The 57,067-nt window shown below is 68.0% G+C and carries 53 protein-coding genes and 1 pseudogene (2 of these 54 only partly in view); 33 read left to right on the top strand and 21 right to left on the bottom strand.

Features of this window, described 5'->3' with window-relative positions; all coding sequences use genetic code 11:
• Nucleotides 1-120 carry the 3' end of an MFS transporter gene (locus ACZ6SF_RS25930; RefSeq protein WP_466065274.1) on the top strand. The gene continues 1,230 nt to the left of window position 1, outside the view, so only the last 120 of its 1,350 coding nucleotides appear in the window; its start codon lies beyond the left edge, outside the window; it ends in the stop codon at nt 118-120.
• A 24-nt stretch (nt 121-144) separates the two neighbouring features.
• Complete coding sequence (locus ACZ6SF_RS25925; protein WP_466065272.1) at nt 145-606, top strand: PaaI family thioesterase; 462 nt, start codon at nt 145-147, stop codon at nt 604-606.
• Nucleotides 607-669: 63 nt separating this feature from the next.
• On the opposite strand, the gene ACZ6SF_RS25920 is transcribed toward ACZ6SF_RS25925, so the two are convergent.
• Entirely contained in the window at nt 670-1,038 is a 369-nt protein-coding gene (locus tag ACZ6SF_RS25920; RefSeq protein WP_466065270.1) for a hypothetical protein, read from the bottom strand.
• A 265-nt stretch (nt 1,039-1,303) separates the two neighbouring features.
• Between ACZ6SF_RS25920 and ACZ6SF_RS25915 the strand changes: the two genes are divergently transcribed.
• Nucleotides 1,304-2,347 (top strand): CobW family GTP-binding protein, encoded by a 1,044-nt coding sequence (locus tag ACZ6SF_RS25915; protein ID WP_466065268.1) that lies wholly within the window; start codon nt 1,304-1,306, stop codon nt 2,345-2,347.
• 10 nt (nt 2,348-2,357) lie between these two features.
• Here ACZ6SF_RS25915 and ACZ6SF_RS25910 read toward each other — a convergent pair whose 3' ends face one another.
• Genes ACZ6SF_RS25910 through ACZ6SF_RS25900 form a run of 3 tightly spaced genes read right to left on the bottom strand, consistent with a single transcriptional unit; the run spans nt 2,358 to nt 5,090 of the window.
• Nucleotides 2,358-2,819 carry a molybdenum cofactor biosynthesis protein MoaE gene (locus ACZ6SF_RS25910; protein WP_466065266.1) on the bottom strand — a complete coding sequence of 154 codons (462 nt, stop codon included), beginning with the start codon at nt 2,817-2,819 and terminating at the stop codon, nt 2,358-2,360.
• On the bottom strand, nt 2,812-3,873 hold the full coding sequence (gene moaCB, locus ACZ6SF_RS25905) for a bifunctional molybdenum cofactor biosynthesis protein MoaC/MoaB (protein WP_466065264.1): 1,062 nt from the start codon (nt 3,871-3,873) through the stop codon (nt 2,812-2,814). Before moaCB ends, ACZ6SF_RS25910 begins: the two co-directional genes overlap by 8 nt.
• Complete coding sequence (locus ACZ6SF_RS25900; RefSeq protein WP_466065262.1) at nt 3,870-5,090, bottom strand: molybdopterin molybdotransferase MoeA; 1,221 nt, start codon at nt 5,088-5,090, stop codon at nt 3,870-3,872. The genes moaCB and ACZ6SF_RS25900 overlap by 4 nt, the downstream gene beginning before the upstream one ends.
• A 158-nt stretch (nt 5,091-5,248) precedes the next feature.
• On the opposite strand from ACZ6SF_RS25900, the gene moaA reads away from it, so the two are divergent.
• The 5 genes from moaA to ACZ6SF_RS25875 all read left to right on the top strand — a co-directional run bounded on the left by moaA (nt 5,249) and on the right by ACZ6SF_RS25875 (nt 9,067).
• Entirely contained in the window at nt 5,249-6,307 is a 1,059-nt protein-coding gene (gene moaA, locus ACZ6SF_RS25895) for a GTP 3',8-cyclase MoaA (RefSeq protein ID WP_466065260.1), read from the top strand.
• Nucleotides 6,300-6,542 (top strand): MoaD/ThiS family protein, encoded by a 243-nt coding sequence (locus ACZ6SF_RS25890; protein WP_466065258.1) that lies wholly within the window; start codon nt 6,300-6,302, stop codon nt 6,540-6,542. The genes moaA and ACZ6SF_RS25890 overlap by 8 nt, the downstream gene beginning before the upstream one ends.
• Nucleotides 6,543-6,665: 123 nt before the next feature.
• Nucleotides 6,666-7,379, top strand: coding sequence for a YciI family protein (locus tag ACZ6SF_RS25885; RefSeq protein WP_466065256.1), 714 nt, complete (start codon nt 6,666-6,668; stop codon nt 7,377-7,379).
• Complete coding sequence (locus ACZ6SF_RS25880; protein ID WP_466065254.1) at nt 7,376-8,647, top strand: RNA polymerase sigma factor; 1,272 nt, start codon at nt 7,376-7,378, stop codon at nt 8,645-8,647. Before ACZ6SF_RS25885 ends, ACZ6SF_RS25880 begins: the two co-directional genes overlap by 4 nt.
• A 51-nt stretch (nt 8,648-8,698) precedes the next feature.
• Nucleotides 8,699-9,067 carry an iron chaperone gene (locus tag ACZ6SF_RS25875; protein WP_466065252.1) on the top strand — a complete coding sequence of 123 codons (369 nt, stop codon included), beginning with the start codon at nt 8,699-8,701 and terminating at the stop codon, nt 9,065-9,067.
• Between the two features lie 12 nt (nt 9,068-9,079).
• Here ACZ6SF_RS25875 and nadE read toward each other — a convergent pair whose 3' ends face one another.
• Complete coding sequence (gene nadE, locus ACZ6SF_RS25870) at nt 9,080-9,904, bottom strand: ammonia-dependent NAD(+) synthetase (RefSeq protein ID WP_466065250.1); 825 nt, start codon at nt 9,902-9,904, stop codon at nt 9,080-9,082.
• 11 nt (nt 9,905-9,915) lie between these two features.
• On the bottom strand, nt 9,916-10,548 hold the full coding sequence (locus tag ACZ6SF_RS25865) for a TetR/AcrR family transcriptional regulator (protein WP_466065247.1): 633 nt from the start codon (nt 10,546-10,548) through the stop codon (nt 9,916-9,918).
• Nucleotides 10,549-10,704: 156 nt separating this feature from the next.
• On the opposite strand from ACZ6SF_RS25865, the gene ACZ6SF_RS25860 reads away from it, so the two are divergent.
• The 8 genes from ACZ6SF_RS25860 (at nt 10,705) to ACZ6SF_RS25825 (ending at nt 26,913) form a co-directional block, all read left to right on the top strand.
• Complete coding sequence (locus ACZ6SF_RS25860; RefSeq protein ID WP_466065245.1) at nt 10,705-11,274, top strand: NAD(P)H-dependent oxidoreductase; 570 nt, start codon at nt 10,705-10,707, stop codon at nt 11,272-11,274.
• A gap of 581 nt (nt 11,275-11,855) precedes the next feature.
• Nucleotides 11,856-12,086: a glutaredoxin-like protein NrdH gene (gene nrdH, locus ACZ6SF_RS25855; RefSeq protein ID WP_449996070.1), complete on the top strand. Its 231-nt coding sequence runs from the start codon at nt 11,856-11,858 to the stop codon at nt 12,084-12,086.
• Nucleotides 12,087-12,242: 156 nt separating this feature from the next.
• Entirely contained in the window at nt 12,243-12,692 is a 450-nt protein-coding gene (nrdI, locus tag ACZ6SF_RS25850) for a class Ib ribonucleoside-diphosphate reductase assembly flavoprotein NrdI (protein WP_466065243.1), read from the top strand.
• Nucleotides 12,689-14,848: a class 1b ribonucleoside-diphosphate reductase subunit alpha gene (nrdE, locus tag ACZ6SF_RS25845; RefSeq protein WP_466065241.1), complete on the top strand. Its 2,160-nt coding sequence runs from the start codon at nt 12,689-12,691 to the stop codon at nt 14,846-14,848. The genes nrdI and nrdE overlap by 4 nt, the downstream gene beginning before the upstream one ends.
• Before the next feature lie 42 nt (nt 14,849-14,890).
• The gene (locus ACZ6SF_RS25840; RefSeq protein WP_466065239.1) at nt 14,891-15,145 is read left to right on the top strand and encodes a type II toxin-antitoxin system Phd/YefM family antitoxin; all 255 of its coding nucleotides are present in this window, start codon (nt 14,891-14,893) and stop codon (nt 15,143-15,145) included.
• Nucleotides 15,138-15,557 carry a PIN domain-containing protein gene (locus tag ACZ6SF_RS25835; protein WP_466065237.1) on the top strand — a complete coding sequence of 140 codons (420 nt, stop codon included), beginning with the start codon at nt 15,138-15,140 and terminating at the stop codon, nt 15,555-15,557. The genes ACZ6SF_RS25840 and ACZ6SF_RS25835 overlap by 8 nt, the downstream gene beginning before the upstream one ends.
• A 101-nt stretch (nt 15,558-15,658) precedes the next feature.
• Nucleotides 15,659-16,513: an alpha/beta fold hydrolase gene (locus tag ACZ6SF_RS25830; RefSeq protein ID WP_466065235.1), complete on the top strand. Its 855-nt coding sequence runs from the start codon at nt 15,659-15,661 to the stop codon at nt 16,511-16,513.
• 116 nt (nt 16,514-16,629) lie between these two features.
• A complete protein-coding gene (locus tag ACZ6SF_RS25825; protein ID WP_466065233.1) occupies nt 16,630-26,913 on the top strand; it encodes an amino acid adenylation domain-containing protein in 10,284 nt (3,427 codons plus the stop codon).
• On the opposite strand, the gene ACZ6SF_RS25820 is transcribed toward ACZ6SF_RS25825, so the two are convergent.
• Nucleotides 26,856-27,851 carry an LLM class F420-dependent oxidoreductase gene (locus ACZ6SF_RS25820; RefSeq protein WP_466065231.1) on the bottom strand — a complete coding sequence of 332 codons (996 nt, stop codon included), beginning with the start codon at nt 27,849-27,851 and terminating at the stop codon, nt 26,856-26,858. The genes ACZ6SF_RS25825 and ACZ6SF_RS25820 overlap by 58 nt on opposite strands.
• A 129-nt stretch (nt 27,852-27,980) precedes the next feature.
• Here ACZ6SF_RS25820 and ACZ6SF_RS25815 point away from each other — a divergent pair, with 129 nt between their 5' ends.
• Complete coding sequence (locus ACZ6SF_RS25815; protein ID WP_466065229.1) at nt 27,981-28,895, top strand: NAD-dependent epimerase/dehydratase family protein; 915 nt, start codon at nt 27,981-27,983, stop codon at nt 28,893-28,895.
• Between the two features lie 26 nt (nt 28,896-28,921).
• Here the strand turns inward: ACZ6SF_RS25815 and ACZ6SF_RS25810 are convergent, their stop codons facing one another.
• Nucleotides 28,922-29,905 carry a hypothetical protein gene (locus ACZ6SF_RS25810; RefSeq protein ID WP_466065227.1) on the bottom strand — a complete coding sequence of 328 codons (984 nt, stop codon included), beginning with the start codon at nt 29,903-29,905 and terminating at the stop codon, nt 28,922-28,924.
• A 450-nt stretch (nt 29,906-30,355) separates the two neighbouring features.
• On the opposite strand from ACZ6SF_RS25810, the gene mgtE reads away from it, so the two are divergent.
• On the top strand, nt 30,356-31,720 hold the full coding sequence (mgtE, locus tag ACZ6SF_RS25805; RefSeq protein ID WP_466065225.1) for a magnesium transporter: 1,365 nt from the start codon (nt 30,356-30,358) through the stop codon (nt 31,718-31,720).
• Here the strand turns inward: mgtE and ACZ6SF_RS25800 are convergent.
• Entirely contained in the window at nt 31,684-34,311 is a 2,628-nt protein-coding gene (locus tag ACZ6SF_RS25800) for an amino acid adenylation domain-containing protein (RefSeq protein ID WP_466065223.1), read from the bottom strand. The genes mgtE and ACZ6SF_RS25800 overlap by 37 nt on opposite strands.
• A 283-nt stretch (nt 34,312-34,594) precedes the next feature.
• Here ACZ6SF_RS25800 and ACZ6SF_RS25795 point away from each other — a divergent pair, with 283 nt between their 5' ends.
• Nucleotides 34,595-35,800, top strand: coding sequence for an esterase/lipase family protein (locus tag ACZ6SF_RS25795; protein WP_466065221.1), 1,206 nt, complete (start codon nt 34,595-34,597; stop codon nt 35,798-35,800).
• A gap of 87 nt (nt 35,801-35,887) precedes the next feature.
• Here the strand turns inward: ACZ6SF_RS25795 and ACZ6SF_RS25790 are convergent, their stop codons facing one another.
• The 4 genes from ACZ6SF_RS25790 to ACZ6SF_RS25775 form a co-directional block, all read right to left on the bottom strand.
• Nucleotides 35,888-36,709: a mycofactocin-coupled SDR family oxidoreductase gene (locus tag ACZ6SF_RS25790; RefSeq protein ID WP_466065219.1), complete on the bottom strand. Its 822-nt coding sequence runs from the start codon at nt 36,707-36,709 to the stop codon at nt 35,888-35,890.
• A gap of 292 nt (nt 36,710-37,001) precedes the next feature.
• Entirely contained in the window at nt 37,002-37,805 is an 804-nt protein-coding gene (locus ACZ6SF_RS25785; RefSeq protein ID WP_466065217.1) for a hypothetical protein, read from the bottom strand.
• A gap of 5 nt (nt 37,806-37,810) precedes the next feature.
• Complete coding sequence (locus tag ACZ6SF_RS25780) at nt 37,811-38,134, bottom strand: hypothetical protein (protein WP_466065215.1); 324 nt, start codon at nt 38,132-38,134, stop codon at nt 37,811-37,813.
• Nucleotides 38,135-38,365: 231 nt separating this feature from the next.
• Entirely contained in the window at nt 38,366-38,992 is a 627-nt protein-coding gene (locus tag ACZ6SF_RS25775; protein WP_466065213.1) for a hypothetical protein, read from the bottom strand.
• A gap of 386 nt (nt 38,993-39,378) precedes the next feature.
• On the opposite strand from ACZ6SF_RS25775, the pseudogene ACZ6SF_RS25770 reads away from it, so the two are divergent.
• The 3 genes and pseudogenes from ACZ6SF_RS25770 to ACZ6SF_RS25760 form a co-directional block, all read left to right on the top strand.
• A pseudogene (locus ACZ6SF_RS25770) lies at nt 39,379-39,651 on the top strand (integrase core domain-containing protein); the annotation flags it as partial.
• Nucleotides 39,652-39,879: 228 nt separating this feature from the next.
• A complete protein-coding gene (locus tag ACZ6SF_RS25765; protein ID WP_466065211.1) occupies nt 39,880-40,635 on the top strand; it encodes a hypothetical protein in 756 nt (251 codons plus the stop codon).
• A 158-nt stretch (nt 40,636-40,793) separates the two neighbouring features.
• Entirely contained in the window at nt 40,794-41,345 is a 552-nt protein-coding gene (locus ACZ6SF_RS25760) for a protein kinase domain-containing protein (protein ID WP_466065209.1), read from the top strand.
• A gap of 439 nt (nt 41,346-41,784) precedes the next feature.
• On the opposite strand, the gene ACZ6SF_RS25755 is transcribed toward ACZ6SF_RS25760, so the two are convergent.
• Together ACZ6SF_RS25755 and ACZ6SF_RS25750 are read right to left on the bottom strand one after the other, a co-directional pair.
• A complete protein-coding gene (locus tag ACZ6SF_RS25755; protein ID WP_466065207.1) occupies nt 41,785-43,404 on the bottom strand; it encodes a serine/threonine-protein kinase in 1,620 nt (539 codons plus the stop codon).
• 1 nt (nt 43,405) lies between these two features.
• On the bottom strand, nt 43,406-45,043 hold the full coding sequence (locus ACZ6SF_RS25750) for a serine/threonine-protein kinase (protein WP_466065205.1): 1,638 nt from the start codon (nt 45,041-45,043) through the stop codon (nt 43,406-43,408).
• Nucleotides 45,044-45,311: 268 nt separating this feature from the next.
• Between ACZ6SF_RS25750 and ACZ6SF_RS25745 the strand changes: the two genes are divergently transcribed.
• The 4 genes from ACZ6SF_RS25745 to ACZ6SF_RS25730 all read left to right on the top strand — a co-directional run bounded on the left by ACZ6SF_RS25745 (nt 45,312) and on the right by ACZ6SF_RS25730 (nt 48,477).
• Nucleotides 45,312-45,875, top strand: a complete 564-nt coding sequence (locus ACZ6SF_RS25745; RefSeq protein WP_466065204.1) for a DUF3558 domain-containing protein — start codon at nt 45,312-45,314, stop codon at nt 45,873-45,875.
• 45 nt (nt 45,876-45,920) lie between these two features.
• Nucleotides 45,921-46,376 (top strand): hypothetical protein, encoded by a 456-nt coding sequence (locus ACZ6SF_RS25740; protein ID WP_466065203.1) that lies wholly within the window; start codon nt 45,921-45,923, stop codon nt 46,374-46,376.
• Nucleotides 46,373-47,533, top strand: coding sequence for a hypothetical protein (locus ACZ6SF_RS25735; RefSeq protein WP_466065201.1), 1,161 nt, complete (start codon nt 46,373-46,375; stop codon nt 47,531-47,533). Before ACZ6SF_RS25740 ends, ACZ6SF_RS25735 begins: the two co-directional genes overlap by 4 nt.
• A gap of 164 nt (nt 47,534-47,697) precedes the next feature.
• Nucleotides 47,698-48,477, top strand: a complete 780-nt coding sequence (locus tag ACZ6SF_RS25730) for an ESX secretion-associated protein EspG (protein ID WP_466065199.1) — start codon at nt 47,698-47,700, stop codon at nt 48,475-48,477.
• Nucleotides 48,478-48,599: 122 nt separating this feature from the next.
• Here ACZ6SF_RS25730 and ACZ6SF_RS25725 read toward each other — a convergent pair whose 3' ends face one another.
• Nucleotides 48,600-49,187 carry a hypothetical protein gene (locus ACZ6SF_RS25725; RefSeq protein ID WP_466065198.1) on the bottom strand — a complete coding sequence of 196 codons (588 nt, stop codon included), beginning with the start codon at nt 49,185-49,187 and terminating at the stop codon, nt 48,600-48,602.
• Nucleotides 49,184-49,486: a hypothetical protein gene (locus ACZ6SF_RS25720; protein ID WP_466065196.1), complete on the bottom strand. Its 303-nt coding sequence runs from the start codon at nt 49,484-49,486 to the stop codon at nt 49,184-49,186. Before ACZ6SF_RS25720 ends, ACZ6SF_RS25725 begins: the two co-directional genes overlap by 4 nt.
• Before the next feature lie 156 nt (nt 49,487-49,642).
• On the opposite strand from ACZ6SF_RS25720, the gene ACZ6SF_RS25715 reads away from it, so the two are divergent.
• From ACZ6SF_RS25715 to ACZ6SF_RS25700, 4 genes are all read left to right on the top strand, one after another.
• Entirely contained in the window at nt 49,643-50,521 is an 879-nt protein-coding gene (locus ACZ6SF_RS25715) for a helix-turn-helix domain-containing protein (RefSeq protein ID WP_466065195.1), read from the top strand.
• The gene (locus ACZ6SF_RS25710; protein ID WP_466065193.1) at nt 50,518-50,706 is read left to right on the top strand and encodes a DUF397 domain-containing protein; all 189 of its coding nucleotides are present in this window, start codon (nt 50,518-50,520) and stop codon (nt 50,704-50,706) included. Before ACZ6SF_RS25715 ends, ACZ6SF_RS25710 begins: the two co-directional genes overlap by 4 nt.
• 165 nt (nt 50,707-50,871) lie before the next feature.
• Nucleotides 50,872-51,375, top strand: a complete 504-nt coding sequence (locus ACZ6SF_RS25705; protein WP_449996086.1) for a nuclear transport factor 2 family protein — start codon at nt 50,872-50,874, stop codon at nt 51,373-51,375.
• Nucleotides 51,376-51,701: 326 nt separating this feature from the next.
• Entirely contained in the window at nt 51,702-52,013 is a 312-nt protein-coding gene (locus ACZ6SF_RS25700; RefSeq protein WP_466065191.1) for a DUF3303 domain-containing protein, read from the top strand.
• A gap of 64 nt (nt 52,014-52,077) precedes the next feature.
• Here the strand turns inward: ACZ6SF_RS25700 and ACZ6SF_RS25695 are convergent, their stop codons facing one another.
• Nucleotides 52,078-52,680 (bottom strand): TIGR03086 family metal-binding protein, encoded by a 603-nt coding sequence (locus tag ACZ6SF_RS25695; protein WP_466065189.1) that lies wholly within the window; start codon nt 52,678-52,680, stop codon nt 52,078-52,080.
• 62 nt (nt 52,681-52,742) lie between these two features.
• On the opposite strand from ACZ6SF_RS25695, the gene ACZ6SF_RS25690 reads away from it, so the two are divergent.
• Together ACZ6SF_RS25690 and ACZ6SF_RS25685 are read left to right on the top strand one after the other, a co-directional pair.
• Complete coding sequence (locus ACZ6SF_RS25690; protein ID WP_466065187.1) at nt 52,743-53,726, top strand: helix-turn-helix transcriptional regulator; 984 nt, start codon at nt 52,743-52,745, stop codon at nt 53,724-53,726.
• Between the two features lie 144 nt (nt 53,727-53,870).
• Nucleotides 53,871-54,203 (top strand): hypothetical protein, encoded by a 333-nt coding sequence (locus ACZ6SF_RS25685; protein ID WP_466065185.1) that lies wholly within the window; start codon nt 53,871-53,873, stop codon nt 54,201-54,203.
• A gap of 101 nt (nt 54,204-54,304) precedes the next feature.
• On the opposite strand, the gene ACZ6SF_RS25680 is transcribed toward ACZ6SF_RS25685, so the two are convergent.
• The gene (locus tag ACZ6SF_RS25680; RefSeq protein WP_466065183.1) at nt 54,305-54,724 is read right to left on the bottom strand and encodes a DUF6640 family protein; all 420 of its coding nucleotides are present in this window, start codon (nt 54,722-54,724) and stop codon (nt 54,305-54,307) included.
• A 44-nt stretch (nt 54,725-54,768) separates the two neighbouring features.
• Nucleotides 54,769-55,872: an FAD-dependent monooxygenase gene (locus tag ACZ6SF_RS25675; RefSeq protein ID WP_466065181.1), complete on the bottom strand. Its 1,104-nt coding sequence runs from the start codon at nt 55,870-55,872 to the stop codon at nt 54,769-54,771.
• Between the two features lie 221 nt (nt 55,873-56,093).
• Here ACZ6SF_RS25675 and ACZ6SF_RS25670 point away from each other — a divergent pair, with 221 nt between their 5' ends.
• A complete protein-coding gene (locus tag ACZ6SF_RS25670) occupies nt 56,094-56,807 on the top strand; it encodes a TetR/AcrR family transcriptional regulator (protein WP_466065179.1) in 714 nt (237 codons plus the stop codon).
• A 4-nt stretch (nt 56,808-56,811) separates the two neighbouring features.
• Here ACZ6SF_RS25670 and ACZ6SF_RS25665 read toward each other — a convergent pair whose 3' ends face one another.
• On the bottom strand, nt 56,812-57,067 hold the 3' portion of the coding sequence (locus ACZ6SF_RS25665; protein WP_466065177.1) for a thiocyanate hydrolase. It continues 116 nt past the right edge of the window; only the last 256 of its 372 coding nucleotides appear in the window; its start codon lies beyond the right edge, outside the window; the stop codon is at nt 56,812-56,814.

The following is a 57,067-nucleotide window of genomic DNA, read 5'->3' as shown; positions in this document are numbered from 1 at the left end:
GGCCTGGTGGCATGGTTCTTCCTGCGGGAGACCGCGGGTACCTCACTGCGCGGCACCGAGGTGCCCGATGCCGCGACCGATACCGAACCCCCGGCGACGGAGAAACAATCCGTTGTCTGAGCCCTCGAAAGGGTCGACCCCGATATGAGCGATACCCGCAATCCACCCATCGCCGATGTGGTGAACTCGGCGCTGGAACAGACCATTCCGGTGGCCCACCGGATGGGTGTGCACGCCGAGGAGGTCCGGCGCGGTTACGCCGCGGCGACGGTGCCCGCCGAGGGCAACGGAAACCATTTCGGCGTCATGTACGCCGGGGTGCTGTTCACCGTGGGTGAGATTCTGGGTGGCGCGATCGCGGTGGCGAGTTTCGATACCGCGAAGTTCTATCCGCTGGTGAAGGATCTGCGGATCGTGTTCCGTAAACCCGCCACCACGGCGGTGCGGGCGCAGGCCGTACTGGAGGACGCCGAGATCGAGCGGATCTCGGAGACGGCGGCGGCCGACGGCAAAGCCGATTTCACCCTGCGCGCGGTGCTCACCGATATCGACGGTGTGGTGGTCGCGGAAACCGAAGGGCTGTACCAGTTGCGCGCCCATCCCTGACCACCGCGACGCGCCCGGCCGGCCGCGGATCAGATGATCCGCGGCCGGCCGGGCCCGTTCCGGTCAGAATCCGGCCGAGCCCGACGGCGCGGGCGGAACCATCCGCCACGGGCCGCAGTTCTTGGTGGTGAAACCGGCGTCGGTCGGTTTCACCGTCACCCGGATCGGGCCGAGTTTCGTGTAGTTGTTCTCGATGATGTACTTCATATTCGTGTTGTCGCCCTCGAGCTGCCAGAGGCGCCGCCAATCGCAGGCCCCGGCGGGATCGGCGGGACCGGGCGATTCGTAGACTCCGGGCCGGATATCCACACCGACCCGATAGACGCCGTCCTGCGATATGTGATCGGCCGGATCGGCCGCCGCGATACCGCTGCCCAGCACGGTCGCCGCCGACAGCACCGCTGTGGCGATCAGGAACGTGCCTGCACGCATTAGTTACTCCTCGGTAATTCTTTTTCCTTCGGCCGAGATCCCCCGCGATCTCCCCGGCACGTCTACCAGAGTCGCGGAAGCGATTTCGGGGAATCGGGATAATTTCGTATATTCCGCTGGGAATTACCCGGAATTCCGTATACAGCGGTGAATTTGAAACAGAAGCAATTCTGTCGAAAAATGCGATCCGGCGCCGGGCGGCGATTCGGTGGATCCCGGCGCCGCCGGAGCCCGGGCCGGGCCGGGCGCTCAGTAGGGTGGACGGGTGGCTGAGCGCATACCCGTGGTGATCGTGGCCGGATTTCTGGGCGCGGGGAAGACCACCCTGCTCAACGATCTGCTGCGCAACAACCGCGGTACCCGGATCGGCGTGATCGTCAACGATTTCGGCGCCGTGAACATCGACGCGATGCTGGTGGCCGGGCAGGTGGACGCGATGGTCTCGCTCGGCAACGGCTGCGTGTGCTGTGCGGTGGACGTCGGCGAACTCGACGACCTGTTCACCCGCCTCACCGAACCGCGCGCCGGTATCGATGTGATCGTGGTGGAGGCCAGCGGGCTGGCCGAACCCCGGAATCTGGTGCGGATGGTGGTGGGCAGCGAGAACGCCCGGATCCGCTACGGCGGCCTGCTCGAGGTGGTGGACGCCGCCGAATTCACCGCCGGCCGGGAACGGCATCCGGAACTCGCGAGCCATCTGCGGCTCGCGGACCTGGTGGTCGTGAACAAGGCCGACCGGGTCGAGGCCGGGGAACTGGCCGCGCTGCGGGCCGAGATCACCGGCCTCACCGGCGGCGCGCCGGTCTATGCCACCAGTTACGGGCGCATCGACCCGGGCCTGCTGTTCGACCCGCGACACCGGCTCGCGCCCCGGGCCGGCGAGCAACTGAGTTTCGACGAACTACTGCTCGACGACGAACACTGTCGCGACGGGCAGACCGGCGAGCACCGGCACCTGCACGACGAATACACCAGCCTGGTCTTCGCCGCCGCGACACCGCTGCATCCGCGCCGGCTGCTCGATTTCCTGGAGAATCCGCCCGCCGGGCTGTTCCGCGCCAAGGGGTTCGTGAATTTCCCGGTCGCCGGTCACGAGAGCTATATCGTGCACCTGGTCGGCCGGGCGATCACCCTGGAACCCGCGGGCCGGGCCGGGCGCGCGAACACCGATCTGGTGCTCATCGGCACCGGCCTGGACAGCGCGGCGATACCGGCGCGGTTGCGGGAGACCGAACACCACGGCGACCCACTGGACGAGCAGGCGATGCTGCCGGTGTTCCGCTACGTCCCGCAGCCCGCTCCGGCCTGAGCCGGGCGGTCTACCCGCAGGCGTTCACCCATTCGGAGAGCCCGTCGGCGAACATCTGGCGCTTCCAGATCGGCACCTCGTGTTTGATCCGGTCGACCAGGGCCGCGCAGGCCGTGAACGCCTCGGCGCGGTGCGGCGCCGCGACCGCCGTGACGATCGCCGGATCACCGACCCGCAGATTCCCGATCCGGTGCACGGCCGCGACGGGCAGTCCGGTGGATTCGGCGACGGCGGCACAACATTCGCGCAGGAAGCGCACCGCGTCCGGATGCGCCGAATACTCCAGCGCCGAAACGGTCTGCCCGCCGTCGTGATCGCGGACCACACCGGTGAAGACCACCACGGCGCCGTGGTGCGGACCGCGGACGGCCGCGTCGACCACCAGCGGGTCCAGGGGTGCTTCGCTGATCTCGGCGAGCCGGACGCCGCCGTCGGCTCCGTGCCCGGTTGTCCCGGAAGATATTTCAGGCATGCGCGCTCTCGTTTCCCCATCTCTTACCCGGTGCCGCGCCGGCGCTTCCCTCGTCGTGCGCACCGCCGCCCGCCACTTGCGCGAGCAGATGTTCCAGCAGCGGTTCCAGCACCGCGATACCGTCTTTCACCCCGCCGGGCGAACCGGGCAGGTTCACCACCACCGTCCGGCCCGCGAGCCCCGCGATACCCCGGCTCAGCGCCGCCAGCGGGAACTTCGCCGTACCGCGCTGACGGATGGCCTCGGCCACCCCGGGCAGTTCGCGATCCAGTACCGCGGCCGTCGCCTCCGGGGTGCGGTCGGTGGGGGAGGCACCGGTGCCGCCGGTGGTCACCACCAGGGCGGGGGCGGTCCGCAGGGCGTCGGTCAGCCCGGCGGCGATCTCCGCGTCGGCATAGACCAGCGGACCGCGCACCGAGTACCCGAGATCGTTCAGCCACGACACCAGGCGCGGGCCGGTGGTGTCGATCCGGCTACCGGCCGCCGCGCCGGTCGAGGCCACGAGCACCGTGGCGGTGCCGGGTTCCACCGGCGGCGTGGCGGGATCGGTGGTGGCCGGTGTGGCAGGGGCGGCTTCGTCGCCGGCCGGGCGGGTCCAGTGGCCGCGTTTGCCGCCCTCCTTGGTGAGCAGCCGGATATCGCCCAGCACCGCGGCCGGATCCACCGCTTTCACCATGTCGTGCAGGGTGAGCCCGGCGACCGCCACCGCGGTCAGCGCTTCCATCTCGACCCCGGTGGGGCCGGTGGTCTTGGCGGCGGCCTCGATGGTGACGGAGTTCGCGGTGAAACCGAAGTCGACCTTCACCGAGGACAGCGCGAGCTGATGGCACAGCGGGATCAGTTCCGAGGTCTTCTTGGCCCCCGCGATACCGGCCAGCCGGGCGGTGGCCAGCACATCGGCCTTGGGCATATCGTCGGCGCGCACCAGGGCGATCACCTCGGGGGTGGTCCGCAGTTCCCCGGCCGCCACGGCGACCCTGGCGGTATCGGCCTTGGCGCTCACATCCACCATGCGGGCCCGGCCCGTCGAATCCACATGCGACAACTCGCTCATAATGTCCACACTCGCACAGCCGTCCCGGGCGGCATCTCGGTTTCCTCGGCCGGGATATCTATCAGCACATCGGCCGCCGCCATACTCGCCACCAGATGCGATCCGGGCCCGGAGACCACCTCCACCGCGTGCGGTCGCGCGCCCTTCCACACCAGTTTGCCGCGCAGGAACTGCCGGCGCCCGGCGGGTGAGCGGCGCACCGCGCCCAGCAGCGGCAATTCGTATTCGGGAACGGGACCCAGCCCGGACAGCCGCCGCAGGATGGGCCGGGCGAGGACCTCGAACGACACCACCGCACTCACCGGATTCCCCGGGAAACTGAGCACCGGCACCCCGTCGACCACGGTCAGGCCCTGCGGGCCGCCCGGCTGCATCGCGACCGACCCGAATTCGCCGCCCAGCGGGGTCAGCACTTCGCGCACGACCTCGAAATCGCCCTTGGACACCCCGCCGGTGGTGATCACCAGATCGGCCTCCGCGGTCAGGGCCCGCAGCAGCCGCCGGAACTCGCGCGGATCGTCGGAGCTGTGCTCGACACCGGTCACCCGCACCCCGTTGGCCTCGAGAGCGGCGGCCAGCGCGATGCCGTTGGAGTTGAAGATCTGTCCCGGCCGCAGCCGCCCGCCGGGCGCGACGAGTTCGTTCCCGGTGCCGATGAGCGCGGCCCGGATGGGGGTGAACACCGGAATCGAGGCCAGACCCACCGCCGCGAGGGCGGCGATATGCCGGGGCGCGAGCAGGGTCCCGGCCGGCACCAGCTCCGCCCCGGACCGCACATCGCTGCCGGGTTCGCGGACGAACTCCCCGCGGGCCCGGCCCCGGGTGATGTGCACCGTCTCACCCTCGGCGGTCGTGTCCTCCACCGGGACCACGCACTCCGCGCCCTCGGGCAGCGGCGCGCCGGTCATCACCTTGCGGGCGGTTCCGGCGGCCAGCGGCTCGCCGGTGTCGCCGGCGGCCACCACCCCGGTCACCGGCAGGCGCACCGGGGTGATCGCCACATCGTGCGCCCGCACCGCATACCCGTCCATCGCCGAATTCCGGAAAACGGGCAGGTCGATGGGCGCCCGCATATCCTCGGCCAGCAGGCGGCCGAGGGCTCCGGAGACCGGGACGGATTCGACCGGCCGGGCGGCCAGCGGGCGCAGCAGCTGCTCGATGGTGTCGCGGTAGTCGTCCGCCGACCGGACCTGGGCGGGGGCGGGCCGAGAAATCATGGACTCAGCCTAGTGCGACCCGTCTCGGCCGCCGTCACGATGTTCCAGCGTCGCAGGGGGTCCGTGCGGCGGGCGTGTCGGCGCCCGGACCGGGCACGATACGGCCGATAGTGCGGACGGCCGGTTCGGGCGGCGGGCAGGCGTTCATAATGGAGGGTGTGACACTGGTCGACATGGGGATACCCACAGTGCGGTCCGGGCGCCCCTCGTTCGACGGACGTCCGGATACACCCCTGCTGGTGGACCGTTTCGGTCGCACCGCGCGGGATCTCCGGGTTTCCATCACCGAGAAGTGCTCGCTGCGCTGTACCTACTGCATGCCCGAGGAAGGGCTGCCCGCGATACCGCCCGACGAGCTGCTGAGCGCGGCCGAGATCGTGCGCCTGGTCTCGCTGGCGGTCCACGAACTCGGCATCCGTGAAGTGCGGTTCACCGGCGGCGAGCCGCTCATGCGGCGCGATCTGGAAGAGATCGTGGCCGGATGCCACGCCGCGGTGCCGGGGGTCCCGCTGTCCATGACGTCCAACGGGATCGGCCTGCGCCATCGCGCGGCGGGACTGGCGGCGGCCGGGCTCTCCCGGGTGAACATCTCGCTGGACACCGTGGACCGCGACGGTTTCGCCCGCCTGACCCGCCGTGATCGCCTGGATTCGGCGCTGGACGGGATCCGTGCCGCCGGCGCCGCCGGGCTGGCGCCGGTGAAAGTGAACGCGGTACTGATGCGCCAGACCCTGGCCGGCGCCCCCGATCTGCTGCGCTGGTGTCTGGCCGAAGGCTGCGAACTGCGGTTCATCGAGGAGATGCCGCTGGACGCCGACCACGAATGGGCCCGCGAGAACATGGTGACCGCGGCGGAGCTGCTCGAGGTGCTCGGCGCCCACTACTCGCTCACCGCGGCCGGCCGCAGCGACCCGTCCGCGCCCGCCGAGACCTGGCTGGTGGACGGCGGACCCGCCACCGTCGGCATCATCGCCTCGGTGACCCGGACCTTCTGCGATACCTGCGACCGGACCCGGCTCACCGCCGACGGTATGCTGCGGTCCTGCCTGTTCAGCGACCAGGAGTTCGATCTGCGGGCGACCCTGCGCTCCGGTGCGGGCGATGCGGAACTGGCGCATCTGTGGCGGGGCGCCATGTGGCAGAAATGGGCGGGTCACGGTATCGACGCCGCGGACTTCGTCCCGCCCGAACGCACGATGGGAGCCATAGGTGGTTGAGATCCGCTATTTCGCCGCGATCGCCGACGCCGTCGGCAAGACCGCGGAAACGCTGGATCTGCCGCCCGGCGCCACCGTCGCCGACCTGCGTACCCGGCTCGCCGCGGCCTATGGCCCGGATCTGGACAAGATGCTCGGCGTCTGCGCCTATCTGATGGGCGAGGAACTGACCCGCGACCCCTCCGCGGCGCTGACCCCGCGGGTGGATGTGATGCCGCCCTTCGCCGGCGGCTGAGGTCCCGGCGGTCGTGCCACCGGTTCCCGGAATTTCCGGCGGGCTTGTCGAGAAAACGCGTCTCCGCGCGTCGTTGTGGTGAGAGGGGTATCGGACTCCTCCCCGACGAGGAAGGATGACGTCATGTACTACCTGGCTCTGCTCACCGGCCGCGAGGACGATGCCGTCGCGCAACCGGGATCACCGGAGTTCGACGCCGAGGTGGCGCAGTACGCGGCGTTCGACGCCCGGGTGGCCGAGGTGATCGCCGGAGGTGCGGCGCTGTACCCCTCGGATTCGGCCGTCACGCTCCGCCGCGACGGTGACACCACCCTGGTCACCGACGGGCCGTTCGCCGAACACGCCGAGGTGGTGGGTGGGTTCTACGTGTTCGATGTGCCCGATCTGGACGCGGCGCTCGCGCTCGCGAGGCAACTCCCGGCCGTCGATACCGGGTCGGTCGAATTGCGCCCGATGGCACAGTGGCTGCCCCACGGCGAACCCGGCCCGGATTGGTGGCTGGCGCTGTTGTGGGAACAGTCCGACGCGATGATCGCCCCGGGCACACCCGAATGGGAGGTGGCGGCGGCCGAGCACGAACGGTTCGGCGCGGAAGTGGGCGCGGTGATCCGCGGCGGCGGTGCGCTCGGTCCGGCCACCACGGCCACCACGGTCCGGGGACCGGCGGATACACCGCTGATCACCGACGGTCCGTTCACCGAGGCCGCCGAGGTGGTGGGCGGGCTGTACCTGTTCACCGCGCCGGACCGGCGGGCCGCCACGGAGATCGCCGCGAAGATCCCGATCGGCCCGAAGGGCGGGACCGAGGTACGGCGGGTGGTCGATCTCGGCGAGTGAGCGATCCGACGACGGCCCGGCTGGACGGCGTGTACCGCGCCGAATTCGGCCGTGCCGTCGCCACCGTCGCCCGGCTCACCGGCGATATCGGGACGGCCGAGGACGCCGTGCAGGAGGCGTTCGCCGCCGCGACGCGGACCTGGCGGCGCGATGGAGTCCCGGCGAACCCGGGCGCCTGGATCACCACCGCCGCCCGGCGTCGCGCGCTGGACGGGTTGCGCCGGGAATCGGCGCGCGGAGGCAAGGAACGCGAAGCCCTGCGGGTGATTCCGGAATCGAGCGAACCGGACGATCCCGGCCTGCCCGACGACCGGCTGCGGATGATCTTCACCTGCTGCCATCCGGCGCTCGCGCCGGCGGCGCGGGTGGCGCTGACCCTGCGGTTCGTCTGCGGGCTGCGGACCGCGGAGATCGCGCGGGCCTTCCTGCAATCGGAGTCGACGGTGGCGCAGCGGATCAGCCGGGCCAAGGCCAAGATCCGCGACGCCCGGATACCGCTGCGGGTGCCGCCCGCGGAGTTGTTGCCGGAACGGGCCCCGACGGTGCTGGCGGTGATCTACCTGATGTTCACCGAGGGCTATTTCGCGACCTCGGGGCCGAGCGCGGTCCGCGACGAACTGTGCGACGAGGCGATCCGGGTGGGGCGGCTGCTCTGCGATCTGCTGCCGGTCGAGGAGCGCGCGGTGCGGTGCGAGGCGTACGCGCTGCTCGCGCTGATGCTGCTCACCGACAGCCGCCGGTCCACCCGGCGCACGATCGACGGTGAGCTGGTTCCGCTGGACGAACAGGATCGCGGGACCTGGGACCGCACGGCCATCCGAGCCGGGCTGGATTGTCTGCTGATCGCCGCCGAGGGCGGTGGACCGTACCTGGCGCAGGCCCGGATCGCCGCCGCGCACGCGGTCGCGCCGGAATGGGAGGCCACCGATTGGCGTTCGATCGTGGCGGCCTACGACGAGCTGACGGTGTACGCGCCGTCACCCGCGGCGGCGATCAATCGCGCGATCGCGGTGGGGATGCGCGACGGTCCGGAGCGGGGACTGGCCGCCCTGGACGAGGTCGGCGGTGACCATCCGCCGGCGACCGGGCAGCTGGTGGCCGCGGCGCGCGCCGACCTGTTCCGCCGGGCCGGTCGGCCGGACGACGCGGCACGGGAATACCGGGCCGCGATCGCCGCGGCGGGTAACGACGCCGCGCGCCGGTATCTGCGGCGCCGGCTGGCGGAGACCGAACGCACGGCGAGCGGAGACCAGGCTGCCGGGGCGTAGCGCGCGCAACGGCTTCGCACCTCCGGCTACCGGCGGCGGTAGAGTGGGCCCGTGGTGAGAAGCACGGCACCCGATGTCGATGCCTACCTGGCCGAACTCCCGGCGGAGCGCCGCCCGGCGGCCACCGCGGTGCGCGAACTGTGCCGGACCGAACTGCGCGGCTACACCGAGGCGATGGCCTACGGGATGCCGGTCTACCGGTATGGCGGCCGCGACGAGATCGCGTTCGCGCTACAGCGCCACCACTTCTCGTTCTATCTCATGCGTGCGGACATCCGCGCCGAGTTCGCGCAGCGCCTGTCCGATCAGGATATGGGCAAGGGCTGCCTGCGTTTCCGGTACGCCACCGGCCCGGATCTCGACCTGCTCACCGAACTGGTGCGGGCCGTGGCCCGCACCCCCGGCGGCCCGGTGTGCTGACGACCGGGCCGGTCAGCGCCACCAGTCGTCGAGCGGGGTCACCGGGACCGTGCGCTTGTGCCGGGTGTTGCGGTAGATCGTTTCGATCCGCTCCGCCACCTCGTCGGTGACATCCTTGCCCTCGAGGTAGTCGTCGATCTCGCTGTAGCGCAGGCCCAGCGCCTCCTCGTCGGGCAGGGCCGGGCGATCGTCCTCCAGATCGGCGGTCGGCACCTTGGACCACAGCCGCGACGGCGCGCCGAGTTCCTGCAGCAGGGCCGCGCCCTGGCGTTTGGTGAGGCCGGTGAGCGGGGTCAGGTCCACACCGCCGTCGCCGAATTTGGTGAAGAACCCGGTGACCGCCTCGGCGGCGTGATCGGTGCCCACGACCAGCAGGTTCTCCTGGCCGGCGATGGCGTACTGGATGACCATGCGTTCGCGGGCCTTGATATTGCCGCGGACGAAATCGCGGAGCTTGCCCACCGAGAGCGCGGAGGCGACCTCCGCGGCCACCGCGTTGGCGCCCGGGCGGACGTTCACCACCACCGATTCGTCGGGGGCCACGAAGCCCATGGAGACCCGGGCGTCCGCCTCGTCGGCCTGGACACCGTAGGGGAGACGCACCGCGACGAAACGGGCCCGGCCACCCTCGGCGCGGACCTCCTCGGCCGCGAGCTGGCAGAGCCTGCCGGTGAGGGCGCTGTCCTGGCCACCGCTGATCCCCAGTACGAAACCTTGTGCGGGCGTGGCGCGCAGATAGTCCTTCAGGAAATCGACCCGGCGCCGTACCTCGTCCTTGGGTTCGACACTCGGCAGCACACCCAGCTCGGCGATGATCTGATCACGCACGTTTCCCATGCCGGACAACTCTACTGCGCGGGCGTCGTGGCGACCCGGCGAACCAGGGCTTCCCAGTTGTCGCCTATCTGTTCCCGGGTGTAGCCGAGGGTGCGGATCTGATGCAGCACGAGTCCCGCGCCGAGAGTGGCCAGCAACGCGTCGGCCAGCAACGCGATGTCGCCGGGGGTCTCCGCGTTCCGGAGCAGCATCGTCACATGGGTTTTCAGCACCAGATACGGTTCGCTGCGGTAGTGCCGTTCGGCCCCGAGTTCGGCGGCCCGGTGCAGTTCGCCCTCCACTTCGATATCCAGCAGCCGGGCCCGTCCGAAGGCCACCAGCCGTTCCACCGGCGGCGCTCCGGGGCCCAGCGGTGGCGGGCCGAAGATGAACGCCTCCTGGGCCTGGGTCTCGGAATGGTCCAGGAGCGCGTACATCAGGCCGGTGCGGTTGCCGAACCGGCGGAACACCGTGCCCTTGCCGACTCCGGCCCGTTTGGCGAGCGCGTCCATGGTGAGGGCGTCCACGCCGTGCGCGCGGACGAGTTCCTGGGCGGCGTCGAGCAGTCGCCGCCGGTTGCGGGCGGCGTCGGCGCGTTCGGCCGGTTCGCCGGTTCCGGGTAGCGCGGGGCCGATCCGTTCCGCCCGGCGCACCTGTGATGGCATGGCAGGGGTGAGGGGATCGCCCGGGTGCCAGGGATCCGCCTGACGCGGTGTGTCGTAGTTCACGGCGGTGCGCTGGCCTCCGGGGAATGTAGCGGACCGTGGTCCGGTTGATCTGGGCGGTGGGATCGTCACACAACTAGTACCGCAGGAGTGAACATGAGCCAGACCCGTATCGTCGTACTCGTCGGAAGCCTTCGTCAGGCTTCGATCAGCCGGCGGCTTGCCGAGGCGGCGGTCGCCACCGTGCCCGCCGGTACCGAAGCCACCCTCTACGAGGGTATCGGTGAGATTCCGTTCTACAACGAGGATATCGACGTCGAGGGCTCGATCCCCGCCGCGGCGCAGGCCCTGCGCGACGCGGTGGCGGCGAGCGACGGCCTGCTCGTGGTCACCCCCGAATACAACGGCACGCTGCCCGCCGTGCTGAAGAACGCCATCGACTGGCTGTCCCGGCCCTACGGCGCCGGCGCGATCGGCGGTAAGCCGGTGGCCGTCGTGAGCGGTTCGATCAGCCCCAACGCCGCCAAGTGGGCGCACGCGGACACGGTGAAGTCGGTCGGTATCGCCGGCGGCCGCATCGTCGAAGAGGCGCATCTGCACTACGCCGCCTGGGGTGAGCGTTTCGTCGCGAGCCATCCGAGTGATGACGCGGAGGCGCTGGGCGAACTCACCGGCGCGCTGAAGGTGCTGGCCGACGCCGCCAGCGGGGAGCTCGTCGACGCCTGATCGCCGATCCCGCAGAGGGGCCGCCTCGTCTTTCGGAGACGGGGCGGCCCCTCTGTGTGCGCACCCGGGCCGCCGGTGGGGTTCCGGGCGTGTCCGGCGCCCGTCTCGTACCCTGTTCCGGGCGGTGCCCGAGGGCCTGCTGGGGCGTCGGCGACTGGTGTGACAGGCGTGTCTCCTGGGTTTGCTGAAAAAGAACTGACCTCGGCGATTTGTGACTTGGGCCACGGTGAATACGGCGTGTCGAGTTGCTGTCCTGCGGCTTACAGCCGTGAAATCACACCGTTGTGACTCGCAACATCTCGTGTTGTTTCGGAATGTCGGCCACTAGGTGTAGTGTCATCGGTACCCGAAGGCGGTGGGACGAGAAGCCCTCCGGCGATGGGTGGAACCGGCCCGGACGTGGGGTTTCAGGGCTGGTCTTCGGAGTTTGCGCAGGATCATCCGATCGTGCCGACGCCGCGTCGTACACACCGGAACCGCCGAGCGGGATCGGGTGCGCGGTGGGTTCGGCTCGCAGGCGGCGGTCCGTCACCACAGAGGGCCGCGAACACCGCACATTGGCACAGGAGAGAGGGACTCGAATGATCACCGTGTACACCAAGCCCGCTTGCGTCCAGTGCAATGCCACCTACAAGGCCCTCGACAAGGCCGGGGTGGAATACAGTGTCGTCGATATCTCCGAGGACGCCGAAGCCCGCGACTACGTGATGGCGCTCGGCTACCTGCAGGCCCCCGTCGTCGTCTCCGGCGACGAGCACTGGTCCGGCTTCCGCCCGGACCGCATCAAGGCACTGGCCACCGTCGCCGCGTGAGCACGTCAGGCCCGGAGGCGGCAGCGCAGCGTCACCACGAAGGGCCCGTGCTCAGGCGCAAAGACACCGCCTGAGCGCGTCAGGCTGCGCTCGGGGTGCGATAACAGTCCGACCCGGCGCCGCGCGGCGAGTCCGTCGGGAACCAGGGGAGGTGAGATGTCCGAATCGCAGACGCTGGTCTACTTCTCCAGCGCTTCGGAGAACACCCACCGTTTCGTCGAGAAGCTGGATATCCCGGCTCTCCGGATCCCCCTGCACACCACCGATTCGCTGCGTGTCGACGAACCCTACGTGCTGATCGTCCCCACCTACGGGGGCGGTCGGCACGTCCTGGGCTCCACGCGTCCGGACAAGGAATTCGTACCGCGCCAGGTCGCCAAGTTCCTCAACGATCCACACAACCGCGCCCTGCTGCGCGGCGTGATCGCGGCGGGGAACACGAATTTCGGTGACACCTTCTGCTTCGCAGGTGATGTGATCTCGCGGAAATGCGGGGTGCCCTACCTGTACCGCTTCGAACTCATGGGAACCGCCGAGGACGTCGCCCGCGTCCGAGAGGGATTGGGATTGTTTTGGCAGCAACAACGACAGCACCAGCAGGTATGACGGCCCGCCTGGAGCAGCCCCCGCAGCGCGCCGGCGAACCCGGTGAGGTCCTGGACTACCACGCCCTCAACGCGATGCTGAACCTGTACGGTCCGGACGGCGAGATCCAGTTCGACAAGGATCGGGAGGCCGCGCACCAGTACTTCCTGCAGCACGTCAACCAGAACACCGTCTTCTTCCACAACCTCGACGAGAAGCTCGACTACCTCGTCGAGGAGAACTACTACGAGCCCGAGGTACTCGAGCAGTACAGCCGGGCCTTCGTGAAGAAGCTGTTCCAGCAGGCCTACGCCAAGAAATTCCGGTTCCCCACCTTCCTCGGCGCGTTCAAGTACTACACCTCCTACACCCTCAAGACCTTCGACGGGAAGCGCTACCTGGAGCGTTTCGAGGACCGGGTCTGCATGGTCGCGCTCACTCTCGCGGCCGGTGACGAGGTGCTCGCGGGCAAACTGGTCGAGGAGATCATCGACGGCCGCTTCCAGCCGGCCACCCCGACCTTCCTCAACTCCGGCAAGAAGCAGCGCGGCGAGCCCGTTTCGTGTTTCCTCCTGCGTATCGAGGACAATATGGAGTCCATCGGGCGCTCCATCAACTCCGCGCTGCAGCTGTCCAAGCGCGGCGGCGGGGTCGCGCTGCTGCTCAGCAATATCCGCGAGCACGGCGCGCCGATCAAGAAGATCGAGAACCAGTCCTCCGGCGTCATCCCGATCATGAAACTGCTCGAGGATTCCTTCTCCTACGCCAACCAGCTCGGTGCGCGTCAGGGCGCGGGCGCGGTCTATCTGCACGCCCACCACCCCGATATCTATCGTTTCCTCGACACCAAACGGGAGAACGCGGACGAGAAGATCCGCATCAAAACGCTGTCGCTGGGCGTGGTGATCCCGGACATCACCTTCGAACTGGCCAAGAAGAACGAGGACATGTACCTGTTCTCGCCGTACGACGTGGAACGTATCTACGGTAAGCCGTTCGCCGATGTCGACGTCACCGAGAAGTACTACGAGATGGTCGACGACAAGCGGATCCGCAAGTCCAAGATCAAGGCGCGCGAGTTCTTCCAGACCATCGCCGAGCTGCAGTTCGAATCCGGTTACCCCTACATCATGTTCGAGGACACGGTGAACCGGGCGAACCCGATCGCCGGCAAGATCACCCATTCGAACCTGTGCTCGGAGATCCTGCAGGTCTCCACCCCGTCGATCTACAACGACGACCTCACCTACGCGCACGTGGGCAAGGACATCTCCTGCAACCTGGGGTCGCTGAACATCGCCAAGGCGATGGACTCCCCGGATTTCGCCCGCACCATCGAGGTCTCCATCCGGGCGCTCACCGCCGTCTCGGATCAGACCCATATCTACTCGGTGCCCTCGATCGAACAGGGCAACAACTCCTCGCACGCCATCGGCCTCGGCCAGATGAACCTGCACGGCTATCTGGCCCGCGAGCGGATCCACTACGGATCCGAGGAGGGCCTGGACTTCACCAATATCTACTTCTACACGGTGGTTTTCCACGCCCTACGCGCGTCGAACCTGATCGCCCGTGAGCGGGGGACCTCGTTCGGCGGGTTCCCGGAGTCGAAGTACGCCAGCGGCGAATACTTCGACAAGTACACCGATCAGGTCTGGGAGCCCGAGACCGAGCGGATCGCGCGGCTGTTCGCCGACGCCGGGATCCATATCCCCACCCAGGACGACTGGCGGCAGCTGAAGGCCGCGGTCATGGAGCACGGCCTCTACAACCAGAACCTGCAGGCCGTCCCGCCGACCGGGTCGATCTCGTATATCAACCACTCCACCAGCTCCATCCACCCGGTGGCGTCGAAGATCGAGATCCGCAAGGAAGGCAAGATCGGCCGCGTCTACTACCCGGCCCCGTACATGACCAACGACAACCTGGACTACTACCAGGACGCGTACGAGATCGGCTACGAGAAGATCATCGACACCTACGCCGCGGCCACCCAGCACGTGGACCAGGGCCTGTCGCTGACGCTGTTCTTCAAGGACACCGCCACCACCCGCGACCTCAACCGCGCCCAGATCTACGCCTGGCGCAAGGGCATCAAAACCCTCTACTACATCCGCCTCCGGCAGATGGCGCTGGAGGGCACCGAGGTCGAGGGCTGCGTGAGCTGCATGCTCTGAGCGTTCATAGCATCCGATAGCATCGGTCGCTATATTGGACGAATGACGAGGACGATCAGCCAAGCCGAGCTACGCAACGGCAGTGCGGGCGTAATGGACGCGTTGGAGGCGGGTGAGGATTTTGTCATCACCCGCAATGGCCGGCCCGTCGGTGAACTGCGCCCCATTGCCGCCCGGCACAACCTGACGACCGCCGAACTGAGAAAGCGACTCGCGAGGTTCGCAGGAACCGCGAGTGCCGCGGATGAGCGTGCGGAAATCGACGTCGCATTCGGAGAGGACAGACTGGATGACTGAACCGGGGGGGACGTTCCGCTACCCGGTCGGACTGCTGGATACCTGTGTACTCATCGACTTGACCACCATCGAGGATGAGAATCTTCCGATCCAGCCGAAGATCAGCACCGTCACGCTCGCCGAGTTGGGCTTGGGCGTAGCGCTGGCATCCGATGCGAAAACGCTCGCGCTTCGTACCGAACGACTCCTGGAGATCGAGCACGCTTTCGATGCACTACCGTTCTCCTCGACAGCAGCGCGACGGTTCACCTCGATGGCGAAATTGGTACACGCCGCCGGACGGAGTCCCAAGCCGCGGAAGATGGATTTGATGATCGCTGCCATCGCCTCGTCGAACGATCTGCCGTTGTTCACACGCAATGCGGACGATTTCAAGGGACTGGAACCTTTGCTGACGGTGGTCGCGCTCTGAACGGTTCGGGAGGTTCATCGTTTCCCGGATAGCCGGTACTGTCGGTCGCGGACAGGTCGGCGGCACGGTCGGTGCCGGCCGACGGTGATCGAGGGGGAACCGTGGATGGAATCGCGCCGATGCTGCCGGTCATCGAGTACCGGATTGCCGGTGTCCGGTGTGCCGTCTACGACAGCGATCCCGGGGGCCGTGCCGAGGCCGTGGTGTTCGTCCACGGCAATCCGGGGCCGATGGACGATTGGGCGGAGCTGATACCGGAGGTGGCCGGCTTCGCGCGGGTGATCGCCGTGGATATGCCGGGGTTCGGGCGTTCGGAGCGGCCGCGGTCGTTCGAGCACAGTATCGCCGGGCACGCGCGCTATCTGGGCCTGCTGCTCGACCACCTCGGTATCGAGCGGGTGCATCTGGTCCTGCACGATTTCGGTGGCCCGTGGGGATTGCGGTGGGCGCTGGACCATCGGGACCGGTTGGCCGGGCTGACGCTGATCAACACCGGTGTCCTCGACGGCTACCGCTGGCACCGGTACGCGAGGATCTGGCAGACACCGGTGGTCGGCGAGCTGTTCCAGCTGGTGAGCAATAAGCGTGCCATGCATATCGCCCTCAACCGCGACAACCCCGTCCCGCTGCCACGCGGGTACGTCGACCGGGTCGATCGCTACGCCGACCGGGCGCACAAGCGGGCCGTGCTCCGGCTCTACCGCAACTCGCGTGATCCGGCCGCGGCCTTCCCGGAAATGCGCGGCGAGATCGTGGGCGACGGCCTGCCGGTATGCGTGATCTGGGGCGACGGTGACCCCTATATTCCGGTTCGGTTCGCCCGGCGGCAGCGTGATTTCTTTCCCGAGGCCGAAATCCACATCCTCGAGGGCCTCGGGCACTGGCCGTTCATCGACGACCCGCGGGCGGTACTCACCCCGCTGATCGCGTTCCTCCGTGAACACGTCCGGGCGTGAATCGGTGAGTCCGTAGCGAACGCCGGCGGGCCGGGCGGAGGCGGCCGGCCCCTGCCGGTATTGCCGCGGGAAATAGGGTCTGTGGATCCGTCCGCGCCGCCGCGAATATGGGCTCGGTGGACAAGGATTCGGTTTTTCCGCTGTCGCCCGGACAGCTGGGCGTGTGGTTCGCCCAGCAGTTGGCGGCCGAGGTGCCCTACGTGGTCGCGCAGTACCTCGAGCTGCGCGGGGAGCTCGATCCCGGTGTGCTCGATACGGCCTGCCGCCGCGCCGGGCGCGAGATCGGATCGGCTTTCGTCCGCATCGTGGAGATCGGCGGACAGCCGTGGCAGTACGTGGCCGATACCGCGGAGGCGGGGCCGACCGTGCTGGATCTGCGCGCCGAACCCGATCCCGAGGCGGCCGCGCACGCGTGGATGCGCCGGGACCACCGGACACCGCGGCCCCTTCTCGGAACCCAGCTGGTGCATTCGGCGGTCTTGCGCGTGGATGAACACCGCTGGTACTGGTACGCGCGGGCCCACCATGTCGTACTCGACGGGCTGGGCGCGATGAACTTCCTGCTGCGGGTCGCCGAGATCTACCGGTCCGCGATATCGGGAGACGAGCCGTCGCCGTCGCGGGCCGCTTCCCCGGCCGAGCTGTACGACGAGGAGATCGCCTACCTCGGGTCCGCGCGCCACGCCCGCGACCGCGAGTACTGGCGCGAACAAATCCGCGGGCTCGCCGATACGGTGCTGTCCGAACAGCATCCGAGGCACGCCGCGCACCCTGTGGTGGCCTCCGCCGCGCCCGCGCCGGGCGCCACCCGCGCGCTCCGGGCGGCCGCGCGCCGGTACGACTGCAGTGTCGCGACCCTCGCGGTGGCCGCGACGGCCCTGTTCTGCGCCCGGGTCCTGGACCGGACCGATATCCTGCTGACCCTGCCGGTCTCCGGCCGGACCGGTGCCAGGGCGAAGCGGTCGGGAGGCATGCTCGCGAACCTGGTCCCGCTGCGGATCGAGATCCGGCCGGACGCCGATATCGCGGACCTGGTCGCTCGAGTCCGCGCGGCGATCACCGGCGCCCTGCGCCATCAGCGGTACCGGCACGAGGACATCCGGCGCGATGCGGGGAATACCGGCGGGGCCGGCGGGCAGTTCGGGCCGATCGTGAACATCATGCTGTTCGACGACGCGATCCGGCTGGGCGCCGCGACCGGCCGGCTGCGGGTGCTCACCTCCGGGCCGATCGACGATCTGCTCGTCAACCTGTACACCGACGGCCACGACGGGTTGCGCGCCGACTTCCAGGGCAATCCACACGGCTACACCGAAACCGAACTCGCCGTGCGGCACCGGCTCTTCCTGCGGGTGCTGGATCAGATCACGGTGGCGGCGGGCACCACCCGGCTCGCCGATATCGATCTGGTCGACGATCCCGCGCACACCGCGCTGTACCGCGCGCGCAATGCCACCGACCACCCGGTTACGGCGACCACCCTGGCGGCACGTTTCGCGGCCCGGGCGCGTCTCACCCCGGACGCGCCCGCGGTCCGCGCCGGGGCGCGGACGCTGTCCTATGCCCGTTTCCACGGCGAGGTGAACCGGCGGGCCCGGTTCCTGATCGGACTCGGTGTCGGACCCGAGGCCCGGGTGGCGGTGGCCTTGCCCCGGTCGGTCGATCAGCTCTGCTGGCTGTACGCCGTGACCGTCGCCGGTGGCGCCTATGTCCCGGTGGATCCGGAACATCCACGGCGGCGCATCGCGCATATGCTGCGTACGGCGCGGCCGTCGGTACTGCTCACCACGGGCGGCGACGACCTCCGGGCGCCCGAGGCGACCACGGTTGTCGCGGTCTCCGAGGTGGATACGACCACCTGGGACGACGCGGAGATCGCGGACGCGGACCGGATCACCCCGCTACGACCCGGGCACGCCGCCTCGGTACTGTTCACCTCCGGCTCGACCGGCCTGCCGAAGGGAGTGGTCACCACCCACGCGGCCGTCGACCACCAGTTCCGCTGGGCGCAGGACCGGTACCGCCTGGACGACTCCGATGTGGTCCTCTACAAAACCCCGCTCACCTTCGATATCGCGATGTGGGAGGTGTTCTGGCCGCTCCAGGCCGGGGCGTGTGTCGCGGTGGCCGACCCGGACGCGCACCGCGACCTCGCGGCGCTGGACCGGGCGATCACCGGATACGGCGTGACGACACTGCATGTGGTGCCCACCGTGCTGGAGAACTACCTCGCCACCGATCCCGCACCGGCCACGTCGTTGCGGCGGGTGTTCGCGGCGGGTGAGGAACTGCCGGACGCCCTGGTCGCCGAGTTCGGGAAGTGGACGACGGCCTCGCTGTTCAACTGGTACGGCCCCGCGGAAGCACAGGTGGTGACCGCCGCGCATATCGACGGTACGGCCGCGGTGACGATCGGTGCGCCGGTATGGAATACGCGGGTCCATGTGCTGGACAGCCGGTTGAGACCGGTCCCCGCGGGACTGCGCGGGGAACTGTATGTGGGCGGCGCGCAGGTCGCGCGCGGATATGTGGCAGGCGGGGGTGCGTCGGCCTCGCGGTTCGTCGCCGATCCTTTCGGACCCCCGGGGTCGCGCCTGTACCGGACCGGCGACGCGGTGCGCTGGAACGCCGCGGGCGCGCTGGAGTATCTGGGACGCACCGACCGCCAGGTCAAACTGCGCGGTGTCCGTATCGAACTCGACGAGATCGCGGTGGCGTTGCGCGCGTGCCCGGGTGTGGTGCGGGCGGCCGCGGCGGTGCGGGAGGTCGCCGGTGAACGGCGGCTGGTCGGGTACGTGGTCGTGGGCCCGGACGCGACGGTGGAATCGGGTGAAGTCCTCCGCGATCTCGCCCGCCGGCTGCCCCGGGCCATGGTGCCCTCGGCCGTGGTGACGCTTCCGGAACTGCCCGTGACGGTGAACGGGAAGCTGAACCGGGACGCGCTACCCGAGCCGGACGTCTCCGCGCCTGCCTACGAGGAGCCCTCCGGCACCATCGAACAACTGATCGCCGCCTCCGCCGCCGGCATCCTGGGCGTGGCGGCGGTGGGCCGCACCGATGATTTCTTCGCGCTCGGCGCGAATTCCATGGACGCGGCGCGACTCGCGGCGGGGCTGGCGGCGGCGCTGCGGATATCGGTTTCGGTCCGGGAGATCTTCGACGCGCCGACCGTGGCCGCCCTCGCGGAGGTCGTATCCGGCCGGTCCGTCGCCGATCCGGTCCGGATCGGCCGGGATCCGCGCCCGGACCGCGTCCCACTGGCGCCCGCCCAGCAGCGGATGTGGTTGCGCAACCAGGCCGATCCGGAGTCGCCGGTGGACAATATGTGTGCGGCGGTACGGATCTCGGGGCCCCTCGATATCGCGGCCTTGCGCGCGGCACTGGGCGATGTCGTCGAGCGGCACGAATCACTGCGCACCCGCTACCCACTGGTGGACGGGACTCCCGTGCACCGGGTCTGCGCGCCCGGCGAGGCGGTCGTCCTGCCCGGTCCGGTCGCCGTGCCGGCCGCGGACCTCGACCGGGAAATCGTCGCGCTGGGCCGCCGCGGCTTCGATGTCGCCGCCGAGATTCCGCTGCGGGTCGCACTTTTCGCGGTGGGTCACGACGAGCATGTGCTGGCCTACGCCGTGCACCACATCAGCGCGGACGGCTGGTCGGCGCGGCCCTTCACCGCCGATCTCATGACCGCCTACGCGGCGCGGACGCAGGGCGGCGAACCCGGATGGCCGCCGCTGCCCGCGCAATTCGCCGACGCCGCCCGCCGGCAGTCGGAGCGGCTCGGCGAAGCGGCGGATCCGCATAGTCTCCGGGCACGTCAGATACGGTTCTGGCGGGAAACCCTGGCCGGGATCCCGGCTCGGCTCCCGCTACCGGTGGATCGCGCCCGCCCCGCGGCGCCCACATGGGAGGGCGGCCGCACCCGATTCGTGGTCGGGGCGGATCTCACCGCGGCGCTCACGGAACTGGCCGGTGCGCGGCAGGCGACGCTGTTCATGGCGGCGCACGCGGTGTTCGCGGTGTTACTGGCCCGGATGACGGGAAGCGACGATATCTGCGTCGGCACCCCGGTCGCGGGGCGGCCGACGGCGGAGTTCGACGGTCTGGTCGGGATGTTCGTCAATACGCTGACCCTGCGCAGTGTGATCGACGGGAACCGGGGTTTCGCGGACCTCCTGAGCGAGCTGCGCGACGCCGACCTGGCGGCATTCGAGCACGCGGACCTGCCGTTCGACGAAGTGGTGCGGGCCCTCGACCGGCGCACCGAGCCCGGGGACCATCCCGTGTTCCGGGTGGCGTTCTCCTTCGAGAATCAGCCCGCCGGGGTGTTCGAGCTGCGGGATCTGGTGGTGCGGCCGATCGATATCGATCCCGGGGTGGCCAGGTTCGACCTCGCGCTGACCATACGTCCCACGGCCGACGCCGACGGCCGTACCCGGCTCGAGGCCGAGTTCTCCTACGCCCGGGACCTCTTCGACGACCGGACCATCGAATTCTGGGCCGCCAGCTGGCCGCGGCTGGCCGCCGCGATGGTCGCCGCGCCCGCAGTGCCGGTGGGTGATATCGACTTCCACGACACGACCCCCGTCGCGCCCGCCGAGCCCGGATCCGCCGGTCGCACCCTTGTCGAGATCCTCACCGCCGCCCTGCCGCACGCCCGGCACCGGATCGCGATCGTCGACGGTGATCGCGAAATCGACTACGACGCGCTCGATACCTGGTCGGATCACCTGGCCCGGCAGTTGATCGCCCGGGGAACCGGCCCGGGGGACGTGGTCGCCGTCCATGCCCCGCGATCCGCCGAATTCGTCGCGGGTGTCTGGGCGGTCGCGAAATCCGGTGCCGCGTTCCTACCGATCGATCCGTCCTTCCCGAGTGACCGGATCGCCTGGATACTGGCGGACTCCGGAGCCGTCCGGGGCCTGACCACCGACGAGGCCGCCGGGACACTGCCCGGGGCACTGGACTGGATCCCGCTGGACTACACCCGGCAGGGCGCCGGCGCCGGGTACACAGCGGTCCGCCGCGCATATCGCGCGGATCTCGCCTATGTGCAGTACACCTCGGGCTCTACCGGCAGGCCGAAAGGAGTGGCGGTCACCCACAGCGGCCTGGAGCCGCTGTTCCGGACGATCACCGCGCATTTCGGGGTGACACCCGGAACGCGTGTCCTGCATGTATGCGCACCGACCTTCGACCCGGCGGTGCTCGAATGGATGCTGGCCTTCGGCAACGGCGCCACCCTGGTGATCGTGGCGCCCGAGACGGCCGGGGGCGCCGCGCTCGACGCCCTCATCGCCGCGTGGGACGTCACGTACGCGGTGATCCCGCCCGCGATCCTGGCGACCCTGGATCCCGCGCGGCACCCGGGCCTGCGGGGACTCGCGGTGGGCGGGGACGTTTCCGATCCCGAGCTGGTGGACCGCTGGGCGCCCGGCCGGACCTACCTCAACGGCTACGGTCCGACCGAGGTGACCGTCATCTCGGTGACCACCGCGCTGGCGGCCGGCGAGCCGGTGGTGATCGGGGCGGCCACCGCGGGCAACGCGGTCCGGGTTCTCGATCGGCGCCTGCGGCCGGTGCCGCCCGGAGTGGTCGGGGAGCTGTACCTCACCGGTGCCGGGCTCGCGCGGGGTTATCTGCGGGCCCCTGGTCGCACGGCCGGGAGTTTCGTGGCCGATCCCTGGTCACCCGATGGCGGCCGGATGTACCGGACCGGTGACCTGGTGCGGACGCGGGCCGACGGGCAGTCGTCCGGGCTCGAATACGTGGGGCGCGCGGACTTCCAGCTCAATATCCGCGGGATACGCCTCGAACCCGGGGAGGTCGACGCGGTGCTGTCCCGGCACGAGACGGTGCGTATATCGGCCACGGTGGGAAGGAGAGCGCCGTCCGGTGACCCGATGCTGGTGAGTTATCTCGTCCCGGCGCCGGGGCGTTCGATCGATGCGGCGGAACTGCGCGCCTACGCGCGCGGCGTGCTGGCCGCCCACTCGGTACCCGCCCGCCTGGTCGTCCTCGACCGGCTACCGCTGACCACCGCCGGGAAGGTCGACCGCGCCGCCCTGCCCGAACCGGTATTCGAAACCGCCGTACCCACGGCCCCGGCCGACGCGGTGGAGCGGGCGGTCCGCGAAGTCTTCGCCGAACTGCTCGGTGTCGAGGTGTCCGGCCCGGACGCCGACTTCTTCGAACTGGGCGGTAATTCGCTGATCGCGGCCCGGCTGAGCGCGCGCCTGGGCGCCGTCTTCGCGGCCGAAGTGCCGATGCGCGCGATTTTCGAGACACCGGCCGTCGCCGGGCTGGCTGCGCGGATCCGGGTACTCGCCGGTTCCGGCGTGCGGCGGGTGACCCCGGTACCCGAACGTCCGGCACGGGTGCCGCTGGCCCCGGCCCAGCAGCGGCTCTGGTTCGTCAACCGTGTCGATCCCGCGTCCGCGGTGGCCAATATCCCGATCGCCGTGCGCGTGCGCGGCCCACTCGATATCGCGGCCCTGCGGGCCGCGCTCGCCGATGTGGTCGCACATCACGAACCGCTGCGCACGATATACCCCGAGGACGCCGACGGCGGCGCCGCGCAATACGTGCTGCCGCCCGGCGCGCGCGACATCCGGCTCGAGGCGGTGCCCGTGGAGTCCACGGAACTCCGGGAGCGCCTGGCGACCTTCGCGGCCATGGGCTTCGACCTCACCCGCGATACCCCGCTGCGGACCCGGCTGTACCGGCTGGACCCCCACCACCACGTGCTCGCGCTGGTGATCCATCACATCAGCGCGGACGGGTGGTCGGCCGGACCACTGCTGCGCGATGTGCTCACCGCGTATTCGGCCCGTACGGCCGGGCGACCGCCGTCCTTCCCGGCCCTGCCGGTGACCTACGCCGACTACGCGATCCGGCAGGCCGAATGGCTGGGCGACGCCGCGGACCCGGCCACGCCGATGGGCCGGCAGCTGGCCTATTGGCGGGATCAGCTGGCGGAACTGCCCGCGCGGCTGCCGCTGCCGTTCGACCGGCCCGCGCCCGCGGTCGCTTCGGGGGCGGGCGCGGCACTGCGGATGGAGTTCGATCCGGAGACCGTCACCGCGCTGGCACGGACGGCGGCCGCTTCCCGCGCCTCCCGGTTCATGGTCGTGCACGCGGCCTTGGCGGTCACCCTGTTCCGGCTTACCGGGTGCACCGATATCGCCATCGGGACACCGGTCGCCGGCCGCGGGGCGGCGGAGCTGGACGATCTGATCGGCATGTTCGTCAATATGGTCGTACTCCGCACCCGCGTGGATCCCGCGGCCTCTTTCGCGGATCTGCTGGCCGGGGTTCGCGATACCGATCTCGCGGCCTTCGCCCACGCCGAGGTGCCCTTCGAACGGATAGTCCGGGAACTGAACCCGGCCCGCCGGCGCGATCACCATCCGCTGTTCCAGGTCGTGCTCACCGAGGACGTCGAGCCGGTACCCGAGGTGGCGGCCGACGGGATCGCGGTGCGGCTCGTGGAGCCGGATATCCGCACGGCCGAATTCGATCTGCAACTCACGCTGAGCGAGACGGCGGTCGGGCTCGGCGGGCATTTCACCTACGCCACCGACCTGTTCGACGAGGGGACCGTGCGGCGTATCGCGGTGACCCTGGAGCGCGTACTGCGTGCCGCCGCTTCCGGCGCCGCGACGCCGGTCGGGGATATCGCGCTGCTGGACGCCGCGGAACACGCGCGACTCGCGGCGCCGGTCCAGGTGGCGGACTCCGGTGACCTCACCCTCGCCGATCTCTTCGACGCGGCGGTACGGATCGACCCGGACTCGGTCGCGGTCCGTTTCGGGGGAATATCGTTGACCTACCGTGCGCTGGCCGCCGATTCGGGCAGGCTGGCGCGGCGGCTCACCCGGCTGGGCGCCGGTCCGGAAATCCGTGTCGCGGTGGCGCTTCCGCGCGGCGCGGACCTGATCGTCGCGATCGTCGCCGTGGTCCGCGCCGGTGCCGCCTATGTGCCTGTCGATCCGGACTATCCACCCGACCGGATCCACTCCATGCTCGGCGAAGTAGCGCCGCTGTGCGTTGTCACGACAGTGGACAGCGGAATCGACCCGCCCGCGGGGGTGCCCGTCGTCGAACCCGGTGGCGGGCAAGACGCGGGAGCCGGCACCACGGCGGCGACGCTGCCGCGTGCCCGGCCCGGGAATCTCGCCTACATCATCTACACCTCGGGGTCGACGGGCCGGCCGAAGGGCGTGGCGGTGACCCAGGCGAATATCGTGTCGCTGCTGCGGCGGACCCGGGACCTGCTCGACCTGGACGACACCGATATCTGGTCGATGGTGCATTCGGCCGCGTTCGACTTCTCGGTCTGGGAGATCTGGGGTGCGCTGACCACCGGCGCGACCCTCGTCGTCGCCGACCATCACACCGTGCGCTCACCCCGGCTGCTCCGGGAACTGCTGTCGCGGGAACGGGTCACCATCCTGAACCGGACACCGAGCGCCTTCGCCGCGCTCGACGAGGCCGACGCGGCGGCGGAGTCGCCACTGGTACTGCGGCGCATCATCTTCGGTGGTGAACCGCTCGATCCCGGGGTCGCGGCCCCCTTCGCCCGGCGCTACGGCGCCGCGGCGCCCCGGATCGGCAATATGTTCGGAATCACCGAGACCACAGTGCATCTGACCCACGGTGAACTCGACCTCGACGCGGCCGGGCGGCCGGTGACGGGAACACCGGTGGGCCGCCCCCTCGGCGGAGTCGGGATCCGGGTGCTCGATGCCCGGCTGCATCCCGTCCCGGCCGGTGTCGTCGGGGAGATCTATCTGGCGGGAGCGCAGGTCAGCCGTGGCTATCTCGGGCGCTCGGACCTGACCGCCGCGCGTTTCGTGGCCGATCCGTACTCCCCGGGCGGTGTGCTCTATCGATCCGGCGACCTCGGCCGGTGGAACGACGCCGGTGATCTGGAGCATCACGGCCGCGCCGATCGGCAGGTGCAGTTGCGGGGGTACCGCATCGAGCCCGCCGAAATCGAAGCGGCCCTGCGGGATTGCCCGGGAGTGTACGGCGCGGCGGTGGTCGTCGATCACGAGGCGGTGGCGGGACCCCGGCTGGTCGGTTACGCCGCCGTGGGCGCGGCCGCGGATACCGCGCCCGTGGACGGATACGATCTGCGCCACCGTCTGCGGGCGCGGTTGCCGGCGCATATGGTTCCCGACGTCGTGGTCGTGGTGTCCACTCTGCCGCTCACCGCGACCGGCAAATTGGACGTCGCGGCGCTGCCCCGGCCGCGCGCCGATTCCGGGCGCCGGTATCGGGAACCGAGCGGCGAGCTGGAACAGCTGATCGCGGGGGTGTTCGCGGAGGTACTGGACGTGACGCGGGCCGGCGCCGACGACTCCTTCTTCGATCTCGGTGGAAATTCGATGGTGGCCACCACCCTGCTGGCCCGGCTGCGCGACGCGACCGGCGCGGACCTGGCCCTGCCGTGGCTGTTCGCCGACCCCACCCCGGCGGGCCTGGCCCGGCGGATCACCGAGTCGCGCGCCGAGACCGCCCTGCCGGCCGGCAGCGCGCTCGCACCCGTACTCCCGATCCGGGTGACCGGCATCGGCTCGCCACTGTTCTGTATCCACCCGGTGATGGGTCTGTCGTGGAGTTTCGCCGGCCTCGCGACAGAACTGACCTGCCCGCTCTACGGGATCCAGTCCCCGGCGATCACCGAGGACGCCGCCGCGCCGGAGTCGATCGACGAACTCGCCGCCGACTATCTGCGCCGCGTGCGCGCGGTGCAGGCCACCGGCCCCTATCGCCTGCTCGGCTGGTGCTACGGCGGACTCGTCGCCCACGCGATGGCGGTACAGCTGCAACAACAGGGCGAGCGGGTCGAACTGCTCGGCATGCTCGACTCGTTCGTCGGCGACGTCGGCTACGCCGGCGAGCAGCCGGTGACCGTCGGCAACCTGATCGGCCAGCTGGGCACCGATCGGCTGGTGGATATCCCGGCCGACGAATTCACCCCCGACCAGGCGGTGCGACTGCTGTCCTCGCTCCCCGGGCCGTTCCGGGTGCTCACCGAGGACACGGTGCACCGGATGTTCGCCGGTGCGCTGCGCGCACAGCGGATCGGCCCGCGGCACCGGCCGGGGATCTACCGGGGCGATCTCGTGTTCTTCACCGCCGACCGCGACGACCGCGGCGCCGGCCGCGCCGCCGGGGCCTGGCGGCGCCATATCTCCGGCCGGGTGCACGAGACCGCGATCGACGCCACCCACTGGGAGATCGCCTCGCCGCACTCACTACGGACGATCGGGCGGGTGCTGGCACCCATGCTCGGCACCGGGCCCGCCACGGCCGGATCCCGGAACGGCGCCGATCAGGACAGCGCGGGAAGGACCTCGCGTTCGAAGAGTTCGATACCGCTGGTGTCGTAGGCCGCTTCCGGGAAGTTGAAAATGGCGTAGCCGAGGCCGCGATCGCGGACGGCGGACAGCTTCTCCACGATCTGTTCCGGGGTCCCGACCGCCGCGCCGCCGTTGTTCAGGTTGTCGACGTAACCGCGGGCCTTCTCCGCGCCGAGGACGGGAGTCAGGCGGGCGACGTGCTCGGCTTCGCGCTGCTCGACCTCGGCCTCGGTGGCGCCGATCGCGACATTGAAGTTCGAGCTGCGGACGATGGCGTCGAAATCGGTGCCGACATCGGCGCAGTGGGCGCGCAGGATCTCGGACTTGTGGGTGAACTCGTCGGGGCTGTTACCGGCGAAGTTGGTGTAGTTCGCGTATTTCGCGGCGATCCGGAGGGTTTTCTTCTCGCCGCCACCCGCGATCCACAGCGGCAGGCCGCCCGCCTGCGCGGGCAACGGGCGCACGATCGCGCCGTCGACCTGGTAGTAGCGGCCGTCCAGGGTGGCGGTGCCGGTCTGCCAGGCCTGGCGGAAGATCTGCACGCCCTCGTCGAGCCGGCCCAGCCGCTCGCCCGCGGTGGGGAAGCCGTACCCGTAGGCGCGCCACTCGTGTTCGTACCAGCCGCCGCCGATACCCATCTCGGTGCGACCACCCGAGATCAGGTCCACCGTGGCCGCGACCTTGGCCAGATAGGCGGGATTGCGGTAGCTGATCGCGGTACACATCTGGCCCAGCCGGACCCGCGAGGTGGTGGCCGCGAACGCCGACATCAGCGTCCACGCCTCGTGGGTGGCCTCGTCGCTGGGCTCCGGCACGGTGTGGAAATGGTCGTAGACCCACAGCGACTCCCAGACCGGATTCGCGTCCGTACGCTCCGCGAGACCTCGCATCACGTCCCATTGGGCGCCGGGCTCGATACCGACCAGGTCCAGGCGCCACCCCTGCGGGACGAAGATTCCGAAGCGCACAGCGTTCTCCTCAGATGTCGGGCCCGCGGGGGCCGGAACAGATGTCTGCACCTCCACTCTGTCGGCCCCGCGCCGACCGGGCAACGGTTATACGCTTCGCGCGCCGAATCGGCGGCGTACGTTGGCACCATGCGCGTGTTCGTCACCGGAGGGACCGGTGCTCTCGGCGTCCATACTGTCCCGGCGCTGGTCGGGGTGGGCCATTCGGTGACGGCACTGGCCAGGTCGGACGAGAAGGCCGCCGAATTGGTATCGGCCGGCGCCACACCCGCCCGGATCTCCCTGTTCGACCGCACCGCCTTGACCTCGGCCCTGGAAGGCCACGACGCGGTGGTGAATCTGGCGACCGCGATTCCGCCGATGAGCAGATTCGCGAGCCGGCGCGCGATGCGCGCCAACGAATACGTCCGGACCGAGGGCTCGGCCGCCGTGGTGGACGCGGCCCTCGCGGCGGGTGTGGGGCGGGTCGTGCAGGAATCGGTCGTGATGTTCTATGCCGACCAGGGCGCCCGGTGGATCACCGAATCCGCTCCGGTGGATCGCTTTCCGCTGGCCACGAGCAACTTCGCCGCCGAGGCGAATGCCGCCCGGTTCGGCGCGGGCGGGGGAGCCGCGGTGGTGCTGCGGTTCGGTGTGTTCTACGGTCCCGGCGCCCGGCACAGCGAGCAGATGCTCGCGCTCGCGCGGCGGCATATCGGGATGACGCTGGGGAGCCCGGACGGCTATATATCCTCGATTCACGTGGCCGACGCCGGTCGAGCCGTGGTCGCGGCACTGCAGGTCGCGCCCGGCACCTACAACGTGGTCGACGACGAACCGCTCACCCACCGCGACTACACCGACGCGCTCGCCCGGGCCGCCGGTCGCCGGCTGTGGATTCGCGGTCCCGGCCGCGCCGCCGGACTGCTCGGCGACCGGCTCACCTCGCTGACCCGTTCCCTGCGGGTCTCGAACGCCTGCTTCCGCGCCGCCGCGGACTGGGCGCCGCGCCAGCGCAGTGCCCGGGAGGGCTGGCTCGCCACCGCCGAGATCCTGCCCGGCTGATCCGGCCGTGCCGTCTCGGCCTCGGTCTACTGCGCGGGGAAAGCGGAAAGGGATCGACGGACGACCTCGTCGACCACCGAGTCGTCCTTACCGGTCACCGTGACCGTCGGCAGGCGAGGTCCCATGTAGTCCACGGGCTCGCTGGTCACGATCGGCGGTCCGATCCGGCCCATGACCATCGTGAAGTCCTCGCCGGGCTCGCTGAGCCGGTAGACGGGATGGGTGCCGACGGTGAACAGCGGGGCGCCGGTCGTCATCTGTTCCTGGTCGTAGGCGTAGGACACCGAGATCTGGTCGTCGCGGTAGCCGAAATCGCACGTCCACATCGATTGTTCGGCCGCCGGCACCCGCACTCCCAGCGCCGCGGCGGCGGCGCAGGGGTCGGCGTCGTCGACGACCGTGCGCGCGGTGTCCGGTGAGGACCCGCGCGACGGTGGATCCCGCATCTCGGTGACCGCGGCCGAGATCACCCGTTCACCGATCGGGCAGGGTTCGGTCCCGGGTGGTGTCGAGGTGAACAGCATGAACGAGAGCTGGGAGCCGAACCCCGCTGTCACCGTGCAGTTCCGCTCGACCAGCTGATCTTCGCGCTGGTCCGGGAATTGATCCAGATCGCGGACGGAGGTGACGGCCACGCCCTCGACCATCCGGACCGCGGCGTCGTCCGGATGCGACGCGACACCGGGCCGGCGGACGAGGACGCCGAGGTCGAACTCGGTGCCCGCACCCGTCTCGTCGGAGTTCAGCGTGGCCGTGCACGAACTGGGCGCGGTGTTGTGGAGCCGCAGCACCTCGCCGAATTCGGCGAGCGCGTCCCGGGGCAGCAGGGCGCACGGGTCGATGGCGCGGGCCCGGCCGAGCAGTTCCAGCCGCCCGGCGTCGGAAGTGGGCGCTGTCAGCCAGAAGTCGTCGATGGCGGAGTCCTGTCCCGCCGGTGTTTCGGCGCTGCCGCCGCCGCAGGCGACGAGACTGCCCATGAGCAGGCACAGCACGACGAGACGTCGAAGCACGATTCCCCCTTTGGCACCCGGCGGCCGCCGGACATCCCGCGGCCGCGACCCCGCCAGGCTAACCCGGCCCGGGTACCGGGTCACCGGCGGCATCACCGCACCGCGACGAGATCTACGCCACGCCGGGCCGGACACGCCCGGGAATGTGAAACGCCGTGTGACGAACGTTCCGATGCGGACTTTCCACGACCGGGATGTATCCTGATCACGGATGCGTTCGCATTCATAACTGTTCAATGCGGATTTCGGGCGTGCTTCCGCGCGCACGGCGGCGATGAGAGAGGGAGGTGGTGTTGCAATGCGCAGCGAACCTCCCAGTCGAAAACCGCGCGGCGCCGTCCGCCCGCGTATCCGCTAGCAGTTCCTGCCGGCGGAGCGGTCCGGCTCGGTGCCTCGCGGTGTGAATTCTGTCGAATCACTCGCTACTCACTGCTGTGCCGAGGACTTCTCATGTCGCAGATCGAACTCATCGAAGCGCCGACGACGCTGTCGGAATCCCTCCAGGACGTGGTCGAACGCCATCGCGTCGACGCCGCGTTGCGCTGGCTGGACACCCATCCGCCGCATGTCATCGCCGACGAACTCGCCCGTATGGACGCGGTCGAGGCCGGGGTGGCGTTCCGCCTGCTGGACAAGGACCTGGCGCTGGCGGTGTTCGAGGAACTCGAACCCGTCGACCAGCAGCAGATCCTGCAGGGCCTGCGAGACCAGAATTTCCGTGAACTCGTCGAGCGTATGGCCCCCGACGATCGCGCCCGCATGCTGCGCGAAGCCCCCGCCAAGGTCGCCAAGAAGGCGCTGGCCGGGCTGAGTCCCCGCGAACGGCGGATGACCGCCGCGCTGCTCGGCTACCCCGAAGGGTCGGTCGGCCGGTATATGACGCCGGCCGTGGTCGCGATCCCGGGCACGCTGACCGTCGCCGAAGCCCTGCGCACCGTGCGGATCAAGGGCGGCAACGCCGAAACCGTGTACACGCTGCCCGTGGTGGATGTGGGCCGCCGGTTGCGCGGCATCGTCGATCTGCGGGAACTGGTGCTCAGCGGTCCGGACACGATGGTCGCGGATCTGGTGGTCACCGAACCCGCGTTCGTGCGGGCCACCGATTCGGCGGAGAAGGCCGCGCGGCTCATGCGCGAGACCAACGACATCAATATGCCGGTGGTCGACAGCGAGGACCGGCTGGTGGGGTTGCTCACCATCGACGACGCCGTCGAGGTGATCGAGGCCGCCGACAGCGAGGACGTCGCCAAACAGGCCGGTTCGGCGCCCTGGGAAGGCCACTACATGGCCGCCGGGGTGTTCCAGCTGGCCCGCTACCGCGCGCTGTGGCTGATGCTGCTGCTGGTGGCCGCCACCCTGACGGTGAGTGTGACCGGTTTCTTCGAGGCGACCCTCGAGCAGGCGGCGCAGCTCGCGCTGTTCATCCCGCTGCTCATCGGCGCGGGCGGCAATGCCGGAGCGCAGGCCGCGACGGCCTGTGTGCGCGCGGTGGCGGTGGGCGAGGTCCGCGGCGGCGACCTGTTCAAGGTGATCTGGCGCGAGTGCCGGGTGGGCCTGGTGCTGGGCGCCATGCTCGCCGTCGTCGGTGTCGTGATCGGCGGGTTGTTCGTCGGGCCGCGGGTCGCGGTGGTCGTCGGGATCACGCTGGTGCTGATCTGCGCGTGGGCCGCGACCATCGGCGGCACCATGCCCCTGCTGGCCAAGCGCCTGCGCATCGATCCGGCGGTGGTATCGGCGCCGATGGTCACCACCCTGGTCGACGCCACCGGCCTGATCATCTACTTCACCACCGCGAAACTGGTCCTCGGGCTCTGACCGATACCGGTTCGGGCGGCGTCGCCGCTGCTGCTCTCCCGCCCGGCCAGGGTCGCCGCGATCTCGCTGCCGATCACCCGCAGCGCGTGCGGTGAGGTCATATCCCAGTGGGTGGCGGGGACCGGGATATCGCGGACCGGGCCCCGCACATGGCGTGCCCACGCCCGGGCGGCTCGGCCGGCCCCGAAGTCGTCGCGCGCCGCCGTGAAGAACAGCAGTTCGCCGTGGAAGGGCTCGGGCCGGTATCCGGCGCCGATCGGTTGCGCCGCCGCGACACCGGCGAAGATACGCAGGATTCTGTCCTCGGTGAGGGTGCGGAACGGGCCCGGGAGGCCGGCCAGTAGCGCGAGCGCGTCGGCGGGGGTGAAATCCTCCGGGGCGATGTTCAGCGCGCGTTTGGATCCGAGCTGGCCGAGGAGATCGCCGACCGTGATGGGGCTGTCGGAGCGGTAGCCCACCTCGTCGACGAAGGAGTCGAGCATCGCCAGCAGTTCGACGTGTTCGCCCTCGGCCTGCAGCCGGACGGCGACGGCGTGCGCGATCATCCCGCCCCAGCACCAGCCGAGCAGCCGGTACGGGCCGTGCGGCCGGACCGCGCGGATCCGGGCGAGATAGTCGGCGGCGAGCGCCTCCATCGTGTCCGGGAAGGGGCCGTCCTCGGTGAGGATCGGCGCCTGAACTCCGTAGACCGGGCAGTCCAGCCGGGCGGCGAGTCCGGCGAAACTCCACGCCAGTCCGAGTACCGGATGGAGGCAGAACAGCGGGGCGCCGGCGCCGGTCTCGCGGAAGGGCAGGATCGGCGCGAAGGCCGAATCGCCCGGAGACACCCCCGCGACGGTTTCGGCGAGAATTCGGCGGGTCAATCCGGCCGGTGTGGGATCACTGAACAACCACACCAGCGCGAGGTCGGTGCCGATTTCCTCGCGGAGCACAGTGAGCAGCTGAGCGGCGGTCATCGAAGTGCCGCCCAGATCGAAGAACGAATCGTCGGCGCCGACCTGCGCCACGCCGAGAACGGTCGCGAAGGCCGCGGTCACCCGTTCCTCCATGCCGGCGCGCGGGGCGCGGCCGCGGGCACCGGCCGCCGGTCGCGGTAGCGCGGCGGTATCGAGTTTGCCGTTCGCGGTGAGCGGCAGCGCGTCGAGGACCGTGACGGCGACCGGAACCAGATGCGCGGGCAGCAGACCCCGCAGGCGATTCCGCAGCACCGTTCCCACCAGCCCGGATCCGGTGGCGTAGGCATACAGTTCGAGGCCGCGCACCCGCGAGCGGCGGACGATGACGGCCGCGTCGGTGACGCCGTCGCAGGTGAGCAGGGCCGCCTCCACCTCGGCCGGTTCGATCCGGAACCCGCGGATCTTCACCTGCCGGTCGGCGCGACCCAGATGTTCCAGCTCACCGGCGGCGTTCCAGCGGCCCAGATCTCCCGACCGGTACAGCACCTCGCCGCCGGTGAACGGATCCGCCACGAAGCGGGCGGCGGTGAGTGCGGGACGCCGCAGATAACCGCGGCTCACCTGCGATCCGCCGATATAGATCTCACCGGTGGTTCCGGGCGCGACGGGTCGCAGCCGATCGTCGAGGATGTGGACCCGCAGTCCCGTGATCGGCCGGCCCACCGGGCAGCCGGGCGCCGCCGGGTCCACCGTGGCGTGGGTGACGTGCACGGTGGTCTCGGTGATTCCGTACATATTCGTCAGCGCGGGCCCGGCCGGTCCGTGCCGTCGCGACCACGCCCGCACCCGGCGCGAGGTGAGCGTTTCGCCGCCGAAGACGATATGGCGCAGGTGCAGGGTGCGGGGTTCGCGGGCCTGCGCCGCGTCGAGCTGGGAGAACGCCGACGGGGTCTGGTTCAGGATGGTGACGCGTTCCCGGGCCAGCAGGTCGAGGAGATCGCCGGGTGTGACGGCCACGGCCCGGTCCACGACCACCAGGGTGGCCCCGGTGGTCAGCGCGCCCCACATCTCCCATACCGAGAAATCGAACGACGCGGAATGGAACTGGGTCCAGACGTCGGCGGGGGAGAGGTCGAACAGGGCGCGGGTGTGCCGCAGCAGCGAGACGATATTGCGGTGGGTGACCGCCACCCCTTTCGGCGCGCCGGTGGAACCGGAGGTGTAGATGACATACGCGGTGTTCGCGGCGCACGGGACCGCGGTGGGAGCGGCCGCCGCGGTGAGATCGTCGACAGCGACGACCGGCAGGTCCGGGGGAATCGGCAGGCGGGTCGCGGAATCGACGACAACGCAGGCCGGCGCCGCGTCGGTGAGCAGGTACTCGACCCGTTCCGGCGGATAGTCCGGGTCGATCGGCACATACGCGGCCCCGGCCCGGATCACCGCCACCAGCGCGACCACGAGTTCGAGCGATCGGGGCAGCGCCACCGCGACCAGGCATTCGGGCCCCACCCCGCGCGCCGCCAGCCGGGCCGCCAATGCCCCGGCGCGCGCGGACAGTTCCGCATAGGTCAGCGCGGTGTCCTCGAACCGCACCGCGGTCGCCGCCGGGTCGAGCGTGGCGGCCGCGTCGAAGAGTTCGAGAAGGGTGGATCCGGTATCGGAGAGTGGCACTGAACCGTTGGAGCTCTGCACACGCCAATTCAATGAAAACTCCGCCGGATCGGCCAGCCCCGAGAATTTCGGGCGCGATCGGGTGTAACGCCCCCGCCCGTTCTCGTGACCCGTCACAACGGCCGGTCGGGAGGCCGTTTATGGCGGTTCTCTAACCGGTGACCGCGTTTTCGTGACCTCCCCGGACCCGGGCCCGCGCCGGTCCGATCGCGGCCGATCGGATCTAGCGTCATCGCAGATTCCCGGCATTCGAATTCCTCACCGCCCGGAATCGGTCCGTATTTGTTGTGCAGAAAGGCATCTGATGAGGCGAACGACGATCCGCCGATCGCTACGCGGCGCCGCCGTGACGGCCGCGGCAATCCTGGCGATCGGGCTACCGGGAACGGGGGTCCAGGCCCAGCCCGCACAGGTGCCGACCGAGCAGCAACTGGCCGACACCATCGCAAACGGCCTGAAGGATCCGGCCGCGAAACCGATCGTCGACAGCGGTAGCGCTTCCGGCTCCGCGTGCAACTCCGGCAGCGGCACCGGATCGGGCAACGGCTCCGGTGACTGTTACGGCGGCTCCGGTTCCAGCTCCGGATTGAACGGCGGGCATGCCACGGACACGGTCGGTTTCGGCCCGCCGTCGACCTCGTTCCTGGGTGCGTTCGGGCACGGACTGCTCAACCCCGACGTCGCGCCGCCCGGCACCAACGACTGGAACTGCAAACCGACCGCCGCGCACCCCGAACCGGTCGTGCTGATCCACGGGACCTGGGAGAACGCCTACAACAATTTCGCGTTCATCTCCCAGCCCCTCCACGACGCCGGGCACTGCGTATTCACCTTCAACTACGGAAAAGCCGGTCTGATCCAGGGCGGCGGCGTCGGTTCGGCCATCCCCGGCGCCAACGGTGTCGGCTATATCGAGGAGTCGGCGAAGCAGATCGCGGTCTTCGTGGACCGGGTCCTGGCGGCCACCGGCGCGAACAAGGTGAATATCGTCGGCCATTCCCAGGGCGGGGTGTCCTCGCGGCAATACATCCAGTTCGAGGGCGGAGCGGAGAAGGTCCACCACCTGATGACCTTCGGCGCCACCCATCACGGGACGACCCTGGTCGGGATCGGCGCGCTGGGCCGGGCGATCAACAATCTCGGTATCGATGTGCTGGGCCTGGTGGAGATCTTCGTCGGGCACTCCGGTATCCAGCAGACCGTCGGCTCGAATTTCGTCAACAACCTCAACGCCGCCGGCGATACGGTGCCCGGAATCGACTACACGGTGGTCGGCAGCCGCTACGACGAGATCACCACCCCCTACGATTCGACCTTCCTGAAGGCCGGGCCGGGTGCGACCGTCCGCAACATCACCCTGCAGGACGGGTGCGAACAGGACCTCTCCGATCATCTGACGCTGATGTACTCACCGCGCGTACTGTCGATCATCCTGAACACCCTGGATCCGTCGCAGCCGCTGCAGTGCACGTTCAACCCGTGGCTGATCGGCGGGGGCGGCAAACTCTGATCCCACGCCGTCCGACGGCAGCCACCGAATCCGCCGAGCGATCTCCCCGGTCGCCCGGCGGATTCGCATATCGGGAGTGCAGCCGGCTCAGGTGGTGTTCGCGCTCATCCCGCCGGAAATGGTGATCGCCTCGCCGTTGTAGCGGCGGCCGGATTCGGAGACCAGGATGAGGATCATCTCCGACACCTCGGCGGGCTGGATCAACCCGCCACCGGCCTCGAACATCGCCATAGCGTCCGCGCGCGTCGGGTTTTCGATATCGGGGAGCAATTCCCGATAGGTCGCCGGGTTCATGATCATATCGGTCTGCACACCCGAGGGCAGGACCGCGTTCACGGTGATCCCGTGCTCGGCGACCTCCAGCGCCAACGATTTCACCAGCCCGACCACCCCCCATTTCGCGGCCGCGTAATGCCCCGACTTCCGCGCCCCCATCCGCGCGACGATGGAGGAGGTGGCGACGATCCGGCCCCGGCCCCGCTCGACCATATGCGGAACCACCGCGTGGAAACTGTGGAAGACGCCGGTGAGATTGATATCGATCATGTCCCGCCAGGTGTGCTCGGGCATATCGGCGATCAACGCGCTGGACGCGATTCCCGCGTTGGCCAGCAGAATATCGATCCGGCCGAATTCGGCGACCGCCTGTTCCGCGACGGCGTCCATCTGCTCCCTGCTGCGCACGTCGGCGGTGACGGCGAGGCATCGGCGACCGGTGGCGCGGACCAGTTCGGCGGTCTCGGTGAGATCCTGCTCCGAGCCGAGGGGGTAGGGGACACTCGCGACCTGCGCGCCGATATCGCACAGCACGATATCGGCGCCCTCGGCCGCCAGCGCCATCGCATGCGCCCGCCCCTGCCCCCGCGCGCCGCCGGTGATGACGGCGACCTGTCCGTCCAGCTTGCCCATGATCCTCCCTCGCCCGCTCCCGAACCTCGGCCGCGCCCATCCTCGCACCCACCTCCGACATCCCGGCTGAGCCGCAACGAAGCCGCAGCCTGTCCCTGTCCGTGTCGGCAAGAAGCTATTCAGATCCTACGGCTCTGAACTGGGCTGAACCTGCGAGTGTTCATGGGAGGTTTCGGCCCACCCGATCCGTTACCGGGTCTGGTATGGATCACCCGATGTGCTCACCATCGGTGAGGGCGGCTGTGAAAGGCAGGGGTCTCGATGCCATCGGTGCTTTCACAAGGGCAGCATTCTACGCCACCGTCGATGACTTCCAGTCATCGTCTTTGTTGTCGAAACCTTGGGTCTCGGTTGTGGGCCAGACGTTATTTCCTTGGGCATCCACCGAAAATCCCTCCGGGTCGTCGACCATCTTCGCTAAGTTATCGGCAGCAATCACTGCTTTGGTATCGGTCTCGACGAAATCAACCATCGCGCCGACGATAAGCTCGACCCCCGCAACGATAGCGGAGTTCATGTTGTTTACTGTCCATATGAGGGCGACTCCGGCGGTTTCGACGGATTCCGCGATTGCAACTACCAGCTCGGCCAGCATTGTTGCCAGGTTATTGACGATACCCGAGTAAAGGTTGCGACCTGCCTCGGCGATCACGAGAAGCTCATCATGGACCTTTTCGCACATGAGGTTGATCTGGTTCATGGCGTTTAGTTGGGATGTCTTCGATGCGGTATAGGCTTTATATGCGAAGCCGTCCCAGTTGCCGTCCATATTGAACTCGGGACTACCCAGGCGATTTTTGACCTTCGATACCTCGGTTCCGACGTCATTCCAATAGGCGGCATAATCCACAAAAAGCCATGGAGCAAACATTCCATCGATAGCTTCTTGAACCTTGTCGATGATTTGCTTGAGTTTCTCCTGCATCTCATCGCGTTTGCCGGTCAGCATCATATACGCTGCTGGGCTGGCGCCCCTGAGGAGATCGAACGCATAGTTCAGCTCGTCTGGGATGTCCTTCAGATCGCTAGCGCCGGAGGTGAGATCGTCCCGCAGTTTTGCGAGTGCTTCAGAGGACAAGTTCGGATTGTCGGTCATGGTATCTAGAGCCCCGCATCGCCAGCTGCATTGTTCAGCGCCTGCTGGTTCTGCGACTCTTGCGCATCGAAGCTGACTGCTGCGAGATGTAAGGCGTTTGCCATCTGCTCGGCTGCGGCCGGCGCCTGGTTCAGGATTTTTTGAACATATTCCGCGGCATCGCGATAGGATTCCCACATACTGTTGAAAAGGGGACCGAATTGAACCTCTGTAAACTTCAAAGGATCAATCGATGCAGCAGCATCACGAAGCCCCGGAACTGCTTCTGTGCGCCAGCAGGTGGATACCTTTTCGAGCATATCCACATCTGTCTTCAAGTCGTCAGGCATTAGATCACGTTCCCCTCTGCTGTTCTCGCGCTCGGTACCATCTCGCACTATCGACTCTTATTTTGTTCCATGAATACGCAGCGAGGGAGCGGTGGTATAAACCGCTACGCGCCGAGTCTGCTTCAACCGCCATGCTGGCGGTGTCGGCTGGAACTCGGACTAATGCTTCTACTGTGTGCGGATTATCCAGGTCTGTCGTCATCGGCCGGCAACTCCTTCGATTCGGCTGATTCAACTCGGTGTCAGGACAGAATCAAGATTTTCAGCAAGAGACGCTGCGATCCTCTGGGATCCCGGATGCAGCTCGGATTCAGCCGCGGGGGGTCCACTGATACTTTCCTGCTCCGACCAATTCCAACCGGCGACGGCAGCGCTCACATATGCGTTGCTGTCACGGAATGCGACGACGGCTGTATCGTCGATGACATCCCAGGACTCGAATGACTCATCCCCGAGGGGTATTGTGGGCTCGCCGTTCATATCTTCGTGGGCACGAAGGAAATGTCTGCGGGAGGCCTCGACCGCATCATCATCGAGCTTCAATGAGAACGAGAGGGTTATTACTCGTTTCAGGGGGGATCCGGGAGTTTGGGGTGTACTCGATGCATTTGAATCGACATAGGAGGCCTTGCAAATCTTGACGGACGCATCGGAAGTGATCGAACTACCACTCTCCTCTTCGAATTCCACCGATTGCCTGAAGAGTTCGCCGGTGTAATCGCGAATGGCATCCATCGCCGGAGCGGCGGCCTGCTCGCAAGAACCCGTTATGCCGCTGAATTTCGGCAGCGCCGATGGGCTCTGAGGTGTCCCTGCTGCGCAGCCTGACAGAAAACCCACCATGGATACTGCGCTCACCGCTGCCGCGCAACATGTTCGAAACCGATCCACCGTAATCACCATCACAACTGTTCGAAATGCTTCGAGGTGAACGGAATCCCCCCGCTTGACCCGGGCAGCCTATCCGCGCAGACAATCAGGCCGCAACCTGTAGCGATAGCACCTGCACCCACAGCAGCCTTGTTGTCCAGACCGAACCGACTGAGTGCCGAATCCTCGGTTGGTTTCGCCACCAGAGGGGGACGGTCAGCGGAATCAGGGGTCTCCGGAGAAGGTCATCAACTGAACACCCCTAGGTGTTGCGGGTCGTGACGTTGGTGACGTGGGGTGTGGGGTGAGCAGAAAGGGGCGGTTCTTTCGGCTGCAGGATGTGAACCGCCAACCCGCACATCAGCATCGTCTGGATCGAGCGGAACGTCACCGACCACGGCGCCTGCTAGAGGGCTTACGGTTTCGCGAAAGTGCTGTTGGGGGCTCGTCATCAGCGGATCACTCCCTACACGCCCCGCCACAATGGGAAGGTCGAACGCTACAGCCGGACCCTGGCCGAGGAACTCTTCTACGCCCAGGAATGGACCTCGGATCTGCAGCGTCGGCAGGCGCTGCAGATCTGGAACTTGCATTACAACTATCATCGACCTCGTTCGGCCGCCGGGAACCGGCCACCAGCCAGGCGTAGATCCGTCGTCGAGCACCAGATCGACTGTGGGCGGGGAGGTCCACTCGCTATGGGGTTCGATCGGGCGCCATTGGCAGGCTTGACAGAACAGATGCCGGGAGGAGAGCCTGTGGCCAGGACTGCATGTGGTGTGGTCGGTCCATGAGGCAGGGGCATTATCCGATGCCGGTTGCTGGGAAGGTCAGCCGCTTCAACGCAGAAGTAGCGTGATTCGTTAGGTGTCGTGATGTCAGCACAGGGATACAACGGTGGATACTTCAACCATTACGACGATCCCGATGAATTCTGGGACGAAGAACCTCTTGTGGTGGTTTCGCCACCCACCCGGGCCCGGACACCCCCGGTCCCCATGCCGCCGCCGGCACCAAAGCCACCCGAACAGCCTCGAACCGGTGCGGCACTCCTGGCGGTAACGAGCAAGTCCGGCCTGGTGGAAGTGCAATGCGGCCTGGACAGGCTACCGACCTCGATCACGCTGAAGTCGTCCTGGAAAAATGCATTCGCACCGCAGGAGTATGGGAAGTCCATTATGGACGCCTACCAGTTCGCAGCTCGTGAATTGGCATTGAAGTTAGTCGAATCCGGAACTATCCCGCCGGCGACCCTTCCGTCTTTGCGCGACGCCGCGCCGCTTCTGCTGCGGACCAGGACCCGCGAGGAGTACAAAGAACTCTACAATGAACTGTTCACCCAGTCGGCGCACGTGGTGCACGGCCCTGGATACAATCGAGACGGCCGTCCGGGGCTGACCGTTACTGCGAAACGTTCTCTGTTGATGTCTATTACGATCGACCCGGACTGGGCCGCAACGATCGACGCAAAGTATATTGCGCAGGATATCGTCGATTGCTGCGCACAGATTCGTGCACGGAAACCCGAATTTGTCCGAGATTTCGAACTGGACCGGGAGTCCGACAGTGAACTGGCGGCCCGTCTTGTCCGACATGAAAGAGTCCTGCAGGAAAGCGGAATCGGCCGATAGAAACGGTAGGCCGCGACTGATCCATTTTCATCCTCTGGCCGCGGCTTGAAGCTCTCGCTGCTGCAGGACGCGGATGGCCTTGGCCTTCCGGCCGGCCTTGTACGGGCAGCAGCGGTGTTTCTGCAGGATCTTCCCCCGCGCAGCCACCGGCGAACGTGGTGGATCTGCTGGCCGGGATCGCGTCGGCGCTGGACTATGCGCACAGCCGCGGGGTTCTGCATCGTGACGTGAAGCCCGCCAACATCCTGATCACTCAGGGCGATGATTTCCGGGATACCCGGGCGGTCATCACCGGTCTCGGTATCGCCGGGCTCACCTACTCCACGGGTACCGAAATCACCGCTACCGTTACGTTCACGGCGACACTGGCCTATGGCTCACTCGAGCAGTTGTCCGGCGAGCCGGTGGATTACCGCAGCGACCAATACTCGCTCGCCTGCACGCTGTTCGCGCTGCTGGCCGGGCGGCCACCCCATGCGGCGACGAATCCGGGGCCGGTCGTGATGGGCCATGTTTACGGACCGGTGCCGCTGCTCACCCGCCGTCCGCTCCGACCTACCTGTGGCTCTGGATGCCGTCTTGGAGCAGGCGATGGCCAAACAACCCGAGCAGCGTTTCTCCACCTGCACCGAATTCATTGCCGCGGCACGCGACGCGTTCGAGCGCCCCGGTTCCTCGTCGAAACGGGTTCCCGGTCCTACCGGCAGTGATTATCGGCCTGGCCGTGGCGCTCATCGGCGGCGCTGCCGCGGTCCATTTTGCGGCATTGGACTCCGAAGACAACGAGCCGCCGCCGTGGACGCACGCGCAAACCACGCGGGATGCCTTCCCCGGGCTCATTCCCGAAGCCGGCCCATCTCATCGGGTTGGCGTGAGGCTTCATGTCGCGCCAGCAGCTACGGGGAAATCACCTGTATCCATATGGACAACTCGGGGTTTCCTTTCGCCATAGAGGATTTCGAAAAGTCGACGGCTGCGGAAGCGGAACTTGAATCCGACGATTTTCGCATCAAGGTCAAATGGCCTTGACATACCGCCGACGACATTCTCCGGGACTGGTGGTCTCGAGCTCCCCGGGTAAATGAATCTGTACGTATCGGCGGTATGGCGCACATCGCCTTGGTACTGTGGCCGGGTTCGGACCCACGCTCACCGGCCGAGTGGGGCGTTCCTCCACATTTCGTCGATCACCTGTTCTTCGGGGACAGAATCGTCGGAGACCGTCTTACCCTTCTTGTAGAAGCCGATGACAAACCTGCCGCGTACCGGGTCTTCCGGGAATCCGGTGTAGATACCGGAGCCGATATGTGCGTCGCTGACGATCGGCAGCGGCGACGGAAAGTCCGGGTGGCGCTCATGCCAGATGCGCGTATACGACAACTGGTCGAGGGCGTCGATAAATGCCGCGGCCCGATCGGGGCTGCCGAAGTCCAATACCGTGACCAGGTAGTTGATATCGTCGTCGTCGCATCGAATACCGTTGTCGAAGGCGCCTTTCTCTTTGAATTCGGGTCCCGATCCCTCCGATCCGGGCAGCATGGCGGAGCAGTCCAATTCGTGCCAGCCCGTGCCGTGTTCGCGGGCGGATACGAGATGCGGAAAGGTATCTGCGATGGACTGGTTCCGGCTTCCCCATTCGCTGGTGGTCCACTTCTCGAACAGTCCGGGAAGGAACAGCACGCCACCCGCACCGCAGAGCGCGACGACACCGAGAAGGGCCCCGGCCACGATCAGGGCACGGCGGGGACGACGCCGAACCGGTTGTGACGAGGGGTATCCCGGCCCTGGATGTGGCACCGGAGGGGTCTGGATCGCAGGTTCGGATTCCACATATGCGGCCCCCTGCGATACCCGTACCGGAACGACCTGGTGTGCCGGGTGCGGCCGCGCGAGGACTGTGGGGGCCGATCGGTGCGGAGCGGCGGCAGTAGGCTCGGAGAATGCGGCCCGTGCGGCCCGCACGAACTCACCGCAGCTCGCGAAACGCTCATCCGGTCGCTTGGCCATTCCCCGCGCTATGACCTCGTCGAGCGCGGCCGGCAGGTCGGAGCGGACCTCGGCCACTCGTGGCGGCGGTTTGACCAGGTGCGCGGTGATCACCTGACCGGCATTGGAGTAATCGAACGGTGCCCTACCGGTAAAGAGCATGAACAAGGTGCAGGCCAGCGAGTACTGGTCCGCGCGGTGATCGACCGGCGTGCCGGACAACTGCTCTGGTGAGGCGTAAGCGATGGTGGCGGTGAACGAGCCGTCGGCCGTGAGGCCCGCATCGGATTCCAGCAACCGCGCGATGCCGAAGTCGGTGAGCACGGGCCGTTCCGAACGTCCGGCGTCGGCGGCGGCGAGCAGAATATTGGCCGGCTTCACATCTCGGTGCAGGACCCCGCGGGAGTGGGCGTAGTCCAGCGCATCGCCCGTTTGCGCGATAACGTTCAGAATCCGTCCGGGCGGCGAGTTGTGTGGTGTGAGCTGCCCGGCGTGGCCACCGCGGATGTATTGCATCGCGATCCACAGGTGGCCGTCCGTGGTGCCGCAGTCGTATACGTCGACGACATTCGGATGTTCCAGGCGTGCGATGACACCAGCTTCCTGCTCGAAGCGCAGCCGTAGTTCTCGATCGGCCGATGCTGCCGGGAGCAGGAGTTTGATCGCGACCTGCATCGGCAATCGCGGGTGCCGGGCCAGATAGACCGTCCCCATTCCGCCTTCGCCGAGTACGCCCTCGATGGTGTAGCCGGCGAACGAATCGCCGATTCCCAGCCGGATCACCTCAGCTCGCCGCCTCTGCCCCGAGCGGGGCCTGCGGCCACCACTGCTCGAATGTTTCGGCAGCGCTGTGGTTCGACCAATCGAGTTCGAAAACGAATCGGGATCGTTGTTCGTCCTGCGGGAAACGTGTGTACACCGTGCCGGAGCCGAAGCTGCCGGGCGTGGCCGGTGTGATGGTCGCTGCCGCCGGGGCCCCGATGTCCGCGCGCGGGACGATCCGGTCGGCGGTCCGCACCGGGACGGAGCTGTAGACCATGGAGGTCGCCTCGGCCCCGCTGCTGTACATCTTCACGCTGTAGCGGAAGCCGGTGTCGTGGTTACTGCAGCTGATCGCCTGCACCCGTCCGTCCATGTAACTGTTCGGGTAGCAGATCGCGCCGAGCCAACTGCCCTCTGATCGTAGTCCGGTGATCAGGTTCGGGAAGGCATCCGCAATGATCCGCTGGTCGCCGTCCCAAGCTCTGAACCAAGCGATGACCGCATCGCGCTGCACGTAGATCCCCGCCGCGGCCAGGACCACTACGGCACCCACGCCCGCGAGTATTCGCAAACCGAGTGACTTCCGGCGAGGCGTGGGCGCAGATGCGCTGTGCGGGTCGGCCGGGGCGTAAGGACCACCGCCGCGCACGCGCGCGTCGGCGGGATCCGATTGATACATCGAGATGTGCGGCGGCTGCCCTGACATGTACGGAGCCGAATCGGCCACTGTCGCTGCCGTATTCACCACTGTGGCCGCCGGGTTCACGGCGGTGGCGGCCGGGTTCACCACGGTCGGGCCGGTGTAGGCATGCACTGGTACATGCCTGCCACCCAGCGCGTGGTACGCGGCGGCGGCGAATTCCTCGCAGCTTCCGAACCGCTGCTCGCGGTTCTTTGCCAGCGCACATGCGAAAACCTGGTCGAGCTGGGGCGGCAGGTCGGAGCGGAAGTAGCTCAGCTGGGGCACGGGCTTCGTAAGGTGACCTGCGACTACCTGTCCCGGGCTGGTGTTCGCATAGGGGGTCTGCCCGGCCAGCAGGGCGAACAGCGTGCAGGCGAGTGAGTACTGGTCGGCGCGATGGTCCACGAGTTCCGCGGACAACTGCTCGGGCGAGGCGTAAGCCAGGGTCGCGGTGAAGGTACCGGTCGCGGTGAGTCTGGTGCTGGAATCGAGCATGCGGGCGATGCCGAAATCGGTCAGCACCGTGCGTTCCTCGCGGCCCGTTTCCGACTGCGCCAGCAGGATATTGGCGGGTTTGATATCGCGATGCAACACGCCCTGAGCGTGGGCATGGTCGAGTGCCGCGGCGGTCTGGGTCACGATCCGCACTGCACGATCGGGGGTCAGCGACCGCGGGTCCAATTTCGCGACATCGCTGCCGCGGATGTATTGCATGGCGATCCACAGGTGGCCGTGGTCGGTCCCGCGGTCGTAGATCCCGACGATGCCCGGGTGGTCCAGCCGGGCGACGACATCGCCTTCTTGCTCGAACCGCCGCCGCACCTCGGGATCGGCCGAGACCTCACGATTCACCAGTTTGAGCGCCACCGACCGCGGCAGCCGAGGATGCCGGGCCAGGTAAACCGTGCCCATTCCGCCTTGGCCGAGAACGTTCTCGATGGTGTACCCGGCAAAGGACTCGCCGACGCGAGCATCCACCCCCCAGCCCCTCCCGATCAGCCTTGCAATCCCGGCGAGCAGTGTAACCGCTCGCCGGCAGCAGTGCCCTGGCGGACTTCGACGCGGCACGCCTGTTCAGCGAACGGGCGCGGGGCCGGGTAGCGGCGCGATCCGAACTACTTCACAGGGGGCGCGGGTCCGCTTGCGACGACGGACGGATGTCCGATACGTTCGGAGTGAGCTCGCGGGGGCGGAGGAGCCGGCCCGGTCTTGCGGGAATATTCCAGGATCGGCGCAAGGGGAGCGAATGGGCATCTGGCGACGGTCGGTGTACAGCGTGACCGCCGGGATCGGTGTGGTGTTGCTGGCCGCGGGGTGCGGGACGGATGGGGCCGCGGAGCCGTCGGATCCCTCGACGGCAGGGCAGGCGGCAGCGCCGCAAATACCGGACAAGTTCGATCCGTGCACTGATATCCCGCAGGAAGTCCTGGATACCGAAGGCCTGCGCTCGACGAATAGTTCGACGTCCACGGATGAGATGCGGCGTGGCGACATTGCCTGGAGCGGTTGCCGCTGGGTGGTATCCGACGGTTACACCGCGACGATAAGCGCGACCAATCTAACACTCGAGATGGTCCGGAAGAGGGACGTGCCGGGTAGCCGGGCCATTGCGGTAGGTGATCGACAGGTCATCATCACTCAGTCCAACGGGGCGGATGCGTGTGGATTGAATGCTGAGCTTGTAGGCGGAAGCCTCGAGTTCGCCATCGTGAATCCGCCGTCCCGTCGGCTGACCGGGGATCAGGACCCGTGTGATATCGGGATTCGGTTGGCGGAAAAAGTCCTTCCGCTGGTCCCGACGGACGCATAGGAGTTGTGGCTGTGAACTACTCGGGTGCCGGCACGGGGGTGAGTTGTGGCAGATGAGGAGAAGGCGCGTCCGTTTCAGACTCAGATCGATGCGGCGAGTGAGGGCCAGTTATCGGTGTCCTTCAGCAACGATGTCCGTCTGAGTGCGGAAGAGTTCGTGTACATGGACCGCGACTGCGAGGCGATGAAAGTCAAGATCGGCGATCTCCAGGCGATCGCGGAGCGAATTTCTGATCGTGAGGTGTGGGGGCTGGGTGAGGATCCAGCCAACTGGATTATGTCGGGGAAAGTCCTGGTTCAGCGGTTTCGCGAGAAAGCAAAGGGCGATCCCGCCGGCAACGATGTGTACGCCATTTTGCAACGCCACTACGAGATCATTGATGGCATTCAGGAGTTGCATCGGGTGATCGCCCAGAGGTATGTGGAGTCCGATAGCGAGTTCGCGTCGCGGTACAACGAGGTGATGGCATCGGCGCCTCAGGGATTTCAGGGGAAGTCATGAGTGATCCCGGGTATGAGCAGGCGAAGATCGTGGCGCAGGGGGCGGACGATAAAGCCGAGAATCATTCGCAGTACGACATCCAGTCGACGTTCGAAAACATGGTTCCGACGGAGGCATCGTCCGCCAGTGATGATTTCGCCGAAATCGCGGCCGGGTGGGAAGACGGTATTACGACGTTCGCGGCCCGGATCCGCCGGTCGAGTCAGTCGGCATGGGAAGGTCCGGCGGCGGAGTCGGCGCGGCAGGCGATCAACGACTACGCCAACGATGCCGTCAACGCGACACTCGGTTTTCAGCGAATGGCGAACCGGGTCGATGATGCGGCGAATGCCGTGTTGAGAACCCAGAGCGGTATGCCGCCGACTGTGTACGATCCGCAGAGCGCGTGGAACCCGGGGGACTGGTTCGACGGTGACGGCGGGGTGAGCGAAGCCGAGGCCAAGATTCGTGCCCACTTCACCTCCGCGTACGTGAATCCGGTGATAATCGCGGATACCCAGATCCCGGTGTTGCCGCAGCCGAAGGATCCGGTGGCCGTGGATGCCCCGGAACCAGGCGGTCCCGGTGGCCCGGGCGGCCCCAGCGGTCCCGGCACGCCGTCTCCCGGCGATACCACCGATCCGGGGACGCCGGGCGAGCAGAACCCGCAAGAGCAGCCAGGAGAGCAGCAGCCGACGAGCGAGGACACGGCGTCCGAGGCGCCTGCCTCGACCGATACCGCGGCCAGCACACCGCAGTCGACGGTCCCCAGTGATCTCGGAAGCCCGGCGGTGACACCGTCGTCGACCACGACCGGCACTCCGCCCGGTTCGCCGGGGAGCCCTGGTTCGCCCGCCGGCACTCCCGGTGTTCCGAGTGCCCCGACGCCGGGCCGCACTGTGCAGGGCACACCCGGCGCACCCGCCGGGATGCCTGTGGGGGCGGCTGGTTCACCATCGGGTTCGCCCGGGACGCGGGGCGGGACGCCGATGATGGGTGCACCCGGTGCGGGCCGCGGTGGTGGCAGCGACGACGAGCGCGATCGGCAGACTCCGGAGTATTTGATCAACGAGGAGAACACCGCCGAACTGCTCGGCGAGGAACCGCGGACGATACCCGGAGGTGTGCTGGGCGCGGATATTCCCGCGGCGCAGCCTGCTCGACCGCCGAGCTCCTGACCCGACCTGCAGTCCGGAGGGCCGCCCACCGTACGGAGGAGTTCTCTGGCTGCCCGGCCGCCGTCTCCGTGATACCGCCCTCGCCGGGACCGCCTGTCGCCCCGGACGGTGATCGACCGTTCACCGTACGCACCTAGCCGCTTCTGGAATGGATTCTCACCCGCATGACCTGGACCTGGGACCCGGATACCTTCGCCGCGCACTGGTTCGACGCCGGCCGCGACAGGATGCCGTCCCCTCTGCACTACCGCAGCCGGTTTCCGACCATCAGCGGATTCGACGACTACCGCGCTGCTGTCCGCGCCGGCCTGGATATCGATGAGCGGGAGCGGATCGGACTGCTCGTACACACACTCGAGCACTGCGAGATGCGTATCGAGATCTTGTTCGGTTCGGTGAAACACCGTGGCGGCGACGGCCGGACCCGCAAAGACCTGCGTCTCGTCGGCGCTCGCACCCACAGCCACGCCGTCGTACTCAGTCAGACCGCCGTGCACGACACCGACAGCGATATCCGTGCCCAACTGCTGCGTGCCGACCAGCTCCCCGCGTCTCTCGCGGCGGGGATACCGCCGTGTGAACCCGGTCGTGACAAGCCTGCCACCTTCGACATCGCCGATACCGCGCCCGCCGAGCACAGCGGGTATGTCGTCCGCAGCGACCCCCGCAGCCCGCGCGGGCGCTTCCAGGAGTTGGCCGCGCGTCCCCGCGATGGTGCCGGGCACGCCATCCTGCGCCTCGGTAACTTCCTCGCACCCCACAGCCGCCACCGCGCCCTGCAATGGTTCGACTTCACCGATGACGGCCGCTACCTCGAACAACGCAATCGCACGCACCTCGAATTGCGCCCCGCCACGGGATCGGGCTTCGCGGCGATATTCGCCGGATGGATCGACCAGGCCACACGCAAGCTGCACGAGATCGAAGACGAAGCCGGTTACTGACCCCGCGGTCGCGCCGGGCTTCCGGCTACTCCGGTCGAGTTCACCCGTCATTTCAGTAGTTGGCTGGACCTCGCCTGGCGTCGGCTGGAAGAGCGGCGTGCCGAAACCTGGTGAGGGGCGGGTCATCGGGGTTGCCGTTCGGCCGGGTGCGCGGTTCGGAGTCGGAGCAGATGCGGGTGGTTCGTATCGTCGAGTGCGAGGGCGGCGGTCCACAAGGAGGCGTGGAGGGATTCGGGCAGCTGCCAGTCCCGGGGTGCGACGGCGGGGATTCTCAGGAGTACGGGGGCGAATCCGGGCAGGTGCCGGGGGAGCACGGCCCACCACTGGCGGCCGGTGGCGTCGATGGTCGCCGCCGCGATGAGATCCGACGGGGCGGCGAGTCGCGCGGCGGCGGTGTGGACGGGGGTGGGTATATGGCGGTTGGTGGCGCGGGAATCGAGTTGGTCGGCGAAAACGGGGAAGACGAAACCGAATCCGAACATTCCGCCGCCGAGGACCGCGCGGATTCGCGCCGCCGCGGTGTGGATGGGGTTCGGTTCGCGGGGGCCACGGTCACCGTCGAGATAGACCTCGGCGCATTCGGAGTGGATCGTTTCGCCGTCGAAGCGGAAACCCAAGAGCAGCGGTAGTGAGTCGGCGGGCAGGGTGGGGAGGAAATGCAGGGTGATCTCGGCGACGGAGTCGTCGTCGGGGTAGCGGATGGCGGTCATCCGGTGCACCCCGGCGTGCCGGTGTGTGTCCAGAAGTCCCGGCGGATCGCGTCCCACAGCGGGGTGTGTTCGGGGAACCGCTCCCGCATCTCCGCGAGGTCGGCGCGGATGCGGCCGGGCAGTTCGACCGACGCGCCGGCGAGATCGCGTGCGTCCAGGATCCGGATCGTCCCCGAGTCGAGCCGCCAGGTCGCCCGCCGCCCGTCGCATTCGGTGTGACGGGTCGGTGCGCGGGTGTCGGCACCGGGTGACGCCGGGAAAGCGTCTTTGCGACAACGGCTTCCGTATCTCTCGGGCATGCGGCTATGTTGCTGCAGGTCACAGACTCGGCGTAGGGCGGCGAGAGGCCGTTGCGGGATCGGTCGGAAGTCGCAGCACGTTTCCCAGTGCCTGCCTACGATTGCTCTCGTACTGAGAAACGCCGGGGCGATTCGTTGAGAAACAGGGGAGGCACGATGCCGAGCAAGGCGGATCTCAGCGGCACCACACTGCCGCGGCGGCAACTCGGGAGGGCGTTGCGCGACGCCCGCCACGCGCGGGGTTCGACGCTGGAACAGGTGGCGCGGGATACCGAGTTCAGCCGGGCGACGCTGAGCCGGATCGAGTTGGGGCAGTACGAGCGGATCAAGGTCAGGGAGGTCGAATATCTGTGCCGTTACTTCGATCTGCCGGAAGATCGCACCCAGTATCTGATGGCTCTTGCGTCGGAGTCGAATTCGAAGGTTTGGTGGCAGAGCTACCGCCACTTCTTGCACGAGGGATTCAGCTCGTACCTCGAACTGGAGTTCTACGCCAAAGAGTTCCGGTTCTTCCAGCCACTGGTTATCCCTGGTTTGCTCCAGACTTCCGACTATGCCAGAGCCATCTATCGCGCGGCTTCACCTGATGCCCCGGAGTCCGAGGTCGATAAATGGGTCGAGATGCGCATGCAACGTCGTACTCGAATCGTTCAGCGGAGGTGGAAGGCTCGACTCGAGTTCTTGTTGCACGAGAGTGTGTTGCACACGGTGGTCGGATCGAGGCCGATGATGGCTGTCCAGTGCCGCCGTATTGCCGATGTCAGCACTCAGGAGAACATCGCAATTCGGGTTGTCCCGTTCGAGGCAGGTCTTCCTACCGGCCACGTCGTTCCGCCCTTCATTGTCCTCGACTTTCCTGATACCGAGCCGTCCGTGGTCCACACCGAGGGTGCAATCGGCTCGATGACCTTCGAGGATTCCGTTGATGTGGATCGATTTCGGTCCCTCTACGAAACGATTCGGTCGGTAACGCACGATGAAGTCACCTCACGGGAACGAATCCGGAGAATAGCAAGGAGTTACGAGCAAACATGATCGGGCATTGCGAGGGTGAATGGTTCAAGTCCTCTTACAGTGGGGCCGGTGGTGACTGTGTCGAAGTCGCCTGGCTGGGCTCGGGGCGGGTCGGTGTCCGGGACTCCAAGGATCCGGCCGGTCCCGCGCTGAATTTCGCGCCGGAGGAATGGGACGTTTTCATCGCTCGTATTAGCGGGAGCTGAACGAGCTACCGGGTCAGGGTGCCCGGAATCGGACCATGAGCGCATCCGCATCTCGTGGCATCTGCGCACTGTCCCCACCCACGCCCGGAGGGTCCGGCTATACAGTGCACGATGGACCCACCCGCCGGCCCCTCCGGGCCGGGACGAACTTCGTGAGGAGATCTCATGACGCCCACTCCGCCGCCGCGATCCACCGACGCCGACCTGGTGCGGCGGCTGGCGCGGCTGGAGGCGGTGGAGGAGATCAAGGCACTGAAACACCGCTATCTGCGGGCCTGTGACGCGAAGGACCCGAAGGCGTTCCGCGATTGCTTCATCGAGGCGGGGGCGGCGGTCGACTACGGGGTGCTGGGGTCGTTCGACGCCGACGGTATGGCGGCGGTGTTCGAGAAGATCGCGTTGCAGAAGGTCGACGGCAAGAACGTGGTCCTCGATATGCATCACGGTGTGCATCCCGATATCACCGTTCACGACGACGGCCACGCCTCCGGTCGCTGGACGTTGAAGTTCCGTCAGGTGAACCTCGTGGAGAAGACCGAGACGGTGATGACCGGTGATTACGACGACGAGTACGTCGTGGAGGACGGGCGCTGGAAGATTGCGGCCTGCCGGTTCGCGCAGAACTGGTCGATCACGCGGCCGGTCGACGAGAACTGCCGTATCCGCTGACCATAGCTTATTGCTATAATAAGCCCGGCGTGACGGCCGTAGTGTCGCGTCACGTCGAGACAAGTCGGCCGGATATCGCACCGCTGCCAGCGCGCGAGAGCCCGCGCACCCGAGCCCTCGCGAGTGAAGATCCGAATCACCGCTGACATTCGTCGCGTACCGGTGTGGTGTCCGCGCCCGCACAGAACCATCCGTCGGAGAGTGGATTCCGCGACGCCGCGTGAGGACGTATCCATCAGGAGACTCCTTGCCGCACAAGGAAGTCCGTGAGATCGCCGGTCGTGCCGCGTGCGATCCGCTGCTCCGGAACATTCCTGGGAGGACAGATGAAATACGTGATTTCCTGGACCTATCGGTGGAACGGCTCGCCCACGGAGAACGAGGAGGGTATCCGGCGCGCACTGGATGTGTACGCGGGCTGGAAACCGGCCGCCGGGGTGACCTATCACCAGCTTGTCGGCCGGCTCGACGGCAGTGGCGGGTTCGCGGTGGTCGAGACCGACGACCCGATGGACCTCACGGACGGCCCCAGCAAATTCGGTTTCTTCATCGAATACGAGGTCTTCCCCGTCGGTGAACTCGCCGAGGTCGCGCAGAAGATGGCGGAGGGGGTGAGCTTCCGGGAGTCCGTCGGCTGAACCCGGCATCCGGCCCGGATCGTCCTTCCCGAATGATGCGGAGGCGTCCGGGCCGTGCACGAGATCAGGGGGCCGGGGAGGTGTCCGCGCCGCGCCACGAACGTCCCAGGAAGGCCGCGAGGCGTTCGGTCGGCCCGGCTTCGGGCCTCGGCTCCACCCGCGGGCCGAACGGTGAGCGCGGTCCGCGGAACGCGTCGGACAACGCCCGGTCGGCTACGGCCTGCGCCTTGGCGACCAGGGCCGGGTCGGCCTCGGCGGGCTGTCCGGTCGCCACGGCCAGGTCCCAGCCGTGCGCGACGGTCTCCATCAGATAGCCGCCGAGAGCGAGACCGCCCGGGGCCGCACCCCAGGGTGCGGTGACCGGGCGGGTGAGCAAAGTGTCGTCGGCCCACTGGTCGAGCGCGGAGACGGCGCGTTTCAGATAGTCCTCACCGGGTCGGCTCGCGTCGATCGCGGCATGGGAGGGCAGCTGCCGGGGGTCGTCGCCGTGCGCGGTCGCCGCGATCTTCGCGGGATGGCAGGAGAGGTGTTCGAGCAGGGCCCGAACGTCGAATTCCGCGCAGGGTGTGGGGTCGGCCCACTGGTCCGGGCGGACGGCGGTCATCAGGGCGGCCACCCATTCGTGGGCTGTGGCGAGGTCGTTTCGGAAATCCGGGATCTGTGTCATGGCTTCAGTCTCGGACCCGGCAGGTGACATCTGGTGTCACCTTTTCGTGAGAATCTGGATCGGTGCGTGCGGATCGGCTTCTCCGGATCGTCCAATTGCTGCGGCGCCACGGGCGGATGAGCGCCGCCGAACTGGCGCGTCGCCTCGAAGTGACCAAACGGACCGTGCTGCGCGATATGGACGCGCTCTCGGCGGCCGGGGTGCCGGTCTATGCCGAGCGCGGGCGGGGCGGTGGCTTCGCGCTGGTCCCGGGTTTCGAGCCGGATGCCGAACAGCTCACCGGCGCCGAAGCTCACGCCCTGTTCGTCGCGGGCGGGCGGGGCGCGGCCGAGGCGCTGGGCCTGGGTGATTCGTTCTGCCGCGCGCTGCACAAACTCTCCACCGCCCTACCCGACGATCAGCACCGCCTGGTGACCCATGTGCAGGACCGCATCGTCCTCGACGCCGGCGGCTGGCATCGCGACCCGGACACTCCGGACGCGCTGGCCGAGGTACAGGCCGCGGTCCTGGACGACGAACGGCTCCGGATCCGCTACCAGTCCAGGCAGGCCGCCGCCCCCGGCGAACGGACCGTCGATCCGTGGGGGCTGCTGCAGGTGGGCACCACCTGGTATCTCGTCGCCGCGCACCGCGGCCGGCCGCGCAGCTACCGCGTCTCCCGGATCAGCGCGGTGCGCCGCCTCGGGGAACCCAGCCGACGTCCGGCCGACCTGGACCTACGGGAGGTGTGGCAGCGGATGCGCGACGATTTCCGCCGCGAACCCGCCATCGAGATCGTGCTGCGCGTGCACCGGGTGCGACGGGTCATGGTGCTCCGATCGCTCTCGGTGACCGCCCTCGGCGACCCGCGGCCGGTCGCGGGTTCCGCCGAGATCTTCACCCTGCGGGTCCGCAGCCTGGATGCGGCGGCCGCCATGCTGGTGGGGTACGGGGAGGAGGTGGACGTGGTCGCCCCGGCGATACTCCGCGACAAGATCGTCGCCGTCGCGGATATCGCCCGGGCGCACCACGCGAAGCCGGCCGCGGAGGGCGTTCCGCGAAAGTGACGGCCCGGGAGTGCGCGGCCGATACTCGGGAGCTTCGCGACTTGGTCGGGGACAGCAATCACCTGTGCACGACGGTTCTCCAGACGCGGGAAGGTGTTAGAACTGGGTCCACAACGAGATCCGCAGCAGACAGGGACTCAAAACATGACCTCGGCAATCAAGCTCGCGATCGTCCTTGCGACTGCGGCGTTCGCCGTGGCGGCGGCCGCCGCCACGGCGTTCGGCGAGCAGGAGACAACAGCGGACAGACATGACGGCGTGGCCGGCTGCATCCAGTGGTGGTGGACCGACAGCGGCACGTCGACGACGACCATCCACTGGAAAAATCTGTGCCCGAGCAGGCAGAATCTGATGGTCTCATGGCGGAACGATCGGCCGAATGCCATGGATCCCGATGACGTGATGTACGGGATTCCGGGCGGTGGTGAAGGCTCCGACACCTGGGAGGGCATCCCGGTTTCCTTCAGGCAAGTGTGAGACATATCCAATCGCCTGCCCATCATCCGGTCAACGCGAGGGCGCGCCGGTGATGATCGTGCCGTAGCCCTGCTTCGCGGCGATCGAGGAGGGGCGGTGGGCTACCGGCACAGTGCCGCGACCGCACCGAATAGTGCTGTGAGCAGGATCAGCGCCAGGAAGACCTGGCCGTGCATGCCGAGAACGAAAGTGGTCCGGCCGGCGAACTCGGGATCGTAGGTGGCGGTGCCGGGGAACAGCAGGGCCGCGAACATTCCGAGCCACGGGGTGGATACGACCGCGGCGGCGCACAGGGTGCGGGCGCGCGGGTCGCGGCCCGGCCGGAGCGTGAGCGCCAGGCCGATGAGGCCGAGGAGCACCGTCATCGCCATGTACTGGGCGTCGTGGAATTTCGCGTGTGGCGGCCAATTCGGGTTGAAGGCGTGCTGGGCGGCTAGGTCGGGGACGATCAGATCGGCGAGAACGGCGCCGGCCATCGTGATCACCGCTACGGCGGCGACCACGATTCGCGGGAAGAGCATCGGAAACGGGCCTTTCATCTTTCGGGTGTCCGCGGGTCCGCGGGTCAGGGGGTCCAGGAGTAGGCGGGTGTGATCGACCGGCCGAAGAACGCGCCGGGTAGTAGCGGTAGCGCGGTATCGCGGAGCGTGGTCGCCAGTGCCGAGTTCCAGTGGGCGGGGGCGCCGACCCGGCGGGAGAGCCGGGCGATCATCTGGGTGCGGGGCCTGCGGAGACGGTCGTACTCCCGAGATCCCGTCTCCACGCCGAGGGCGTCCACCCTCGCGGCGAGGGTGACCGCGTCCTCCAGTGCCTGGCAGGCACCCTGTCCGAGATTGGGTGCCATGGCGTGCGCGGCGTCCCCGAGCAGCGCGACTCGTCCGCGTACGTAGGTGCGCAGGTTCGGCAGCTCGTAGGTGTCGTGCTGCAGGACCGCGTCCGGGTGGGCGGCGTCGAGCAGCGCCGGGACGGGTTCGTGCCAGCGTGCGAACCGTTCGCGGAGCTCATCGAGTCCGATCCGGGATCCGGCCGGGGCGTTGGCCATCACGTAGCAGTAGATACGGCCGTCGGGCATCGGGATGTAGCCGAACCGCTCACCTCTGCCCCATACTTCGACACTGCCCTCGACCGACGCCGGTGCGGTGAGCATGCGCCAGGTGCTGTAGCCCACGTAGCGCGGGCCGGCGGCGTCCGGCCGGATCGAGCGCCGGGTCACGCTGTGCACACCGTCGGCGCCGATCACGAGATCCGCGGTATCGGTGCCGCCGCTGTGGTGGACGGTGCCGTCGGGCAGTACTTCTCGCACGGTGATTCCCGGTCGCAGGACGTGCGCGGGAACGGCGTCGCGCAGGATCTCCACCAATACTGCCCGGTGGACGATCGCCCACGGGCCGAACTGCCGTTCGAGCTCCGCGGTGTCGTTGCGGATCAGCCAGGTTCCGTCGCTGCCGCGGATGCCCCGCAGGGGTCCGGCCGGGCCGGCGGCGCGTACCGCGTCGCCGAGGCCCAGGGCGTCCAATGCGCGCAGCCCGTTGGGCTGGATCGACAGTCCCGCGCCGATTTCGGTGATCTCCGGCGCGCGCTCGAGCACCTCGACGCGCATTCCCCGTTGGTGGCACGCCACCGCCGCGGCCAGGCCGCCGATACCGCCGCCGACGATCAGCACCTTCACCGCCGTACCTCGCGATCGCGACTCGGGCCGCCGTCCTCGTGCAGGCGGGCCGATCTGGACTGCCGCCACCACACCGCCGTCACGACCGATAACACCGCGAGAGGCACCCACCACCGACGTTCCACCGCAACTCCTAGAGTCTCTAAAAGATTTATAACCATTAAAACAACATAGATGCTCTAGGATGTCAATGATCGAGGCGAACCAGCAGAAGGGCGGCCATGCCGACACAGACCGGCGGAAGGCGGGAGCGGCTGCGCAGGGAAACCCTGCGGGAAATCCACGAGGCGGTACGAACGCTCCTGGTGGAGCAGGGTCCGGCCGCGGTGACCGTCAACGCGGTCGCCCGGCAGGTGGGGATGAGCGGACCGGCGCTGTATCACTACTACGCGGGTCACGAAGCCCTGGTGGGAGCGGTGACCGCGGACTTCTTCGACGAACTGGCCGTCGCCATGGAAAGCGCGCGGGACGCCCGCGCCGACGCGCCGGTCGGTGCGCGAATCCTGGCGGCCTGCCGTGCCATGCGCGCCTGGGCGATCACCCACCCGGCCGAATTCGGGTGGATCTTCGCCGCTCCGATCACCCCGCGGAACCGGCAACCGGAATCCGAACGGCACCGGGCCGGGCAGCGATTCGAACGGGTGCTACTCGATCTGACCATCGAGCTGTGGCGCACCCGGCCCTTCGATGTGCCCGGCCCGTCCGAGTTGCCCGCGTCCCTCCGAGAGCAACTGGTCGCCTACTCGGCCACGATCGGCGACGAACTGCCGCCCGAGGCCGCGCATGTGTTCCTGTCGTGCTGGATTCGGCTCTACGGCCTGCTGTGCATGGAAGTGCTGCACCAGCTCGACTTCGCCTATTCCGACCTCGAGCCGGTGTATGAGGAATGCCTGCGCGACCTCGCCCGCATCCTCGGGCTGGAGTACTCCGGGTAAACGGTCAGGAGCCGGGGCGATCGGTGTCATCGGCTTCGAGCCTGGCCCGGACCGTCTCGAGCCGGCCGGCCAGTTCGGACTCGTCGATGATCTGCCTGGCGATCAGCGAATGCGCCAGCGCGACGAGCTGATTCTCCGGGAAGGGCAGCGCCGTATACACCTCGCCGGTGAGGCGATCCTCCTCGTCGCGCCGGGTGAGCAGCGGCAGGGCGGTGCCCTCACGGTCCAGCGCGTCGCAGAATCCGTCCAGACTCGATTTC

The sequence above is a fragment of the Nocardia sp. NPDC049935 genome, assembly GCF_055586645.1.
Note: the sequence above shows the minus strand (reverse complement) of the source record. Positions and strands in the feature narration are given on the sequence as shown.

Coding starts and splice junctions, on each gene's coding strand:
- ACZ6SF_RS25780 (WP_466065215.1), bottom strand. CDS start 38,134: ATGCCTGACGACTTGAAGACAGATGTGGATATGCTCGAAAAGGTATCC.
- mgtE (WP_466065225.1), top strand. CDS start 30,356: ATGTCGCAGATCGAACTCATCGAAGCGCCGACGACGCTGTCGGAATCC.
- ACZ6SF_RS25910 (WP_466065266.1), bottom strand. CDS start 2,819: ATGCCTGAAATATCTTCCGGGACAACCGGGCACGGAGCCGACGGCGGC.
- nrdH (WP_449996070.1), top strand. CDS start 11,856: ATGATCACCGTGTACACCAAGCCCGCTTGCGTCCAGTGCAATGCCACC.
- ACZ6SF_RS25670 (WP_466065179.1), top strand. CDS start 56,094: ATGCCGACACAGACCGGCGGAAGGCGGGAGCGGCTGCGCAGGGAAACC.
- ACZ6SF_RS25885 (WP_466065256.1), top strand. CDS start 6,666: ATGTACTACCTGGCTCTGCTCACCGGCCGCGAGGACGATGCCGTCGCG.
- ACZ6SF_RS25710 (WP_466065193.1), top strand. CDS start 50,518: ATGATCGGGCATTGCGAGGGTGAATGGTTCAAGTCCTCTTACAGTGGG.
- ACZ6SF_RS25745 (WP_466065204.1), top strand. CDS start 45,312: ATGGGCATCTGGCGACGGTCGGTGTACAGCGTGACCGCCGGGATCGGT.
- ACZ6SF_RS25835 (WP_466065237.1), top strand. CDS start 15,138: ATGACTGAACCGGGGGGGACGTTCCGCTACCCGGTCGGACTGCTGGAT.
- ACZ6SF_RS25735 (WP_466065201.1), top strand. CDS start 46,373: ATGAGTGATCCCGGGTATGAGCAGGCGAAGATCGTGGCGCAGGGGGCG.
- ACZ6SF_RS25725 (WP_466065198.1), bottom strand. CDS start 49,187: ATGACCGCCATCCGCTACCCCGACGACGACTCCGTCGCCGAGATCACC.
- ACZ6SF_RS25730 (WP_466065199.1), top strand. CDS start 47,698: ATGACCTGGACCTGGGACCCGGATACCTTCGCCGCGCACTGGTTCGAC.
- ACZ6SF_RS25865 (WP_466065247.1), bottom strand. CDS start 10,548: ATGCCATCACAGGTGCGCCGGGCGGAACGGATCGGCCCCGCGCTACCC.
- nadE (WP_466065250.1), bottom strand. CDS start 9,904: ATGGGAAACGTGCGTGATCAGATCATCGCCGAGCTGGGTGTGCTGCCG.
- ACZ6SF_RS25840 (WP_466065239.1), top strand. CDS start 14,891: ATGACGAGGACGATCAGCCAAGCCGAGCTACGCAACGGCAGTGCGGGC.
- nrdI (WP_466065243.1), top strand. CDS start 12,243: ATGTCCGAATCGCAGACGCTGGTCTACTTCTCCAGCGCTTCGGAGAAC.
- ACZ6SF_RS25700 (WP_466065191.1), top strand. CDS start 51,702: ATGAAATACGTGATTTCCTGGACCTATCGGTGGAACGGCTCGCCCACG.
- ACZ6SF_RS25795 (WP_466065221.1), top strand. CDS start 34,595: ATGAGGCGAACGACGATCCGCCGATCGCTACGCGGCGCCGCCGTGACG.
- ACZ6SF_RS25765 (WP_466065211.1), top strand. CDS start 39,880: ATGTCAGCACAGGGATACAACGGTGGATACTTCAACCATTACGACGAT.
- ACZ6SF_RS25720 (WP_466065196.1), bottom strand. CDS start 49,486: ATGCCCGAGAGATACGGAAGCCGTTGTCGCAAAGACGCTTTCCCGGCG.
- ACZ6SF_RS25715 (WP_466065195.1), top strand. CDS start 49,643: ATGCCGAGCAAGGCGGATCTCAGCGGCACCACACTGCCGCGGCGGCAA.
- ACZ6SF_RS25695 (WP_466065189.1), bottom strand. CDS start 52,680: ATGACACAGATCCCGGATTTCCGAAACGACCTCGCCACAGCCCACGAA.
- moaCB (WP_466065264.1), bottom strand. CDS start 3,873: ATGAGCGAGTTGTCGCATGTGGATTCGACGGGCCGGGCCCGCATGGTG.
- nrdE (WP_466065241.1), top strand. CDS start 12,689: ATGACGGCCCGCCTGGAGCAGCCCCCGCAGCGCGCCGGCGAACCCGGT.
- ACZ6SF_RS25920 (WP_466065270.1), bottom strand. CDS start 1,038: ATGCGTGCAGGCACGTTCCTGATCGCCACAGCGGTGCTGTCGGCGGCG.
- ACZ6SF_RS25925 (WP_466065272.1), top strand. CDS start 145: ATGAGCGATACCCGCAATCCACCCATCGCCGATGTGGTGAACTCGGCG.
- ACZ6SF_RS25790 (WP_466065219.1), bottom strand. CDS start 36,709: ATGGGCAAGCTGGACGGACAGGTCGCCGTCATCACCGGCGGCGCGCGG.
- ACZ6SF_RS25705 (WP_449996086.1), top strand. CDS start 50,872: ATGACGCCCACTCCGCCGCCGCGATCCACCGACGCCGACCTGGTGCGG.
- ACZ6SF_RS25815 (WP_466065229.1), top strand. CDS start 27,981: ATGCGCGTGTTCGTCACCGGAGGGACCGGTGCTCTCGGCGTCCATACT.
- ACZ6SF_RS25680 (WP_466065183.1), bottom strand. CDS start 54,724: ATGCTCTTCCCGCGAATCGTGGTCGCCGCCGTAGCGGTGATCACGATG.
- ACZ6SF_RS25860 (WP_466065245.1), top strand. CDS start 10,705: ATGAGCCAGACCCGTATCGTCGTACTCGTCGGAAGCCTTCGTCAGGCT.
- ACZ6SF_RS25685 (WP_466065185.1), top strand. CDS start 53,871: ATGACCTCGGCAATCAAGCTCGCGATCGTCCTTGCGACTGCGGCGTTC.
- ACZ6SF_RS25900 (WP_466065262.1), bottom strand. CDS start 5,090: ATGATTTCTCGGCCCGCCCCCGCCCAGGTCCGGTCGGCGGACGACTAC.
- ACZ6SF_RS25785 (WP_466065217.1), bottom strand. CDS start 37,805: ATGACCGACAATCCGAACTTGTCCTCTGAAGCACTCGCAAAACTGCGG.